The sequence below is a fragment of the Telluribacter sp. genome (assembly GCF_035998675.1).
In the GTDB taxonomy this organism is placed as follows: Bacteria; Bacteroidota; Bacteroidia; order Cytophagales; family Spirosomataceae; genus Telluribacter.
Genome location: NZ_DASYHI010000015.1, coordinates 114,312 through 171,982, shown reverse-complemented (window position 1 = coordinate 171,982; position 57,671 = coordinate 114,312). Strand labels below are relative to the sequence as shown.

The window sequence follows — 57,671 nt, the reverse complement described above, 5'->3', positions numbered from 1 at the left end:
AAGACAAAAAAATAGACCTGCTGCTCTCGCTGAATATACCCCTGCGTGACGAAGACTACGAAGACCCGCAAACTAAGGATATTCTGGGGTCCATCAGGTCTATCTGTACCATCCAGAAACGCAATGGAGAAGATGGCGCCCACCGGTACGTGATCAGTAACTCGCAGAGCGCCCTGAACATCATGGAAGTACTGGCCATTGCCAAAAATCTGATTGCCGACGAAGAAGGCCTGCTGCCCCTGGATATAGTACCTCTTTTTGAAACAGTGGACGACCTGGCCAACGCGGGGGGGGTGATGAAGAAGCTCTACGAAAATACTTACTACCGTAACCACCTGAACTACCGCGGCAACCACCAGACCATCATGGTCGGTTTTTCGGACGGTACCAAGGACGGAGGGTACCTCCGGGCCAACTGGTCTATCTACCGGGCCAAGGAAGAACTGACCAGAATTTCCCGCGAATATGGAATAAAAGTAACCTTCTTCGACGGCCGGGGAGGACCTCCGGGCCGTGGGGGTGGCAACAATCACAACTTCTACGCTTCGCTGGGTAAAGACATTGAGGATAAAGAAATTCAGCTGACCGTACAGGGACAAACCATCAGCTCGAACTATGGTACCGTTTCTACGGCCATGTTCAACCTCGAGCGCCTCTTTACGGCGGGTCTGGAAAACCATTTGTTCAGCCCCAGCCGCCAGGAAGAGCAACTCACCGAGGAAGACAAAGCCCTGCTAGAAGAACTGGCGGAAGCGGCCTACCACTCGTACCTTGACCTGAAAAACCACCCGGTTTTTGTAAAGTACCTTGAAAAGAAAACCCCGCTTCGCTTCTACGGCCAGACCAACATCGGAAGTCGCCCGACCAAGCGGGGCAATGACGGCGAAGGACTCAAATTTGAAGACCTGCGGGCCATTCCGTTTGTGGGTTCATGGGCCCAGATGAAGCAGAATGTACCCGGCTTCTACGGGTTTGGTTCAGCCATTGACCAGCTCACGAAGGAGGGGAAAGGAGAGGCAATTAAAAAGCTTTACCAGAAATCACTGTTTTTCCGGACCCTGGTCGAAAATTCCATGCAGTCGCTATCCAAGGCATTTTTTCCGGCTACCGAGTACCTGCGTCAGGAGGAAGACTACCTGGCGTTCTGGGATAAGATGTACGATGAGTTTGTATGTACAAATCAACAGCTGCTCAAGATTTCGGGACAGAAAGAACTCCTCGACAGCAATCAGGTAACCAAGGAGTCCATTAAAATCCGTGAACGCATTGTGTTGCCGCTCATTACAATACAGCAGTACGCCCTGCAAATGCTGGCCGATGACCCCGCAACCTTGCCCGTTGATCCCGAGAAGTACAGCAAACTGGTAGTACGGGCTATGTTTGGAATCATTAACGCGGCCCGAAACTCGGCCTGACCCAGGTACCTGTTACTGCTTCAATTTCTTCCTTTACCCCCTGGATACCGCCTCACGGTTGTCCGGGGGGTAATTTTTTGGAATTTCAACTCGTATTCCAAGTACCCGTGACTGGTTGGGCCCGGCTTTTTCTATTTACAGCCAAAACACTAGCCCGGCCCGTGTGGTTTGTATAAGGGAAGAAGCAATATGTATTTTATTAAACTAAAAAATAAAATAGTACAAAATACTTGCGTCTTTTGTTTATTGTTAGTATAATTGTTGCCAAGGCAATAAAATAGTCAAATTACACTTCGTCATACTGGGGGTGGGCGGAGGTCCACCCCTGACTTTTTAAAAAGAAGCTAAACCAAACCACACCATGCCGATTTATCACCGACTTGGACAAATACCGCACAAGCGCCACACGCAGTTTGAGAAACCTGGCGGTGGCCTGTACTACGAGCAGGTGTTCGGGACCATCGGCTTCGACGGTATGTCGTCGCTACTGTACCAGGTGCATCGGCCTACGCAGGTAAAAGCCATCGCGCCGGCGCTGGACGTGTCACCGCGGCTGGCCGTCGCCAACAACCTTACCATGCGGAAGTTGATTGGTTTTTCGATTGAGCCCCAGGACGACTTTCTGGAAAGTCGTGTACCCCTCATGGTGAATAAAGACGTAACCATTGGCCTGGCTGCTCCGCGTACCTCCCTGACCGATTATTTCTATAAAAATGCTGATGCTGACGAGCTGCTTTTTGTGCATAGGGGGAGCGGGCGGCTACGGACCCTGCTGGGTACCATTCCGTTTGAGTACGGCGACTACCTCATTATTCCCAGGGGCATGATTTATCAAATCGACTTTGATACCGACGATAACCGGCTTTTTTACCTTGAATCCCGCACACCGATTTATACGCCCAAACGGTACCGCAACCACTTTGGTCAGCTACTGGAACACTCGCCCATGCACGAGCGCGACTATAAACTACCCCGCGACCTGGAAACCCACGACGAGAAGGGAGAGTTTCTGATGAAAATCAAGAAGGGTAATGCCCTGCACCAGCTGGTTTACAGCTCTCACCCGTTCGATGTCGTGGGCTGGGACGGCTATAACTTTCCCTGGGGTTTTTCTATTCATGATTTTGAACCCATTACGGGGCGAATTCACCAGCCGCCGCCGGTCCACCAGACCTTCCAGACCGATGCCTTTGTGGTATGCTCATTTTGTCCCCGATTGTACGACTACCACCCCAAGGCCATACCCGCGCCCTACAACCACAGCAATATTGATTCGGACGAGGTACTGTACTACGTGGACGGCGACTTCATGAGCCGCAACGACATAGCCCGGGGGCACATTACGCTACATCCGGGCGGTATTCCGCACGGTCCGCATCCGGGGGCCTATGAGCGGAGTATTGGCAAAAAGGAAACACAGGAGCTGGCCGTGATGGTGGATACTTTCCGGCCGCTGATGCTCACCGAAGCTGCCATCGCTATTGACGACGGCAAGTACTACCAGAGTTGGCTGGAACCGTAACAGGAGGAGGAAAGGAGAAAAGAATAAAAGGAGGAAGGGAAGAAAGGAGGAATGGTACAAGAGAAAGTTACTTTCCTGCTTTCCTCCCGCGCGGCGTCCGCTTTCGTACCTTTTCTCCAAATATTTAAACTTCATCAACAAGAACTATGGAAACGCTGGAATTGAAAAATATGCAACAAGCCGGTACCGAACAGGAAGTAGATTTCCTACCCCTGAATGGTACCGATTATATAGAACTCTACGTAGGTAATGCCCGGCAGTCGGCCCTTTATTTTCAGACGGCCTTTGGTTTTCAGCCCCTGGCCCACGCCGGACTGGAAACGGGCCTGCGCGACCGGGAGTCGTACGTACTGGTGCAGGACAAGATTCGCCTGGTACTGACTTCACCGCTGGTGGGCGGTACGGCCATCGGGGCACACATCGACCAGCACGGCGATGGGGTGAAGGTAGTAGCCCTCTGGGTAGACGACGCCACCTACTCCTACGAAGAAACCATCCGCCGGGGAGCTACCTCTTATATGGAACCCACTACCGAGGAGGACGAACACGGATGGGTAGTACGTTCGGGTATAGGTACCTACGGGGATACGGTTCACCTGTTCGTGGAGCGAAAAGCGTACAACGGGGTATTTCTGCCGGGTTATGTGAAATGGGAGCCAACCTACCAGCCCGAAGCCGTAGGACTGCGCTACGTTGACCACATGGTAGGTAACGTAGGCTGGAACGAAATGAATAAGTGGGTACAGTTTTATGCCGACGTAATGGGTTTCCGGCAGTTGGTGTCCTTTGACGATAAAGACATTTCTACTGACTACACCGCCCTGATGAGTAAAGTCATGAGCAACGGCAACGGACGTATCAAGTTCCCGATTAACGAGCCCGCCGAGGGCCGCAAAAAGTCCCAGGTAGAAGAGTACCTTGATTTCTACGGAGGTTCGGGTATACAGCACATTGCCGTGGCCACCGATAATATTATTGAGACCGTAACCGAACTGGGACAGCGGGGTGTGGAGTTTCTGCAGGTACCGGCTATTTACTACGATGATCTGCTGGATCGGGTAGGGAATATTGACGAAGAAATAACGGAGCTGCGTAAGCTGGGTATACTCGTTGACCGTGACGAGGAAGGCTACCTGCTGCAGATTTTTACTAAGCCCATTATGCCCCGTCCGACCTTATTTTTTGAGATTATCCAGCGAAAAGGAGCTAAATCGTTTGGGAAAGGAAACTTCAAGGCCTTGTTTGAAGCTATTGAGCGGGAGCAACTCCTTCGGGGTACCTTATAAATGGGGAATGGAAGTAGTACCTGTGGTAGAGAAAGGTCAGGCATAGTCATTTTGTTCAATTGGTAGTGGCTGGAAATGACTACTTATTCACTAACCACACGAGTAATTATAAACAAAGAAGCCATGGATCAAGCATATAATACTTACACCGCCGCCGACCAGTCTGTGTGGAAGCGGCTATTTGAGCGGCAGATGGAACAGCTACCCGCTATTGCCAGTCGGGCTTACCTTGATGGTATTGACAAGGTAGGTTTCGTTGCCGACCATATTCCCAACTTTGCCGCAGAAACCAATCCGCGGCTGCGGGCGCTTACGGGTTGGGAAGTATACGTAGTACCGGGGCTTATTCCGCACAAGGAATTTTTCGGGCTGATGGCGGATAAAAAATTTCCGTCCTCTACCTGGCTGCGTAAGCCCGAACAGCTGGACTACCTCGAAGAGCCGGATATGTTTCATGATACGTTCGGGCATGTACCCTTACTGACCAATCAGGCCTTTTGTCATTTTCTGACGGACCTGAGTGAGGTAGCGCTGCGGTTTATCGATAGTGAGGAAGCCATTCAGCGCATTTCGCGCCTGTACTGGTATACCGTGGAGTTTGGGATGATACGGGAAGAAGGAGAACTCAAAATTTACGGGGGAGGTATTCTGTCGTCGCCCGGGGAAAGTGTGTACTGCCTGAGCAATGAGGTACCCAAAATTAGTTTTGATGTAGCTACGCTGTTGGATACTCCCTACCATATTGACCGGTACCAGGACCACTACTTCGTGATTGATTCCTACGAGCAACTTTATGGATCAGTAGTCGAAATCGAAGAAATATTAGATAAAACGATAAACAAATTAACCGTTTACTAAAAAATTGGCAAAATAATAAGCGATTACTTAGTAGGCTAATAGTTGGCGTATAGTATATTTGTAGGATGTAGTAGTTTAGCCGAACCCTTAAAGAAGTATCCTATGACCCATCATTCCGACCAGCGTGCCTACTTTTTTAAAATTGACACCACAATTAAAAAGATCCGCAATGCGCTGCAGAAGCGTTTGAACGAGGGAGGTATTGATCTGACGGTGGATCAATGGGTACTCCTGGACCATATTTCCCGGGAGGGGGGCATCAGTCAGAACGCCCTGGCCGAAGTTACCTACAAAGATCCCCCGACCGTAACCCGTATTGTGGACCTGCTGGAGAAGAAGAGTCTGGTGGAGCGGAGGATGGCTACGGGCGACCGCCGGAAATTCAACCTGTTCCTGACCAGCAAAGGAGTGGAATGTCATGCGGAGGCTTTTCCAATTGTAGCCGAGATTCGCCGCAAAGGCTGGGGTGAGCTCGACGAAGCGGACTACCAGCAGTTTGTCCGGATTATGGATTCAATCTATAATAATTTTAGCGAAACCGAATGATACAACCCCCTTCCTGGCTACCCGTATCGCCCGACTCCGACTTCTCCGTTTACAATTTGCCCTACGGCATTTTTAGTAAAGGAAAAGAAAAAGCCCGGGTGGGTGTTGCCCTGGGAGAGTGGATACTAGACCTGGCCGCCGCCGCCCAACTCGGACTTTTAAGCGAGTGGGAGGGGGCGGTTTCTGTTTTTGAACAGGAAGTACTTAATGAATTCATAGCGCAGGGGCGTCCGGCCTGGCAGTCCCTGCGGAAGAGCCTGCAGCGGTTGGTAACGGAAGAAGAGTCGCCCCTGCGGGCGGTGGCCGACCAGGTACTGGTGCGGCAGGCCGAGGCCCGGATGCATCTGCCCGTGCGCATTGGCGACTACACCGATTTTTATTCCAGTCTTGAACACGCCACCAACGTCGGCAAGCTTTTCCGCCCCGACAACCCCCTGATGCCCAACTGGAAGTACCTGCCCGTAGCCTACCACGGACGCGCCTCCTCCATAGTGGTATCGGGCACGCCGGTGCATCGGCCGCAGGGGCAAATTTTACCAGCCGGAGCTGAGGTGCCAGTATTAAGCCCCACCCAGGCGCTGGACTTCGAGCTGGAATTGGGTTATATTATTGGTAAAAATTCACCATTGGGAAGTAACGTAGCCACTTCGGAGGCGGGCGATTATGTTTTTGGTTGTGTACTGGTCAATGACTGGTCGGCGCGCGACATACAGCGCTGGGAGTACCAGCCCCTGGGGCCCTTTCTGAGTAAGAATTTCGCTACGTCCATTTCGCCCTGGGTAGTGCCCATGGATGCCCTGGTACCTTTCCAAACCGAGGGGCCCCGGCAGGAGCCGCCGCCGCTGCCTTACCTCCGTACCAGCGGGGCGTTCAATCTGGACCTGGAACTGGAGGTGGCCTTAAAGCCGGGCGAACTACCCGAAAGTACCCTATGCCAGACCAACGCCAGGTACCTGTACTGGAACATCCGGCAGCAAATAGCCCACCATACCGTTACGGGCTGTAATCTTTCCATTGGTGATTTGTTAGCTACCGGTACCATCAGCGGGACCGGGCCGGGACCATCCAGTCCGGGACTATCCAGTCGGGGAAGTAATGGTTGCCTGCTGGAACTGACCAAAGGAGGTACCAGTCCGGTGGTAATAGCGGGAGGGGGGCAGCGTACCTACCTGCTGGACGGCGACGAGGTGATTATGCGGGGATTTGCCCACAAAAATGGCCTTCGGGTAGGTTTTGGTGAGGTACGGGGAAAGGTACTTCCCGCCCTTGAACAACCCGGAGCCGAAGGCTGAGCCCGGCCTTTTCAAAGAAGTACTTCCTAAACTTTTGCGGCTGCTTCCCGGTTCTACGACCGTATACCCTTATTGGTTTAACCGCTTCATTTACTTCTGATACATGAAAACCATTGACCCCGCCGCACTGGGTGCCCGCACTTTTTATAAACACATGACCGCCTCGGTGGCACCCCGTCCGATTGCCTTTGCCAGTACCATCGACGCGCAGGGAAATGTAAATCTGAGTCCGTTCAGCTTCTTCAACTACATGGGCATTGACCCGCCCCTGCTGGTGTTTGCGCCCAACCGCCGCGGCCGTGACAATACCCACAAGCATACCGCACTTAACGTTAGGGAAGTACCGGAGGTAGTCATTAACATGGTCACCTATTCAATGGTGGAGCAGATGTCGCTGGCAAGCGCTGAGTTTGAGCGGGGGGTAGATGAGTTCGTTAAAGCGGGCTTTACTCCGCTGGCCTCCGAGCGGGTCAGGCCGCCGCGGGTGCAGGAGTCGCCGGCGCAGTTTGAGTGCAAGGTACTGGAAGTAAAAGAAATAGGCTCCATGGTACTTATCATTGCCGAGGTAGTACTGGCGCATTTTTCCGAAACCCTCTTCGGTGAAGACGGGCAGATAGACCAGCGCCGCACCGACTGGGTAGCCCGCCTGGGCACTGACTTTTACGCCCGGGCGGCGGGGGAGGCCTTGTTTGAAGTACCCCGCCCCCAAATGGGTATTGGCGTTGATGCCCTGCCCGAATCCGTACGGACCTCCCGTGTCCTGACCGGCAATGACCTGGGGCGGTTGGGCAGTGTACTGCAGCTACCGGAGCCCGCCGAGGTGCAGGTATTCGGACAAACCGAAACACTGCGCGAACTGCGTGAGGAAGCCCGGCACGGGTGCCAGTACCTGCCCGATCTGCTGCACCGCCACGCTCAGCTGCTCCTGGCCGAAGGAAAGGTACAGGAAGCCTGGCTAACGCTGCTTCAGTTAGAGTAAAGGAATTGTCGAATTTCGATTGCAAAGAGTCGATTTGGATATATTTGATAGTTCGCAATCGACAATCAAAACTTCCCCCGGTTATCAGGACTGATTAAGTTTTTACCCTTAAATTTAAGTACCGGCTAAACTATTTACTCCCTTTTTGAATCTAACACCAGACAACTTACTACTTAATTACCTACTACAGCCATGAAAAAACACCTGGTACTTTTCTCCTTCCTGCTGGCAGGTATTACCCTGGCACCTGCTTTGGCCCAGACGGTTCAGCTAACCCAGAACCAAACCAATAAAATAGAAGTAACAGGCTTTGCCGAAATGGAGATTACCCCCGATGAATTGTACTTTACCATATCGCTGCGGGAGTACTTTAAAGACGAAAAAAATCAGAAAGACAAGGTGGTCATCAACACCCTGGAAAAACAACTGATGAAGGCGGTAGCCGATGCCGGACTACCCAAAGAGAGTCTTACCGTGAGCGGCCTGGGCGGGTACCAGAACTACTGGGAAAAGAAAAAGCGGCCAAGTACTTTCCTGGAAAGCAAGCAGTACCAGCTGAAAGTAAGTCAGCCCGATAAGCTGGATGCCATTCTGTCGGGGGTGGACAGCCGAGGCATTCAGTACGCCAGCATAAGCCGGGTAGACCACTCCCAGAAGGAGGAGCTGAAAAAGGAGGTAAAGATCAACGCACTGAAAGCGGCCAAAGAAAAGGCTACCTACCTGCTGCAGGCCATTGACCAAAAGGTGGGGCCGGTGATGGAAATCCGGGAACTGGAGGATAACATGTACTACCCGCAGCCCGTGTACGCCAAAGCCAATGTGCGTATGATGGCCGCCGAATCGGCCGCCGATGCCGCCCCGGACAGCGATCTGGACTTTCAGAAGATCAAGCTGAGCTACCGCATGCAGGCGGTTTTCGAGATCCGTTAATAACAGAGTGGCCCCGGTTTTTGTTGTATTAGCAGTGTCTGCGGATTTATCCCGGAATGAGGGGTAATCTGTGCCACTAAAAAATTTTCTATCCACCTTACCTTTTAACAATATGAACCTTGGTGCCAAGTTTTTAACCACCGTATTGGTCGGTACGGCCGTCGGTCTGGTAATTTATCAGTACCTGCAGACTCCCGAGGGAGAAAGAGCACTGGAAAACCTGAAGGACCGAGCCGACGACCTGCGCGACGAAGCCGAAGAAGCCGTTGACAGAGCACCGGAGTACCTGGAGCAAATCAGGACCAGAGCGGAGCAAGTCTTGAATAACAATCTGCCCGAAGCCGAGCAGTTTCTGCGCGATCTGGTAGCCAGCCTTTCCGGCAAAAAAACGGGCGGGTTAGCCGCCTGACCTATACAAAACAAAAGCGGGGCGCTGGCCCCGCTTTTGTTTTGTATACCTGGTGCCGCCTCCTTAGCTTACTTTCATGTTATCGGTATATTAGGCTACGAAAAATACAGCTTCTCCGATGCCGCCCCGGACAGCAATCCGGACTTTCAGAAGATCAAACTTAGCTACCGGATGCAGGCTGTTTTTGAGATCAAACAATACCGGTTAGTAAGAAAAGCACGTTTAAGAGAAAGGTACCTGTGCCGGTGTTTTGAAACCAAAGCCGGTATACCTACCTTGGTCCCTTATTCTGTTCACTCTAACCTTTGCAGTATGTTTATAAGTGCCAAATTCGTAGCTACTTTTATTCTCGGTACGGCTGCCGGAGTGGCCCTTCAGCGCTACATGCGGACCGAAGAAGGCGAAAAATTAATGGAAGATCTGAAAGCAACCGCTAACGACCTGAGGAGCGAAGCCGAAGAAGCAGTAGACAGAGCCCCCCAGTACATAGAAGAAATAAAAGCCAAAGGGGCGGAGGTACTTAACAAAGCATTGCCCGAAGCCGAAAAATTTATGCGCGATCTGGCGGGTACTTTTTCCAGTAAAAAACCCGGTGGATCGGCCGCTTAGTATAGTAGCTGTCAGCGAGTTAGCTTATAGTCATTAGCTTTTTAAAAGTACCTGATATACACAGTATTAGAATCCATTCTAAGTAGCCCGGTATTATACATTTATTTTACGCAAGTACTTAGAAAAACAAATAAAGAAGCACGGCCCGCGCCGTGCTTCTTTATTTGGGACCAATGAGATCTTTTCAGCCCAGAAGCTTGTTTAGCTGGGCGTACTGGAGCAGGAGTACTGTTTTCGCATCTTTAATTTCTCCCCGGGCTACCATCTGTAGGGCTTCCTCAAAAGAGACCTCCAGTACTTCAATATGTTCCTGTTCTTCGGCTTCGCCGCCCCCTTCCGCTGTCTTCATGGCATCGGTATATTCGGCCACAAAGAAGTGCAGTTTCTCCGAAACGGCTCCCGGAGACATGTACAGTTCGAATACTTTTCGGGCCGACTTGAGCTTTATTCCCGTTTCTTCTTCCGTTTCCCGTATTACAGCGGCCTCGGGGTCTTTTTCGTCCATAATTCCCGCGCAGGTTTCGATCAGCATACCCGTCGGGTTTTCGTTGACGAAGCTGGCGATGCGGAACTGCCGGGTCAGGATCACCGTCCTTTTTTGCGTATTATACAGCAGTACCGTAGCACCGTTGGCGTTGTGGTATACCTCCCGCTTCTGTTGTTCCTGGGTACCGTCGCGGCTTTGGTAGTAAAAAGTATAGGTCTTCAGGGTATACCAGTTGTCCGCCAGGGTTTCTTCTTTTTGTATGGTTATGGTGGGATTCATGTCTGTATGCGTAGGTTTTAGCTTTGGGTAAATTCTTAACGAAAACCATACCAGCCCGGTCCCTTCGGGCTGTAGCTGGGTAATTAGACTATTTTTTGATAATTTTTGAAAAAAAACGGAGGTGGATGGTTAAATCCTACTATTTCTTACATCAAGTATAAAAAAGCAGAACTGGTCCGGACCAGAAGACTCCTAATGAAGCAACGCTTAACCATCCAGGAAATACAACAGCTCTGGCTCGACTACCAGTCGGGTGATATGGAGGCGCTGGCCACGCTGATGCAGGCTTTCTACGCTGACCTGTACAACTGGGGGCTGCGCTTTGTACCCGAAGGAGAAACGGTCCGGGACTGCCTGCAGGATGTGTTCCTGGCGCTCTGGCAGAAGCATGGGCACATGGCGGTTGTCCAGGATGTACCCGCTTATTTGTTCAAAACCGTCAAGCACCGGCTCCTGCAGGAGTACCGCCGGAAAAGCTTTACGCAGGTCATGAGCCTTACGGACGAGCAGTATACGGTACACGTGGAGTTTTCGGCCGACCTGCGGCAAATTGAGGAAGAGCACCAGGTGTACCGGCTGCGTCGCCTGGAACAGCTGATGAATCAACTGCCCGAACGGCAGCGGGAAATTATCTACCTGCGCTTTTATCAGAACCTGGAATTTGACCAGATCGCCGAAATCATGCAAATAGGCAAACAACCCGTTTATAACCTCCTGCACCGGGCCCTGAAGAACATGCGCGACTATACGCTGGGTACCTTTAGCTGGCTGCTGGTAGCCATGGGGCCATGTACTACACTGTTTCAGGAATTAGGAAAAAAAGCATGAAAAAATACGATAACTACGAAGCCGAAGAACTGGCGCTGGACAGCGACTTCCGCGATTGGGTGCAGGGTAAGAGCCCCAATGCGGACTTCTGGCTGGCCTACGGGCAACAGCACCCCGAGCGGCAGGAGGTACTACGTACAGCCGAAGAACTGGTGCGGGCCATGCGGGTCCGGACGGTGCCGGTGGCCGAAAAGCTGGTACGGGCCGAGGTAAGCCAGTTTATGGAAAGAGCTACACAAACGTCCACTCGCCAGAAGCCAGGCAACCTGTCGGCAAGCCGCTCTCTTTCATGGCGCAACGCCTACCGCTATGCGGCAGCCATAGGGCTATTGGGACTTCTGGTAGCGGCAGGCTGGTGGTTAGGTAAGCCAAGAAACCAGGCGAGTCGTACAGCGGGAGCTATCAGCCCGCAGGAGGTAGACATGGCCTATACCGAAACGCGAAATTCCACTGGAAAGCCTCTACGTCTGGTACTTAGCGACAACTCGAAAGTCGTGCTTGGCCCGAAAAGTGTGCTGCGCTACGCGCCGCAGTTTTCGGGAGGCGAACGGGTCGTGTACCTGACGGGAGAGGCCCAATTTGAAGTGGTAAAGCGGAAAGAACCCTTTAAAGTTTACGCCGGCGACCTGGTCACCAAAGTATTGGGCACGCGCTTTGTGGTACGGGCCTACGAAAACGACCAGAATGTGTCGGTTCAGGTCCAGTCGGGGAAGGTATCGGTGTACCGAAAAGAAGCTGATGACAAGGAGGATACAGCCGATAAGGCCGGTATTATCCTGCTGCCCAACCAGGCAGCCATTTACCAGCAGGCAGAAGGCCAGCTATCTAAGACCATCGTGGCCAGACCCATCGTGCAGGTACCCCAGGTGGTAAGTACCAACTTTGAATTCAGGGAAACCCCGCTCCCGCAGGTCCTGAACCAGATACAACAGGCTTATGCCATTCCAATTCAGTTTGATGAAGAAGCACTGCAGAACTGTCGGATTACGGCCTCGCTGGCCAACGAAACCATGCTGGAAAAAGTGGCCATTCTTTGCAAGCTGGTAGGGGGGCGGTACGAGCTCGTGGACGGGCAGATTATAGTCCGGGCCGATGGCTGCCGTTAGCAAGCCTCTTTTGACTAATCTTAACAATTCTTATAACCCATAATCTTTACATTTATCCTTTGCGTATGACGAAGTCTTTACCGTAACCAACGCTTTCTCCGTACCCATAAAAAAAACGGCGGTGTTGCAGCACCGCCGGTGGGTTCAGCTTCCCTTCGTTGTCGGACGTGCCTATCTGTATCAGATAGTGTGAGGATGCTTTTTGACTTACTATTTCAATAAACCCAATTAAAATTATGAAAAAACGAGCTACAAGCCAAATCTGGATCAAGCTTATGAGGTTTTCCTTTGCCCAATTGTTACTGATGGTAGTCGTGCTGGGGGCAACTTATGCCAGTCCCGTACGTGCGCAGGATTACCTGAACAAACGGGTTAGCCTACGGGTGGAAGATACTGAGGTGGAAAAGGTACTTCGCCAATTGGAAAAAGCGGTAGATGTACAGTTTATGTACAGCTCCAACGTACTGCGCGGCCAGCAGCGCATCACGGTGCAGGCCAGCAACGAACCCCTGGGCGATGTCCTGGACCGTGTGCTAAGGCCTATGAACATCAGGTACGAGCTGGTGGGAAAAAAGATACTCCTTACGCCCGCTTCATCGGGATTAATGCCGCTCGAGCAGAAAATCAAGATACCGGCGACCACCGGGCAGCTGGACCGGAATGTATCCGGTACCGTCACCGATGAAAGTGGCTCTGGACTACCCGGCGTGAGCGTGGTGCTAAAAGGTACCCAGCGGGGTACTACTACTAACGCGGAAGGTCGGTTTCAGATAGAGGTACCAACCAATAACACCGTGCTGGTATTCAGCTTTGTGGGCTATAAGACCCAGGAGGTGACAGTGGGAAACCAGTCAGTACTGAATGTTTCACTAAAACCTGAGAACCAGTCTCTCAACGAGGTAGTCGTGGTGGGATACGGTACGCAGGAAAGAAAGAACCTTACCGGGTCTATAAGCTCCATCAAGTCAGAAACCATCAGTGAGGTTCCGGTTGCCACAATAGAACAGGCTTTACAGGGCAATGCCGCCGGGGTTATGGTTTCCCAAAGCGGTGGAGCCCCGGGGGCAGCCGTATCCGTTCGGGTGCGAGGCATTGGCTCCATAAACGGAGCCGTAGAGCCTCTATATGTTGTTGACGGAGTACCCATCGAAAACGTTCCTTTTGGAGGAGGCGGTGATTATGCCAGTCCTGATGTTTCCAATTCTCCCTTAGCTACCATTAATCCCGGCGATATCGAAAGTATTCAAATCCTGAAAGATGCATCGGCGACCGCCATTTATGGCGCCAGAGGAGCCAACGGAGTGGTGTTGATTACTACCAAGAGAGGAAAGGCCGGAAGAACCAAGGTTACTTATTCCGCGTACGCTGGATTCCAGGAGCCAACCAAAACATTCGAAGTGCTGAATGCCCGCGAGTACATGGAACTGCAGAATGAATTTGCAACCAATGCCGGTACCGACCTTCGTTATCCAAACATAGATTCTGTACTGAACGTAGTAGGAAACGGTACCAACTGGCAGAATGAACTTTACCGGAAAGGCATCATGCACAATCACCAGCTTTCCTTAAATGGTGGATCTGACAAAACCAAGTTTGCCATTTCGGGGAATTACTTCAGGCAGGATGGAATTATTCCTAACAATGGATTTGAGAGAGTAAGTTTTCGGGCCAATATCGACCATATAATTTCTGAAAAGTTTGCTACTGGTTTTAGCCTGACTCTTTCCAACATAAACAACAATAATTTACCCGGAGGAGCCTCCGGACAAAATCCCTTTCGGTCAGTACTTTCTTTTAGCCCATTGGCACCAGTAACAAATCCGGAGGGGGTATTTGAAGATTTCCTGGATGGCTCTACGGGTGTATTTGTAACCAACCCGGTAGGGTTAGTCAATGACGTTACCAACAAAACCACCACCTTCAGACCCATAGGAAATCTCTATGTAGATTATAACATACTAAGTAATCTGAAATTCAAGACGAGCTTTGGGTTTGATTACAGAACCCAAAGAAACAAGGTATATATTCCAAGAACTGTCCAGCGGGGAAGAGATTTAGGAGGCAGAGCCATCAATGGCTACGATGACCGGACCAACCTGGTACTAGAAAATACGCTGACGTATAACAAATTATTTGGCAAGGACCATCGATTGGAGGCGCTGGTAGGCCAAATGACGCAAACCGCCAGCCGGGTAGGCAGGACTTTTGCCGCCCAAAACTTCCCTAATGATGTGTTAGGTTCGAATGTCCTGGAAAACGGCTCCGTGCAGGAACTACCAAGTAGTGTCATGGTGGACTGGGCTCTAATCTCCTATTTAGGACGGGTAAATTACGGATTCAGGGACAAGTACCTGTTGACCCTCACGATGCGCGCAGATGGTTCTTCACGATTTGGGGTTAACAAGCGGTTTGGGTACTTCCCCTCCGCAGCGGTGGCTTGGCGTCTTAGCGAAGAAGGATTCATGAAGGAGATCAGGGCCATCAGCGATGCCAAACTAAGGGTTTCTTACGGGATCAATGGAAACCAGGATGGCATCGGGGCGTATGACCGGTTTGCCCGACTGGCTTCCAGGGATTATGCCTATCCTATTGGCGCGGGCAACTCTATTGTACAGGGGTTTGCTCCTGTATCTATCTCTAATACTAACCTGGGTTGGGAAGAAACAGAGCAACTCAACGTTGGTTTTAACTTTGGATTGTTCTCCAACAGAATTACCCTGGAAGCTGACTACTTTGTCAAGAATACCTCCAAGCTCCTTTTTGCCGTTCCGCTGCCCGAGTCTGCCTATGTGGGTTCAGATGTAATCAGGAATATTGGCCAGCTCCAGAACAAAGGGTTTGAACTACTAATAAATACGGTGAATGTGAATAAGGGAGACTTTTCCTGGGAGTCCAATTTTAACATCTCCTTTCTGGACAACAAGATTGTCAGCCTCCCCAGAGAAAATGACATTCCCTATTTCAGTCTGTTAGGCACAAGTAACATCGGATTACTGCGACAAGGAGCCAGTTTTCCTTCTTTCTACGGATGGGTGGCCGACGGTATTTTTGCCAGTCAGGAAGAAGTGTCCAACCATACCTTTACCGATGCCAATGGAGCGGTTCGACTGATCCAGCCCAATGCCCAGCCGGGTGATGTCAGGTACAGAGACCTGTCAGGCCCCACTGGGGAGCCTGACGGCAGAATTACCGGAGAAGACAGAACCATTATTGGTTCGGCTCTGCCTGACTTCTTTGGTGGCCTGCGCAACCAATTCAATTACAAGGGCTTGAATCTAAGTTTCTTCCTTAATTTCTCCTACGGAAACGAAATCGTAAACTATAACCGTTGGACAATGGCCAATGTGACCCCCGGAGGCAATCAATTGAAAGAGGTTCTGAATCGGTGGACTCCCACCAACACCAATACTACGGTACCTGCCGCCAGAAGACAGCGCTCGGCCGAATACCCCTTTGATACCCGATTTGTGGAGGATGGCTCCTTCATACGGATGAGGGACATAACCCTGTCGTACAGCCTTCCGAAAACAATAACAGACAAGTTGGGAGGAAGTACCGCCAAAGTGTACGTAAGAGCAAACAATGTATTTACTCTGACCAACTACAAGGGCGTGGATCCCGAGGTTAACTCCTTCGACCCCAGTTCCAGCAACCTGGCGGGTATCGAGATCTCGGTATACCCCATGGTCAAGACGTACACAGCAGGTTTTACTATTCAATTTTAAAAGAAACTTAGGATGAAAAAGCTACTATATGTCCTCGTACTGATGTCCACCTTAGGGTGCCACGACTTGTTGGAGCAGGAGCCTCTGATCAATTTCGCACCTGAAAACTATTTCTCAACTGAGAAGGAAATCCTAACCGGTGTGAACGCAACGTATGACCCGCTTTCGTCGGGTGGGGGGCGCAATAACCTCTATTGGGCCGGTGTACCGCTACTGCTTGACTTCATTAGTGATGATGTTGTTTTTGGTGGTTCAGGTGGCTTTGGTGAAGCTGAGCAGATAGACCTGACCGTTAACAACGGATTTACACGCAGGGCCTACCTCGGCTACTATGAAATTATTAACCGGGCCAACCTTATGCTGGAAAACATTCCTAAGGTCTCCATGCCGGAAGTACGGAAAAATCGGTATGCCGCGGAGGTACGATTCCTAAGGGCCTTTGCTTACTATCACCTGACTTTTTTCTGGGGAGAAGTTTCTTTACGGAAAAGTCCCATAAAGACCTTCGAAGACGGCCCTATCGGTCCTTCCCCCACCAATGAGATCTATGTGCTTATTGAGGAAGACCTGGCTTTTGCGGTAGAGCATTTGCCCTGGACCTACGCACCTGAGAACTACGGCAGAGCGACGAAGGGAGCCGCGTTAGCCCTGGCCGCAAAGACCCAAATGGTAAGAAAGAACTGGACTGCTGCCTTACCCTATACCGAGCGTATTATTAATGATCCAAACAGCCCTCATGCATTGATACCTAAGTATGCAGACGTGTTTACCGCAGAGTTCAAAAATCACCCGGAGCACATTTTTAGTGCTCGTTTTGCCGGTGGATTAGAGGCACTGAACGAGGGCGGAATCCTGGAAGAGCGGTATGGCCCACCCCGAGCCCAGACTCCGGCTGGCTTTTTACCGGGAAACTCCAATTCCATTGCCCGACCCACCTGGTATAACGGCACCGCCACCAACATTAGGAATGGCTTGATCAATGAGTATTTGGCCACCAATGATCCCCGGTTAGACCATGCTTACGTGAACTTCAACCCTACTAAGAGTCCTTCTCAGTACTATGTTGACAAATTCAGAGATAAGTCGCCGCACCTTTCGGGCAATGCCAGCACTGTTTTCCCTTTGATTCGATTTGCGGATGTGCTCCTGATGCATGCTGAAATTTTAAATGAAGTAAATAAGGGGCCTACCGCAGCGGCTTATGCGGCGGTGAACCGGGTTAGGCAACGTGCTAACAATGGCGCTCCGGCAGGTAAAATACTGGCTGATATCGGAGGTCTCAACTACGAGGCTTTTAAGGAGGCCGTATATCACGAACGTAGGATGGAGTTAAGTCACGAGGGACACCGGTGGATTGATTTGGTACGGACAGGTAGAATGACAAAAGTGATGGGAGACCATCTTGGTAAAAATATCGAGAGCTTCCGGCAGTTGTTTCCTGTTCCGGGTGCTGAATTGGATGCCAATCCGGCAATGAAGCAAAATTTCGGGTATTAAGTTTTCAGTGACGCTATTAGCCAGAGGTGGTAAGCCTCTGGCTACTTTTCCCAAATAATATGACCTTTTTATTCCTGTCCCTCCTCCTTACCGCAATTTCAGGCTTTATTCAACCAGGCGACGAAACTGTGCCTACGGCTGACGTGATCCAACAAACGCCTGGTCTGGTAGCGTTTTGGGATTTTCAGGAAGCGGCCGGACAGGACCGGGTTTCCAAACATGGCCAGTACCGGCTCCAGGAGAAAGGCGGAACGGTAGAAAGAGTTGAAGATGGGGTATTGGGTACCTACTCGGCCCGGCTGGTGGACGAGAAGTACTTCCTGCTCTCCCGCAAGGAACTTCGGGAGCTGAATATTCACGGGAAAGACGCACAGGTCACGGTAGTAGCCTGGGTGAAGCGGCAGCATCCCAAAGCCTGGCAGGCCATAGCCGGCGTGTGGGACGAAACCCGGGGCAAGCGGCAGTACTGCCTCTTTCTGAACGCCACCAGCCGCACCCATAACCGGGAGATGGTGCGCTACCCTACCCAGGACCGGGTACATGGGCACGTATCGGCCATTGGTGGCTCAACGCCCGGCCACTGCTGCTGTGTGACCTATTCAACGGGTAAGACATCCATTCCGCTGGATAGCTGGCAGCAGATCGCTATGACCTACGACGGCGCTTACAGCCGCGTGTATGTCAATGGAGTACTCGACGCCGAAGAAGACTACAACCCTTTTTACTACCCTGAGGGCTTATTCGATGGAGGAGAGGACGGGGCGCCCTTTACGGTAGGCGCTGTATCGGCTCACGGCAAGATGAATAACTTCTTTGTGGGGCTGATTGGCGGTTTGGCGGTGTATAACCGGGCACTTTCAGCCCAAGAATTACGTGCTATGAAATAAAGGAAAGCAGAGCTTCGCTCCTCCATCAACCACTTTTTTTAGATAGTAAAGTACTCTTTTCCGGAAGGGCTTGCTACTGCTTTAACCCTACAGCAGCCCTTAACAAGCTACATTCACAATTTCACTTATCACTCCCTATGCCTATGTCCCAATCTTTCCATCAACATTCTTTCCGCCGCAGACTCCTGGCCGGGTGGTTTCTACTCGTGTATTTTGCCGCCGTTCAGGCCTTCGGACAAATCTACACAGTCAGTACCCTGACTTCCTTACCCACCGGCGTCAAGCCCTTGGGAGTCGTGGTACATCCGGATGGACGCCTGTTTGTGTCCGCCACCAACCACGCCCTTTACGTTATTAGTCCCGCCCAAAGCCAACCGGTAGCCAGTGTTTTTGCCGGTGTGCCCGGAACGGCCGGGTACGTTAATAGCTCCACGGCAACAAGTGCCCGGTTCAGGAATCCGATGGGTCTGAGTATAGATCCCACTGGGCAATACCTGTACCTAGCCGATGGCGGCAACCACTGTATCCGAAAGCTTGACCTGACCAGTGGGGCTGTAAGTACCCTCGCTGGCAGCGCTTCGGCTGCCGTAAGCGGCTACGTAAATGGCTCCCTTTCTGAAGCCCGCTTCAACAACCCCAGCAACGTACTGGCCGTGTCGTCGTCGGTACTATATGTGGCTGACAATAACAACCATAAGATACGGACCATTGATCTAAACACAGGTGAAGTGTACTGGCTGGCGGGTGCTGGTCCTGGCCTGCGGAATGGCGCAGGTGACTTTGCCCTGTTTACCCTGAGCGGGCTGGCGGGTATGGGAACGACTACCATGAACGGCAAGGACTATCTTTTCTTTTCGGAGGGAGGCAACCACCGGATCCGTCGGGTCCTGCTGCCAGCCGAAACGTCGAGCCTAACCTCGGAAGTCGTCACACTGTTGGGCCGCACGGTCAATGGAAGCCTATCTGGAAACAGCAACGGTCCGGACCCGCAAGCGCAGATAAACCGGCCCGCAGGTATCGCCATTGCTGGAAAAACGCTGTACTTGTCGCCCCGCGATAACCACCGCATCCGTAGCCTGCCTACCAATACGGCAACGGCAGAATCGGCTGTTACAACCGATGTGGCCGGGGATCCGGCCGGGACATCCGGTGGATTGATCGATGGGATAGGGGCGGACGCCCGATTCAACTCCCCTCAGGGTATTGCTTACGACGAAAACGCGAATGTACTCTATTTAGCGGATGTCGAAAATCAGGCTATTCGCAAAATAGAGATCAAAATACTTCCGCCGCAGTCCGAATACTACGTGGCAACCAACGGAGATGATGCTAACCCCGGTACGGTAGCGGCCCCCTGGAAAACCCTGGAACGGGTACAGGCCATTCTGCCTGCACTGGAGCCGGGTAACAAGATACTTTTCCGAAGGGGCGACACCTTCCGTGGCAGTGTCACGGCCATTGGCAACATCAACGGATCCAGTGAACCATTCCTGAATAACCCCATCATTATCGGGGCCTACGCCAATCCTGATGGTTCGGATAATTCCGCCCTGCCAAAGCCCGTCATCAGCGGGATGGAAGTAATAGGCGAATGGAGACCTAATACAGCTGGATTTGGCGCGGATGTTTTTGAGGCGACGGTACCAGAAAATCAACCCGTGACAGCCCTGCTCTTTAATCATTCGCTGATGCCGGTCTCGAGGTACCCTGCCCTGAACAACGGGCAGGGAGGCTACGCCTTGCTCAGCGGAGGAAACCAGGGGCAGCCCCTGAGCGGTGGCCTTGGCATTGCAGATGATGAACTGGCTGGCAAACCAGACAACTTCTGGACGGGAAGTATTGCCAATGTGAGGCAACTACGATTCAACAGCGGCTTCCGGAATGTAGTATCCTCATCTGGCAATGAAATAAATTTTGCCGTTGCTCCTAATTCAGGCGATTGGATAAAAGGTACCGGGTGGGGGTACTACCTTATCAACGTCCGGGAGCTGGACGAAGCCGGCGAGTGGTTCTACGACGCCAGCGTCAACAAGGTATACTTAAAATCGCCCACGGGACAAGCCCCGGCTGCCGGTGCGGTGGAGGTATCCCGCTACGCCAGTGGCTTTTCTTTTAGCGGGCCGGTTGCCAATATTCGGTTTCAGGACCTTGATTTCCGTCACCAGCGCGTTAACTATAACGATGTCGGCCTGGGTCCAGACAGCAACCAGGGCAACGGACTCCTGTTTACTAATGTCAATGCCGGTGCCCGGGACATAACCATAGCGCGCTGCGACTTCAGACACAGCCGCCGGGCCCTTAATGCCGAAAAGGGGCGACGCATAAAAATCGTGGACAACACCATCTTTGACTGCATGCAGGCCATCCGTATCCCCCGCGCCGCGAGTTGTGTTGTCGAGAATTCTCATATCAATACCATTACGTTCAATCAGGATGCAATAACTATTGGTGGAAGCGCTTTGCTTCCCACCAGCATTTATTCGCTCGCTACCAACACCCCGGCATCCGTCAGTGAGATTACCGATTGGGTGACCTTCGGCTGCCGTATTGTGAATAACACGGTCGAAAATTGCATCGGGGGTGGGATTGGCTTGTTGGGAGGTGGTAGCATTCCGTATGATGAGACCATTAATGAAACAGTTGCTGAACCTACCGTTGAGCAGCAGACAGGACACCTGCTGGAAAACAATATTCTGCGGAATCTGGCCCTTCTGTACGATGATGTGGCAGGTATCAACGTCCCTAATAATAATCACGCGGGGAACAACAGTATCATTCGCAATAATATCGTTCGTGATGTCCGGTCCAGCCTCTATGGTATTCCCTCTCCTTTTTATGCCAATGGCTTGTACTTTGACACGAACAGCCGCAATGTACATACCGAAAACAATACGTTTATAAATTGTGACGTGGGTATCTATGTCCATGCGTCCATTGAGCATCAGATCCTCCACAATAACATCTATAACTGCCCCCAGGCAGCTATAAAAATAACCGAGGATAACCTGCAGGCGGCCCGAAACATGCCTCCCTGGAAAATTGAGAAGCTGGTCCTGAAAGGAAATAAGCTTTACTCGGCAGACCAGGGCTTCCGGCCGGTGCTGTATGTACAAAGCCGGCTTAGTACCATCAAGGACTTCTTTCAGGAACTGGACAACAACTACTACTGCAATCCCTACGATTCATTACAGGTATTGGTACGTACTGTTCCCACGCTTGCTTTCCGTGACCCTACGCAGCCGTGGCAACCTACGGCATCAGGTGCCGTCCTTGACCGAATATTTGACCTTGAAGGGTGGCAGCGTTTTTCGGGTAAAGACCAAAATTCGCAGGCTTCCCAGGTGGCCTGGAAGCAGTATCGCAATGTTGTTCCCGGCGAGGAACTGATAAGCAATGGAGACTTTTCGGTCGGAATCGACGGATGGAGTTCCAGTGATCCCAGATGCCAATTGGTATTTGACGCCAGCCAGCCGGCGCTAGATGGGGGAGCTATGGCAATGCAATTTAATGATCCCGACCTGGTAGCAGCCTCGTCTGTTCGGTCGCCTTCTTTTTCAGTCTCCCAGGGGCAGCTTTATCAGTTTTCGGGTTCGCTGCTTACCAATGAACTGACGCCAGCCCTTCCCGACAATGTTCCTCCGGGTGGTTTCAGTAAAGCCCTTGACATGCGGCTGGCCCCACTTGGCCGCATCATTCGCTACGTACCGGCCGATCTGACCCGCAAAGACTTCTCGTTTATCTTTTCCAGCGACATCAGCCATTCGGACCTGCGGTTGGAATTGGTGCCGTCAGCCTACGACAACACTATCTGGGTAGATAATATCAGCCTAAAGCCCGTTTCGGCCCAGAGCGAGGATGTACTGGCGAAGTCTCCTCTGTTTGTCAACGAAACTGCCGCTCCCCAGAACTTTCCGCTGGTTGGTAGCTTCAAAACGCTGGATGGCATTACTGTAACGGGTTCGGTAACGGTACCAGCCTTTAGTTCCGTCATTCTGGTGCGGGATTGTCCTTCACCGCCTGCCGTTACCGTTATGGCTTCTCCCGCTTCGGTAGACTATGGTCAAACAACGACCCTCACAACCCAGGTTTCGGGAGGAGTAGCTCCTTACAGCTACGACTGGAATACCGGTTCCGCTGACCGGGAGCTGACTACCCCCGCTCTGACCAGGAACAGCTCGTACACCGTCACTGTCTACGATGCGCTGGGGTGTTCAGCAACCACTACGGTAGGTGTACTGGTTACCCCGCCTTACATCACCTTCGCTCCTCTCGAAGACAAGACCTACGGGGACGGCCCCATTACGCTGGTAGCGACGGCTTCTTCGGGTCTGCCGGTAAGCTTTACGGTAGAATCCGGACCCGCGGAGCTATCCGGGAATGAGCTTACGCTGACGGGGGCAGGTGAGGTAACTATCAAGGCCAGCCAGGCCGGTGACGACTACTATCCGGCTGCACCTGACGTCACACGGAAGTTTACAGTACACAAGGCGAGTCAAACCATCACTTTCCAGCCGATGGCCGATGTTGTGTACCGGAGTAATCCTCTTTTTAGCTTTGGTCTTACCGGAGCTTCTGCCAGTTCGGATTTGCCAGTAAGTTACAGCGTTGTATCCGGTCCCGCTACTTTACAGGGGAGTCTGCTTACCATTACCGGTATTGGTACGGTGACGCTAAAAGCCTCCCAGCCAGGCAACCAGAACTACCTGGCAGGCACTGCCCAGTTTCAGAGCTTCTCGGTTATCACAACGGACAAAGATAAAGGGGTAAAGCCGATTCTGGAATGTGTAGTTGATAATGGCAATGGCCAGTGGACCGCCCGCTTCGGCTACAAAAACGACATGGATATGCTGGTATATATTCCCGCCGGGGCTACAAACTACCTCACTCCAACCTCCGGGGCTGTACAGATTGTGGATTTTCAGCCCGGGCGAACTCAAAATGCCTTTACCGTCAGCTTCCCGGCCAATGGTCAGGTAAGCTGGTCAGTAGCCGGACCGGATAGCAAGCTTCGTACGGCTACGGCTACAACGCAGTCGCCAGGTTGTGCGACCACAGCGCGTCAAGGCGTAGAAGAGGTACTTACCCGACAGAAACTCGTAGTTTATCCTAATCCCACTGCGGATGAAGTAGAAGTAGTCGTACCCGGTCATAGCCAGCAGGAGGGCCAGCTTAGACTCTACTCCGTGCAAGGGCACCTGATAAGCCAGCAATGGGTCGAAGGAGGGGAAAAGTACCGGCTGTCGCTCAAAGAGGTACCTGCCGGCTCTTACCTGATCCGGATTGTGGTACAAGACCAGGTGTGGACGAATGTTCTGATAAAGCAGTAAAATAGATTGAAGGTTAGGATGCAGTAAACTCTTTTGGCCTTGCCGGAAGAGTTTCTCCATTTCTCTGTATACGTCTCATAATAACAGTTAAAAAATTTGTTTATTTACCATGGTACCTGTCTGTTGCACTTATTTTCGTTCTGCCTTTCTGCTGCTGCTTGGCCTGGCATTCGTCTTTCTGTCGGTTCCTAGCCAGGCACAAAACAAACGAAAGCCCAATGTACTGCTGATAGCCGCCGATGACCTTAACAACCACATCAGCAGCTACGGGCATCCGCTCGTCCAGACGCCAAACCTCGACCGGCTGGCCCGGCGGGCGGTCCAGTTCAATAAGGCTTACTGCCAGTTTCCGTGGTGCAGTCCGAGCCGTAGCTCCCTGCTGACGGGCCTCCGGCCGGATTCGGTAAAAATTTATGATCTTAAAACCCACTTCCGCCAGACCGTACCCGACGTAGTAACGCTACCGCAGCATTTTAAACAGAACGGCTATTTCACCGCCCGGGTCGGTAAAATTTACCACTACTCCGTCCCGGCTGGTATCGGTACCGATGGGCTGGATGACCCCGCCTCCTGGCACACGGTACGAAATCCAATGGGACAAGACAAAGCAGAAGAACACCTGCTAACCAACGTAACACCAACCATCGGCCTGGGAGCGGCGCTGGCCTGGCTGGCCGCTGACGGGACTGACGAGGAGCAAACAGACGGTATGGTGGCTACCGAAGCTATAAAGCTAATGGAGCAGGCGCGCCAGCAACCGAACCGGCCTTTTTTTCTGGCCGTAGGGTTCTTCCGGCCCCACTGCCCCTTTGTAGCGCCTAAGAAGTACTTTGACAGGTACCCACTGGATAAAATACAGCTCCCGCCCGCCGACCCGGATATGAGTGACGTACCCAGGGACGCTTTTTTCTTTAACTGGTCCTTTCCGGACTCTACCAAAAAGCAGGTGCTACAAGCCTACTATGCCTCCATCACGTTCATGGACGCGCAGCTGGGACGGGTGCTGGATGCCCTGGAAAAGTCAGGCGAGGCCGACAATACCATTATTGCTTTCTGGAGCGACCACGGCTACCTGCTCAGTGAGCACGGGCAGTGGGAAAAGAACAGCCTCTTTGAGGAGTCGGCCCGCATGCCCCTGCTTATTGCCGCCCCGGGCGCGACGGGCAGCGGTCAGGCTAGTCCACGCATTGTTGAGCTACTGGACCTGTACCCTACGCTGGTAGACTGGAGCGGCCTGCCCAACCCCGGCCACCTGATGGGCCGCAGCCTGCGGCCTCTGCTGCAAAACCCACAAACCCCCTGGGGCCACCCGGCCATTACGCAGATCAACCGCAGCGGCGGCACGATGGGCTACAGCATCCGTACCGAGCGCTGGCGCTACACCGTCTGGCAGAACGGGCAGGGCGGCGAAGAGCTCTACGATCACCAGAACGACCCGCGCGAGTACCAGAACCTGGCGGCGAGTCCTGCGCATAAGGCAATTCGGGATGAGCTGCGGCAACAACTGTACAAAGAAGTAACGCCTTCACTTCTCCATTAATACCCACGCCAGGGAAAGCCAGCCGATTTTTAACGGTTCTCCCTGGGCCTGCTTTACAAACAAAAAGTGAACTGTCCCAACTACCCCGGCAGGCGAAGGAACCCATGATCACACCCCGGCGGGTGAAGCAGCTTCCGGAGAAGTAGGACAGAAGGAAATAAAATGGTTCATAAAAAAGGTTAGGAGCAGCAATGGGTTCGACTGTCTGGTCGAACCCATTGTTTTTTGAAGCGGGCTGGCGGAAGTAGGGCTATTAGGCACATAGGGGCCGGTTTGTAGCCGCCCCGTGGCGATCCGGCCCTTCGGGTGTGGGGAAGCCCAGCAGCTTGTGAATCTGGGCGTACTGAAGGAGCATAATTGTTTTGGCATCCTTGATTTCTCCGTTAGCTACCATTTGCAGCGCTTCCGCCAAAGAAACCTCCAGTACCTCTATATTTTCCTGTTCGGTAGCTTCGCCGCCACCTTCGCTCACTTTCATATCGTGGGTATACTCCGCCACAAAAAAATAGAGGATTTCGGTTACCGATCCCGGCGACATGTACGCCTCAAATACTTTTTTCACGGATTGTACTTTATAACCGGTTTCCTCCTCGGTTTCGCGCCGGATGCACTCTTCGGGGTTGTCATGGTCCAGCAGGCCGGCGCAGGCCTCAATGAGCAGGCCGCTGCTGTTGCCGTTGACGTAGGTAGGTAGCCGGAACTGCCGGGTAAGTACCACCGTCTGGTGCTGGCTGTTGTACAGCAGGATAGTGGCCCCGTTGCCCCGATCGTACGCTTCCCGCTCCTGTCGTTCCCAGGCACCATCGGGCCGACGGTAGTCAAACGAGTACTTTTTAAGTCTGTACCAGTTGTCCGACAAGGTTTCTTCCCGGATGATCTTTACATTTGGATTCATAATTTGATTATATTTGATTGATTATGATTAATTTTGAACAAATGTACAAGCAATTATGAGTTTTCAAAATAGAAAGAATAAGATTTTAACCTTAGTTGAGGCAAAGGGTGAAGTTGATGTCAGGGAGCTGGCTCAGGCTCTGGAGACTTCTGAAATTACCGTCCGGCGCGATCTGACGTCACTGGCGGCTGATGGTCTGGTACTTCGCACGCACGGCGGAGCCATGAAAGTTGAGCCCATCCGGGGACCCGTTGATTTTGCCCACAAGGCCGCTGTCAATGCTGAGCAGAAAGACGGCATTTGCCGGGTAGCGGCGCAGGAGATTCAGGAGGGGGAGGTTATATTTATGGACTGCGGCAGTACGGTTTTCCGGCTGGGCCCGTTTATCAGGAACAAAAAAATCAAGGTAATCACCAATTCGTTACCCGTTGTGTATGAGCTGATGGGAAGCCAGGTTTCGGTTAATCTGGTGGGAGGTGAGGTTGACCCTGAGCGGCTGGCTGTACACGGCAAAATAGCCGAGGAGCATATTGCCCGCTACCGCGCCGACCGCGCTTTTCTGGGAGTGGATGGGATTTCACCCGGGAACGGGCTGAGCGCCCATAGTGAAAAAGAAGCCTCTATGACGCTGGCTGTAGCCGCGCAGGCCACTTATACCTACCTGCTTTGTGATGCCAGCAAATTGGGCAAAGACAAGTACCTGCGGTATGCCCCACTGACGCTGGCTCAGGTCCTGATCACCAACGCCGACGAGGAGCTTTTACAGCCCTACCGCGAAAAGGGGATACGCATTATCCGGAGTCAGTAGGGGAGTGGTACCATTTTTTGGGTTGAACGGGCAGAAAAAGGTACCTTCACCCGAAAATATTCCACTCCTATGCACCTACTGGCTATCGGCGACATCCACGGCCGCGATTCCTGGAAAGAAATATCCGGCACCAAAGCGGACCATATTGTTTTTGTCGGAGACTTTGTTGACGCACGCCGGGACATAGAGGGCCCGGCCATCATCCGAAATTTTCAGGACATTCTCTACTTCAAAAAAACGGAGCCGGACCGGGTTACGCTCCTGCTGGGCAACCACGACATCCAGTACTTTTACTACCCCGACTACCGGTGCAGCGGCTTCCAGGCCGACCTTCAACCGACCTACACGGAGCTTTTTACCCGGAATGCCAACTTATTTCAAATCGCTTTCCAGTACCAGCAATACCTGTTCACGCACGCAGGGGTATCTACTAAATGGTACGGGTACCATCAGCACCTGATTGAGAAGTACCTGGCCGAAAATAGGCTTGGCGACGCCCTCAACGCTATCCACCGGAGCGAGGAGCGGAAAATACTGTTTGAGGCAGGTGGGGGCCGGGGCGGCATGCACCCCTACGGCGGCCCCGTATGGGCCGATAAGTCCGAAACCGAGGCCGACTACCTGATAGGGTACCACCAGGTAGTTGGGCACAGCCGGGTACCGCAGTTTATCCGAAATGGCGATGAACGCTCCTCCATTACCTATATAGATGTCCTGACCAGGCGAACGGAGTTCTACGAAATAGAACTGCCTTAGTACCCCATACTGACATCGTCGCCACGCGGGTCGGAGCCTCCTTCGAGGGTACCGTCGGGCCGCACCAGAATACAATCCATCCGGCCGATGGTATTGCGCTGCATCTCGAGCGTATAACCACGGTTTTGTAATTTGTTGATGGTGTTGTCGGTAAAGGCACCTTTCTCAAAAGTAGTTTTATCGGGTAGCCACTGGTGGTGAAACTTAAGTGCGTTGACAGCCTGCTGCATGGTCATGCCGTGTTCAAGTACATTCAGGATGGTTTGGTATACTGAGGTAATGATAGTGGAGCCGCCGGGGGTACCTACCACCATGTACAATTTACCGTCTTTTTCCAAAATAGTGGGCGTCATGGAGGATAGCATACGCTTGCCGGGAGCGATGGCATTGGCTTTGTTGCCAATCAGACCGAACATGTTGGGTACCCCGGGCTTGATGCTGAAATCGTCCATTTCATTATTCATAAAAAAGCCCCCGCCTTTCACCACGACCCGGCTGCCGTAGCCACCGTTGAGCGTAGTCGTGATAGAAACCGCGTTCCTATCCTTATCTACCACCGAAAAGTGGGTAGTTTCCAGGCTCTCATACCCGGCTATGGCCCCACCACTCACCTCGCGGCTGTCGGTAGCGCGGTCGAAGCTGAAATCACGCCAGCGGCTTTTCAGGTAATCATAACTAATGAGCTTGTCCACGGGTACGTCTACAAAGTCGGGGTCGCCCAGGAACTTGGCCCGGTCGGCGTATACGCGCCGCTCGGCTTCGATCATCACCTGTGCCGTAGAGTCGGTGTTCCAGCCCCAGCGCTTGAGGGGGTAAGGCTCCACCAGGCGCAGGAGCTGCATCAGGGCTACTCCGCCGCTGGAAGTCGGCGGCATGGTAATAATCTTGTAGTTTTTGTAGTTGCCAACAAGAGGCTCCCGCCACTGAGCGTGGTAGGCTCTCAGGTCTTTGGTACTGATGAGCCCATTGCCCGATTTCATTTCAGATACCAGCTGGCGGGCCACTTTGCCTTTGTAGAAACCATCGCGTCCTTTTTTCTGAATCCGGCGCAGGACCCCGGCCAGATCTTTCTGTACCAGCGTGTCGCCCGCCTGCCACTCGCGCCCGTCAGACCGCATAAAGTAGGTAGTACCCGGATTGACCTGATGCAAAGTTTCCCGGATGGCATTCAGGCCGCGGGCTTCGCGCTCGGTCTGGATGGTGCCCTTTTCGGCCAGGTCAATGGCGGGCTGCAGGAGGTCTTTCCAGGGGAGCTTGCCGAAGCGCTGGTGGGCTACTACCATGCCGTCTACCGCGCCTGGTACCCCGCTGGCCAGGTGGCCCAGGGTACTTAGCCGGGGAATGGGGTTGCCCTGCTCGTCGAGGTACATATCCTTATGGCTTTTGAGCGGAGCTTTTTCCCGGAAGTCCAGCGTATAACTTTCGCCGCTTTTATCCCGGAATACCATAAAACCACCCCCGCCGATATTACCCGCCGACGGATGCACGACGGCCAGCGCAAACTGCACCGCTACGGCGGCGTCTACGGCGTTGCCGCCTTTCTGCAGGATTTCGACCCCTACTCTTGAAGCGTCCGGATGCGCCGAAGCTACCATTCCCTGGCGGGCTATAACGCCCTGCCGGTCGCTGTAGAAAGGCTTCTGGTTGGGGTCGTCGGTCAGGAACTGGTAAAAGCCCTGCGACTCTTTGACGGGTTGCTGCGCCCGGAGCGCTGTCAGCGGTCCAAGTAAAGTGCAGAGGAGTAAGGCAGTGGTTTTCATGGAAAAATATTTCGCGTTAGGGTAGTACCTGGTGAAATATAAAGAAGGAGAGAGAGTTTTGAAAGAAATATTCCAAAAGAGATCGGGCTTTCGGAAACTTACTTTGTTTAGTGCTATTCAAACTATTTTAGAGCCACTTATCCTTTTTTGGGTTGCCATTCCATGGGTTGTTTTTACCTTTTGGACAATACGCAGGGCTCAGCGACTGAAACCTGATTAGCAGAGAGGACTACCCATGAGATTTTTACGACAAACAATCGAAAGCTTTCGGTTTGCGTGGCAGGCTTTACGTTCCAACCTTACCCGCACTACCTTGTCCCTGCTGGGGGTGACGGTCGGTATATTTGCCATTGTTGCGGTGTTTACCATTGTGGACTCGCTGGAGCGGAATATCAAGGAGAGCCTGAGCTCCATCGGGGATAAGGTACTGTACGTCCAGAAGTGGCCGTGGGGATTTGGGGGGGAGTACCAGTGGTGGAAGTACTTTCAGTGGCCGGACCCTTCCTACAACGAATACCGGTACCTCTACGACAATCTGGAAAATGCCAGTGCGGTGGCGGTGATGGATTTTAGAGGAAATACTACCGTAAAAAACGGCTCCAACAGCATGCAGGCGCTCATACAGGGAGTGTCGTTTGAATACAATGAAATTTCGGACGTACCCATTGCCATGGGTCGTTACTTCTCGCCCGTCGAGACAACGGCCGCCCGAAATGTAGCTATCATCGGAGCGGATGTCGCCGAAACGCTGTTCCCCAACCAGGACCCCATTGGAAAAGAATTTAAACTGGCTGGTAACCGCTTTGTGGTTATTGGACAGCAGGTAAAAAAGGGGGAAAGCCTGCTGGACTTTGGCGGGAATCCTGATATCAAGTGCCTGATTCCCTACGGGGCCTTTGCAAAATTTTTCCAGTCGGGGCGGCCCAGTCCCGATATTGTGGTGAAAGGCTTTGAAACCGACGAGGGAATGATGGAAGTAGAGGCCGAAATAGTAGGTCTTATGCGGACCCGGCGGGGCCTGAAACCACGGCAGGAGAGCAATTTTTCTATTAACCGGCCCGAAGCGGCCGCACAGGCTATTTCGGGGGTATTTGGGGTACTGACGGTGGCGGGTTGGGTTATCGGCAGCTTTTCTATTCTGGTAGGCGGCTTCGGGATCGCCAATATTATGTTTGTGTCGGTCAAAGAGCGGACCAACCTCATCGGGATTCAGAAATCGCTAGGTGCCAAGAATTACTTCATCCTGTTCCAGTTTCTTTTTGAAGCCGTTATGCTTAGTTTGGTGGGCGGAGGCGTTGGTATACTGCTGGTGTATCTGCTTTCTTTTATCCCGCTCGGTACCCTCGACGTACAGCTAACAATCGGTAATATCCTATTAGGACTGGGTGTTTCCAGCGTGATAGGAGTGCTCTCCGGCATAGTACCGGCGCTACTGGCCGCCCGTCTTGATCCGGTTATTGCCATCCGGGCCAAATAACGTATTGGAAAAATGAATCCAAATCCCGAAGTTAGTGCCCGCTATCACTCCTAGTCTGTTTCAGTCATGCGTAAATGGATCGCCCTTTTTATATTTCTCGCTCTTATCTTCGGTATCTTCTACTACATTACCTTCGGCTACTATAGTGAAGGCAAGCGGGGTGGCTTTGTGGTTAAACTGAGCAGGCGGGGGTACCTGCTCAAAACCTACGAAGGTGTACTGAACGTGGGGGGAATTTACGAAGGAGGTGGTACCTTAAATGCCGAGCAGTGGGACTTTTCGGTGGGAGGAAAAAATACACAGGCCATTGCCAAACTGGAGGAGGCCATCAAGAGCGGTCGCCGCGTGTCGCTTACTTATCAGGAAAAATTCTTTACGCTGCCCTGGAACGGGGATACCCAGTACTTTGTGACCGACGTGGAGCTGCTGGATATGTATACGCCTTCTCCCGCCAATCCTATGTACCAGCAACCGGCTCCTCCGCCACCGTCCCAGCCACTACCTCCTCCACCGGACACGTCCGGGGCGGTGGTTCTGTAGAGTTTGTGAGTCTATGAGTTTAAAGTTTATGAGTGGGAGTATGACTTTATAAACAAAGTACTTAGGACTACAGTACCTGTAGACTCATGAACTCATCTACTCATAAACTTCCCATCAGCCTCCCGCTTTTTTGGCTTTGTACCCTTTGTTCTGCAGCCAGGTAAGTACCTTGTCGCGGTGGTCGCCCTGAATCAGGATTTCGCCGTCTTTGGCGGCGCCTCCGGTGCCGCAAACCCCTTTCAACTGCTTGGTGAGTGCTTCCAGGTCGGTGGTAGTACCTACAAAGCCTTTGAGTACGGTGGCTACCTTACCGCCTCCCTTGCGTTCGAGCCAGAGGCGCAGGTCCTGTTGAGCCGGAGCCAGCGTGTCGGGTTCGTCGGCGGAGTCGCTTTGGTAATCAAATTCGGGGTCAGTAGAGTATACAATGCCGGAGCGATTTTTCTTGGACATGGGTGGTAGGTGGTTAGCCGACTGCTTTAGGCTGTATGCTATAAGCAATAAGCTTCTTTATAAATAAGTTTTTTCTTTTTTGACAGCCAGTGCCAGAACTATTGGGTCAAAGTAATAAAGCTAACAGCTTACAGCCTACGGCATAAAGCCTAAAGCCAAATTAACAGATCACGCGAAGGCTCCGGGGTACTATTTTTACTTCTACGCGGTTGGTATCCAGCTGGAAGGGTTCCCCGTCGTAGTGGACCAGGGCGGGGCCTTTGGTTTCTACCACCGCTTCGGTTACGGGTTCGTAGTTGACGAAGGCGGAGCCATTCATTCCCTTGGAAAACAGGCGGTACACCAGCGCAGTTCCGTACCATTTGGGAAAAGGCGTTACGGTACATTGGTCCAGTACCCCATCCGACAGGTCGGCCTGGGGAGCTACCCAGGCGTTATTGCCAAACTGGCCGGCGTTGGCAAAGCTCAGCGAAAAGGCTTTGAGGGGCTTGCCGTTGAGCAGGTACTCTTCGGGCTGGTAGGTCCAGTAGGCACCCCACGATACCCGCAGGTAGGCTTCCAGCCCCCTTTTGGTATACTGGCTGAAGGAGTGGCTGACGTGGGCGTCAAAACCAACACCAGCCACACAAAAAAACGGATTGCCGTTCAGTTGCGCGCTATCAATGGTGAGAGGTTTGCCGCTCAGCAGGCGCTTCAGCGCCGAAGTTAACTCCAGCGGCAGCGCCAGGTGGCGGGCCAGTCCGTTGCCGGAGCCCAGCGGTAGTATACCCAGCGGGGTACCGGTGTGCAGCAGCGCCCTTCCCACCTCATTGACGGTACCATCGCCGCCCACGGCTACTATGGCGGTCCATTCCTCTTTCTGAATTGCTTCCTGCACCAGCTCAGTGGCGTGGCCCCGGCTCTGGGTGGTGACAAGCCGGGCCTGGTGTCCGGCTCCTTTTACAAAGCTTTCAATGTGGGCTGAAATCTCGGCCGCACTCTTTCCCAACCGGGTACCTGAGCGGGGATTCAGTACAAACAGGTAGGAGCGTTTATCCACGGGTCAGGCGAAAAAGAGGAACAGCAACAAAATAAACACGATAATAAACAGGTAGTACAAGCCATCAATAAAAGGGTACTGCTGCCGGTCCAGTTTCTTGAAAATATCTTTAAACATAACTGGTCGCTGGGTTATAGATGCCTGGTAACGCCCTGTCATCTATATTTAGGTCTTATTTACAAAAATCCATAAAATATATGAAAAACCAGCTTATACTACTTTTGCTTTTGATAACAGCTACTGCGGCCAGCGCCCAGTCGGAGGCGGACCGGAAGGCTATCCTGGGTATACTGGACCGCCAGACCCGCGACTGGAACGCTGGCAATATTGCGGCTTTTATGAATGGCTACTGGGAGTCCGATTCGCTGATGTTCGTCGGAAAAAACGGCGTGACCTACGGCTACCGCTCCACCTACGAGGGCTACCTCAAGCGCTATCCCGACCGCGCCACCATGGGTACTTTACAATTCACCATTCTACACCTAAACTTTCCCGGACCGGATGTGGCTTTCGTAGTGGGTAAATGGAACCTGACCCGCCCGGAAAAAGGCGACGTAGGCGGCCACTATACCTTACTGTGGCGGAGAATAGGCGGTCGCTGGGTGATTGTCTGCGACCACACCAGCTGAGGCCGGGGAGCGGATAACCAGACTATCAGAAATATCAAACTTTCATTTCCAGCGGGAGTTGTAATGGATAGAGCCTGATAACGGGCCCTGTTGCGTTGCTCTGTTGATCCGGGGAGGTAGAGTAGTAGAGAAAGAGCATAGGTACCATAATCGTTTCTTTACTGACTACGAATGAAGAAGCAATCAGGGAAAAAAAGAGCTTTAATTCAGAAAGCCGTCCGGCCGGTCACCGAGCCACTGAAGCCTATTGTTACCCCCATTATTAATCCCATCCGGGACCTGGCCGAGAGCGGACGCCTGGCCGGTATCCTGCTGCTGTTGGCTACGGCTATTTCCATGATCTGGGCCAATACGGCCAACGGGGACGAGTACCTGCTTTTCTGGGAACGGTACGTAGGCGTGGAGCCTTTGCGAAAAACCATCATGCACTGGATCAACGATGGACTGATGGTGATTTTCTTTTTCTTTGTGGGGCTGGAAATAAAGCGGGAGCTTATGGAGGGGGAACTGTCAACCTTCCGGCAGGCGCTGCTTCCGGCCTCAGCTGCCATTGGTGGGGCGGTAGTACCCGCTTCCCTGTTTCTGCTCTTTAATTCCTCCGGGCCCGAAATGAACGGCTGGGCTATTCCTACCGCTACCGACATTGCTTTTTCGCTGGGTATGTTATCCCTCCTGGGCGACCGGGTCCCATTCTCGCTTAAAGTATTTCTGACGGCCCTGGCTATCATTGATGACCTGATCGCGGTCATGATTATTGCCCTTTTTTACACCGAAGACATTGATACCACCATGCTCCTGTACTCCGCGGGGGTAGTGGTAGTACTGGCGACGCTGGGCTACTTTAAGGTTAAGAAAATCCTGCCCTATGTACTGATAGGTATAGTACTCTGGTTTTTTGTCCTTAAGTCGGGGGTACATGCTACCATTGCGGGTGTCCTGCTGGCCCTGACCATTCCGCTGGAAAAAGTTGACGACATTGAGCATTCACTTTACAAGCCCGTTAACTACCTTATTATGCCCATTTTTGCGCTGGCTAATACGGCCATAATCTTGCCTGATGACATGGGCGGACTGCTATTGGCACCGCTTAGCCTGGGTATCATTGCCGGTTTGTTTCTTGGTAAGCCGCTGGGAATCCTGTTTATGTCGTGGCTGGCGGTCCGGAGCCGGTTGGTAAAGCTACCCCTGGGTATGCACTGGCCCCATGTAATCGGTCTGGGTTTTACGGCGGGTATCGGGTTTACGATGTCAATTTTTATTACCAGTCTTTCCTTCGAAGATCCGGACCGGCAGAATATGGCTAAACTGGCGGTTATTGCCGGAACGTTACTGTCCGCTATCATGGGCTTGCTGTTCCTTTTCCGGGCCGATAACCCCGCTACTTCACCCTATACCGGGGAAGACATTTCCGAACACCCGACCGATAACCCCTTCCTTGACCCGGAGGCCAAACACTAAAAAAAGGAGCCCGACGGCTCCTTTTTTTAGTGTTATAAATGATAATTTTGTAATTACTTACGCTTAAATTCAATAGTCCAGCGATAGTTCTGGCCATCCTCCACTTCGTTGTACGACCATCCCATGGTCGTATTATTTACTTCCAGGTCATACTCACTAACATCGGTACCGCTCGTCAGGATAATCTTGTTACCTTCTACTTTCCACTTCGAATCTTCGCTTACCCCGAAGTCTTCGGCGGCATCTTCGGCATCCTGGCATTCCTTAGGTGCACTGCCGGTCAGCGTGCCGTTACTTTTAAAAGTAAAAGTAATTCTGGTAAGGCAATCGTTTCCTAAAAAGCTATTAACGAATTGAAGGTAGTCAGAGATGCCATCCTGAGCAGGATTTACTTTAAGAGCTGACATATTCCAGCTTCCTTCTACACCATTTCCTCCGTTGGGAGTAGGGTCAGAATCATTTTTACAGCTGAACGCTCCAACGGCCAGCAACAGGAGTAGCACATAAGTGCTACGAAAACGGTACATTACATTTTTCATGGTCTTAGATTTTAATTATGTTTAAATAACAATGCAAAAGTAAAAAGTCTGCTTAAATATGAGAACAAGCGGTAACATAAAAGAGGACCAATGGCGCAGATTCTTCGTGAACGGTAAATAATCAGGAGCAGCTACCGGTGCAGGAAGAGGGCCAGCAGCCGCCGGGCGGCCACGGTAGGTAGTTCACGCCCCTCCCGAACGGCCTGCTCGGCCGCAGGTAATTGCGACCGCACACCGGAGTGGCTCAGGAAGTGGTCTTCCAGCGCGTGGCGCAGGTAGCTGTACATCCAGTCGAGGTGCTGGGTCTGGCGGTTGTGGGTAAAATAGCCGTTTTGAAGTACCTGCGCCTGGTACGTCTCAATTAATTGCCACAATTCAGCGATCCCCCGGTTTTCCAGCGCTGAGCAGGTAACAACCTGCGGCGACCAGCCCGACTCCGCTACCCGAAACAGATGGAGGGCGTTCTGGTATTCGCGTACCGCCTGCGCGGCTGCCTCCTGGTTGGGGCCGTCGGCTTTGGTAATGGCAATGGTATCAGCCATTTCTATGATGCCTTTCTTGATACCCTGCAGCTCGTCACCGGCTCCGGCCAGCATCAGCAGCAGGAAGAAGTCCACCATACCCCGCACCAGCGTTTCGGACTGGCCCACTCCAACGGTTTCAATCAGGAGTACTTCAAAGCCGGCTGCCTCGCAAAGCAGCATGGCCTCGCGGGTACGGCGGGCAACGCCCCCCAGTGAAGTACCCGCCGCTGACGGACGTATATAGGCCAGCGGATTATGGGACAGCTCCTCCATACGGGTTTTGTCGCCCAGTATACTCCCTCCCGACCGTTGGCTGGTGGGGTCCACGGCCAGTACGGCCAGCTTTTTGTTCAGGCCGGTAATGTACTTGCCAAAAGCTTCAATAAAGGTACTTTTGCCCACTCCGGGTACTCCGGTTATCCCGATTCGCAACGAGCCGCCCGCATGGGGTAGTACCTCCTCCAGTACCTGTTGGGCTAGCTGCTGGTCGGCCGGGAGGTGGCTTTCCACCAGCGTAATAGCCCGGCTCAGGACTATCCGGTCTCCGGCAAGTACTCCTTCTACGTAAGCTTGGGTGGTGAGGCGTTGGCGCATGGCTGAATTTAGGTACAAATACAGGTACTAACTAAAGAGGCGGCCCCCAAAAGTACTAAAACGCTTAATCAGAATCCCTATGTACTCACTAACGCTCCACAGCGGGAGCGAACAACTAGCTGGCCAGAAAGGCTTCTGCCCACAGCAGGTCTTCGGGAGTTGTGATCTTGATATTTTCGTAAGAACCTTCCAGAAGATGGATCGGGTAGCCCGCGTACTCGAGTACACTGGCGCAGTCGGTGAAGGTAGGGAGGTAGCTGGTCTGGAAGGCCGGACGCATCCAGTCGAGCCGGAAGGTCTGCGGGGTCTGGATCAGGCGGTACTCGGCCCGGTCTACGGCCTGGTTGGAACCGTCTGCCTGTACCCGGCGGGCCGAGTCTTTAAGCGGAACGCAGGTGACCGAGGTACCTGCCTCCCGCGCCTGACGAAAACCCCGGGCAATGGTATCGGGGCTCACAAACGGACGTACCCCATCGTGTACCGCTACCAGCCCCTCTTCGGCGCTGATACTCCGCAGGCCGTTTTGTACCGAATGAAAACGGGTTTCTCCCCCGGCTATCAGCTGGTAACTGGCCTGCACGGGGTACTGATCGCACAACTGGTACCAGGCCGCAAACTGGCTTTCGGGCAGCACCAGCCGGACAGAAATATCGGTTGAGTAGTAGTAGAAAGCATCCAGCGTATGCATCAGTACCGGGCGGCCTCCAATGGCGATAAACTGTTTGGGAATCTCACTTTTCATGCGGCTTCCACTGCCGCCCGCTACTACTATGGCAAATTCGTGCATGGAGTGAAAAGGGTAGGAAGCAAAAAGTCAGAAGCTCTCCGGAGGACTTCTGACTTTTTGTTGACGGAAAATGGATAACTATATGATCAACATGGCGTCGCCGTAGGTGAAGAATTTATACTTCTCCTTAATAGCGAGCTGATACGCTTTCATGACCAGGTCATAACCACCAAAGGCGCAGGCCGACATGAGCAGAATAGACTCCGGCAACTGAAAGTTGGTAATCATGGAATTGGCGATTTTGAATTCGTAGGGCGGGAATATGAACCGGTCGGTCCAGCCTTCTACGGCTTTGAGGTGCCCGTTGGCAGTCACCGACGACTCAATCGCCTTCATGGACGTAGTACCCACGGCGCATACGCGCTTTTTCGCGTCCAATGCTTTGTTGACAATATCGGCGCTGGGTTGCGTAATAAAGTAGTTTTCGGAGTCGGTCTTGTGCTTGGTCAGGTCTTCTACGTCTACGTTGCGGAAGGTACCTAAGCCTACGTGCAGGGTAACCGGTGCAAAGTGTACGCCCTTAATTTCGAGGCGCTTCATAATGGCCTTGGTAAAGTGCATACCCGCGGTAGGGGCCGCCACCGCTCCCAGGTGATTCGCATAAATAGTCTGAAAACGATCGCGATCCGAGTTTTCAACTTTGCGTCGTGAAATAATTTCGGGCGGCAGGGGCGTCTCTCCCAGTTGGTCCACCAGCTTCATGAATTCTTCGTTGGAACCATCGTACAGAAAACGGATGGTACGGCCGCGCGACGTAGTATTGTCAATGACTTCGGCCACCAGGTCGCTATCTCCGAAGTACAGCTTGTTACCCACCCGGATTTTCCGGGCCGGGTCCACCAGTACGTCCCAAAGGCGCATTTCGCGGTTGAGTTCGCGGAGCAGGAACACCTCAATCTTGGCACCCGTTTTTTCTTTTTGTCCGAAAAGCCGGGCCGGAAATACGCGGGTGTCATTGATGACCATGACGTCACCGTCGTCGAAATAATTGATAAGGTCGCCGAAGGTTTTATGCTCAATTTCGCCGGTTTTGCGGTGGACGACCATCAAACGGGATTCGCCGCGGTCGGAAGGATGAAGAGCAATTAAACTTTGGGGAAGGTCAAACTTAAATTCAGATAGCTTCATAGCTTGTATTCAGTGGATAGTCAATGGTTTGGCCATAGGGTGTGCTTACTAACTCTAATAAGCACGCATTGACTGGTTTCTCTTTATTTTTATATTATTTTAAATGCTACATCAAAAAATAAGACCGCAAAAATAGGCAATTTATTAATACATATTTAAAGATCCGGTCACTTTCGGCGCTTTTACTTTGGCAGCTGGAAACCGCAGTCGCTTAATTGATTGTAGCAGAAGATTTCTATTAGATGATTTAACAGGCAGGGCGTTGAATAGTTTTCGGTCCCGGGTACTTAGGGTACCTAACAGACCGGGAGGGCCCGGAAGACCATTGTCGTTAGGGAAATACGCCCGGAAAAAAGAACATTTGGTTGCTGTTTTTGGGGAATCCATGTAGGAAGTATAGGGGGATACGTGTGTTTTTATCTGGTACCTATGGCCCTGTTTTCATGCCCGGCTTTGGCTTGACATTAAACGGTTTGGAAGCTTTTCGACCGTTTAATAATTTTTTTGATACATATCAGGATAATCAAAAGTAACTATTATTTAATTTTGTTACTTTTGAAGTACTTAGCTCAAAGCGCCCCTTCTCTTATCTATTCTCAAAAATGCTTTTCGCAGATCTGGTATAAGTCTACTGTGGCTTTATCTGTTCTTTTAGCACCCCGAACATTCGATTGTATATATTTTTTGATTCTGTGCTATCGGTACTAATGGTCCGTTTGGCCTGGATGTTTTCATGCGAATTCGCAATACCTATTCACACATAAATTACTATTCTATGAAAAAATTTGCCTTTTTGCTGGTAGCGTCACTGGTGGGCGCCTTTCTGTCGGCTTGCCAGGATCATGTATTAGAGCCAGGCCCCAACGATCATCCGCTGGCCGCTACCGCCTGGCTGGGAGGTGGGCCAGTAAGCAGGATAGGTGGCTTTGCCGTTGATAAAAATGAGAATACTTACACAGCCGGAAATTATAAAGGTACGGCTACTTTCGGATCTATTTCGCTCACCGGATCACAAGAGGTCGCCAATGCTTTTATTTCTAAATACAATGACTCGGGTGAAGTTCAATGGGTGCAAACTATAGAGGTAGTTTCAACCAACAGTCCTGAACCTGTTCTAATCAATAGCCTTGCCGTTGATAAAAACGGAAACGTATATGTGACCGGCAGTATGAGTGGTACGGTTAAATTCAGTGGGATTCCCCTAACGGGCAATGGTCTATTTATCGCCAAGTACAGAGCGGACGGACGGGTTCTGTGGGGTGTAAAAGTAGACACAGTACCTTCAGAATCGGTTTTAACCAGGGGATTTGGTATTGCGGTAGATGAGCTCCAGAATGTATATGTAACAGGCGTTTTTCGCGGCACAGCTCAGTTTGGGACAACAATACTGACATCCTCTCCCCCTACTACAGGTACTAGTACCGAGGAGGCTTTTTTAGTTAAACTCGATACAGATGGGAATTATCTCTGGGCCCAAAAAACCGGTGACGATGTAGGGCACAGTATAGCCATTGATAATGCCGGGAATATATATTCCGTCGGCATCCATCAATTTGTTTCCCGTATTCTTCAGGTAACCCCAAGTGTAACTAAGTATGCTCCTAATGGTACCATACAATGGAGACGGGCTTTCACTGCACCTCCATCGTTTACGGATATTAGCAAGATTGCTGTTGATGGCGCAGGCAACAGTTATGTCGAAATGGAAGATATTCTGGTCAAGTTCAATAGTAGTGGTGAGCAGCAATGGGGATATTATTTTTCATCAGCTGACATAAATGATATAGCCGTAAGTACAGAGGGACACCTATACCTTACCGGCAGATTGATTGGTACTGCTACTCATAGCGGTCATACGGTGAGTTCCGCCGGGGGGACGGATGTATTTCTGGCTAAGATGAATAGCAGTGGCAGCATTGTTTGGGTTAAACGGGACGGCGGTAATCAGAATGAATTCGGTCAGGAAATAGAACTGGGGCCGGCAGGAAATATATATGTGAGTGGTCTCTTTACAAATGCTACCACCCTGGCCGGTACCGAGCTTACTACCAATGGTACCGGACTCTTCATTGCCCGGTATAGGGAGTGATGTGAATACTGCATCCGGCCCAGGGAACAAGATTAACAGTCTGGTTTTCATTTGCTTCTCAGGGGAGAGGGATTTTTATTAGCGTACGTGAGCGGTGCCACCCACAGGTGGCACCGCTTTAGGTTTCCTCACCGCCGGGGCCGGGCTCTTGTCGGTCAGCAGGCGGGCGGTTCGCATACCTCTACCAAAAAGCCTTATGGACAGTAAGTCCATAAGGCTTTTTGGTGGTACAGTGGTACCGGGTCGCAGCTTAGTTACTACTGCTTAACGACCTTGATGGTCCGCTGCTCGGTAGCCGTCTGCACGCTCATAAGGTAAAGGCCCTGGGGGTAGGTGCCCAACGATACCTCCTGGCGAAGCTGCGTACCGGCCGCAGGTACCTTTTGTGTCTGCATCAGCTGGCCACGCAGGTCTCTTAGCTGTAGTACCACCTCGGTAGGCTGGGGTAGCCTGATGCTGACCTCAAACCGCTCGCTGGTGGGGTTGGGTCCTACGGTCACCGTTAGCTCTGTTACGGGCTGCTCGGTCAGGTCTATGGCTACTTCCTCGGGGGCAGCGGTGCGGGCGTTGGCCGAGCCACAGCTGCCGAGCTTTTGGCCCTTCTTAAGGAAAGCCTCCACGGCGCTGGGGGCCACGCACTGCTCCTTGCCGTTGTGGCACAGCTGCACCTTATCGCCTTTGTTGCCGCAGCGTACGTCTATGACCGTTAGGGTCTGGGAAGCCGAAGCGGTGCAACCGTATTGGTTAGTAGCAGTGACGGTGTACTTATATGCTCCGGCTACGGTGGGGGCAAATACCGTGCTGGGGCCAGTCGCGCTGCTCAAAGCTGTTACTGGCGACCAGGCGTAGGTAGTGCCGGTGGCCGGGCTGGCGTCGGAGGCCGACAGGGTCACCGACTGGGAGCCATAGCCCAGGAATATAGTACTGGCTGGTGCGCCGGTGTAGGTGGTGCTTTGCGGGCTGAGGCTGATAGAGACCGCCGGTTTTTCTCCTACTACGGTAACGGTGGCAATGGCCTGGTTACTAAGGCCAGCTGCATCGGTGACAGTAAGGGTTACCTGCTGCTGGCCCAGGGTGTTGCAGTCGAAGGAGGTCTTGCTGACCGACAGCCGGAGCTGGTCCTGGGGGGTGCAGTTGTCGCTGGAGCCATCGTTGAGGTCAGCGGCGGTGAGGGTAGCCTGCCCGTTTTTCAGGGTAAGGATAACTCCCTTCGCTTTGGCCACCGGAGGGGTGATGTCTTCGACCTCCAGCTTGCCATCTGCATAGGTGATAATATAATTCTCTAGTCCTGAACCAACTGCTTTACTGGCCACGATAGGGTAGTTGCCTGTTGAGCTGGTAGAAGGCGCTCCTTCACTGCTCAAGGTAATACTTGTAACCCGGTCGTCACCCACGAGTCCTTCTACGGTAAAGCCAGAGGAACCTAAATTTAATTCCTGGCCGCATTCCTTTGTCTGGTTATTGGCAGTGATCGTGAGGGGGGCTTTTTCCACGGTGACTTCGGTCGTTGTGGTGGAGGTGCAACCTTCCACGGTACGAGTTACGGTGTAGGTACCAGCGTTATCCAGCTGGACAGGACTTAATACAGGATTTTGCCCGGCCGAAATAAAGCTCTTAGGCCCCGACCAGCGGTAGGTACCGTCGGTACCCGAGGCGGTGAGGTTGAGAGACTGGCCGTATACGACGGGAGAGTTACTACCTGCTGCTACCGTCGGGACTACAAAAGCAGCGACAGTACCGATAACTGTACCTACTGTCCAGTTGGAGGTGGTGCCAGTTTTTGCAAAGTTGAATAGGGTACCATTGCGCCCATTACCGCTGGCGTCGTTTACTGTACTAATGTCGGCATTATTGGAATGAACATACCCCTGATTGAGCTTGTAGTACCCTACCAGTCCCGCCTGCGGTAGGGGCAGCTCGCCGGAGCGGTTGTTCCTGATTTCACCCAGACAGACGGCCCGGTTCCAGATACGTACCTCGTCTATGTCGCCTTTAAAAGGTTGAACAAACCCCTGCCGACCCCCAATCCTGAGGTCATTCCATTGGGTGTGAACATCGCCTATGTCACCCGTTTCTGTTATTGTTTTAGTATCGTTGTCTTTGGTGACAGTAACCGTATTGGTACTCCGGTCATAGCTCAGGGAAACGTGGGCCCAGGTGTTGAGAGGTACCACGAGGCCTGTGTTCCGCCAGGCCCAACCGCCGGAGGCATTATTGGCAATAGCGTACTGCAACGTGCCATTGGGAAGCCGCCCGAATTCATACTCACCTTCTTTGTTGACAATAATACCGTCGACTGCGGCAGTAGGATATATCCAGGCCTCTACGGTAAAAGATCCTGTAAACTTAAATGCAGAATTCGAGCCCAGATTGATGTAGTCATCTTGTCCATCAAAGTTAAGGGCCGTAGCGGATTGAAGTACCTCTATACCTTTGATAACGGTCAGATTACCGTTATCAAAGTCAAAATTTACCTTGTAGGTACCGGGAGTAGAGAACGTTTTTGAAATCTGAAAGGGTGACGTTAGGCTGTTAAACTGGTCGCTACTGCTGGTCTGGTTGAGGTGAGTATAGGTAACGGTCAGGTTTGAGGGCGTGAAGGAATTACCGTACTGGTCCTTCATGTCGCTGATGCTAATCTGCAGGTTGTCGGCCAGAGACACGGAAGAAGGCATAGAAACAATAGCGGAGGTAATACCCGGTGGTGCTTTTACTTCCAGCGTATAGGTAGCGCTGGTGCCAGTGCAGAGGTTTGCGTCGGTGGCCTGCACGGTTATCGGAAATGAACCTGTCTGCGTGGGAGTACCGCTCAAGAGGCCGGAGGGGTGCAGGGTAAGGCCAGTTGGAAGGCTTCCGCTGGCGAGACTAAAGGTAACGGTACCCTCACCGCCCTTCTGGGTAAAGGATTGACTGAAGTCAGTGCCTGTTTGTACGCTAGTCGTGCCTGGTGCTGTTACATAAATCGTAGGACAGGGAATAGTATAGGTTATTATTACTTGTCCAGGTGCTCCCAAGCCTGGTGTTCCTGCCAGGGAGCCCCCCCCACCACCACTCGGAAGGCCACCATTCTGTCCATCACCTTTTTGATCAGTTGGCAGATTAATTCCATTACCTCCTGCTCCGCCACCTGTGGGAGCCAGGCCTCCTTTGTCGTAGTTGCCACTGTTACCTTCTTGCTTAAAACCTGCCGATGACCCCCCTCCGCCGGAGAAAGACCTGGTTTCTTTTGGGTAGACTTCTTTTGAATATTCACCGTTGGAAGCCCCGTCGCCTCCCCGAAAGGTGATGGCTTTGAGTCCATTAGTAAAAATGCTGCCTCCCTCTCCGCCTTGATCTACTGCGCCGGCCTTACCGCCGCCTGCTTGCAGTATCTTTGTAAAAGTGGATGGTGAACCATCCGGGTTGCTGGGAGTACCGCCTGCTCCTACTGAGAAGCTATAAGTGTTGCCCGGTACCACATCCACAAGGGCTTTTATGTAAGCACCCCCCCCTCCACCACCACCATTAGTGGCATTAGATACCCCTTTTATAGCTGGTGAGCCCCCTCCGATTCCTCCTCCTCCCCAAAGTTCAACGGTAATTTTTGTTACATTGGGCGGTGCTGTAAAAGTGTAAGAGTTCGGCTTTGTGAATACTTCGGTCTGGGGCTGGGCGTAGCCGGTAAGACTAAAAACAGCCAAAAACAGCCCTGAAAGCCCAACGGCCAGGTAGCGCAGACGGCGGGCAGCGAGAAAGGCAGGTGCGGAAAATAGTAGGTAAAGGTTGTGCATACTTGGTCAAAAGTTTTGGGTTAAAGCAGTGAAAAATAGGGATTAGCCCGAGCCGCAAAGCGGCCTGGTGGATACAAAAAGACTGGAAGCAGGCATTAAAAAAGACCACCAGAAAAAAGTGGTTTGGCGGTAGCAGGCCCGGATGGGGGCGGGAGTAGAGAGTGTTGCATAGTAAAAGTGTGTGTATGATAGATAGGAAACCAGTTGTGACAATGGTTTAGGGCTTCTAAATTAACTGGTTATAAACATATAGAAAAGAGATTGCCAGGCTTTTTTTACTATTATTTTTCATCGGCTACACATTGTTCTGATGGCATTATTTTTGCTTAAGGATAGACTATGCCGTAGTTTGATCAAGGAGCAATACACATACTGATTGGCTACGCTGTTCCTATACGGTGCCTGAATGTGGTAGCCAGAATGCATAAAAAATCCGCAACCGGAGGTTCCACAAGTGCTAAACTTTAAGGGTACATGGGCAATCAAAGGGATGCTTACTTGCCTCGCCTTACCGCCAGTTCTGGCGGTTTACCTTCCAGTTGCTCTTAACAGCTGGGGTAGCTACCGGTTCGGACGAAGAAGCCGGGGCGGGGCCCTTGTCGGTCAGCAGCCGGGCGGTGAGCAGGGCGGCCAGTTCGGCTGCTGCCGGATCAGTCGCTGGCTCAAGTACCTCCGGCGTAAAGTACTTACTGACAAAGTGCGTATCGAACTCTCCCGTGCGGAAGGCCTCGTGGTTGAGCACAAAGCGGCAGAAGGGCAGGGTAGTTTGGACGCCGGTAATCTGGTACTCATCAATGGCCCGGACCATTTTTTCAATGGCCTCGGTGCGGTCGTGACCGTAGGTAATCAATTTGGCGATCATGGGGTCGTAGTAGATAGGTATCTCCATGCCCTGCTCAAAGCCGTCGTCTACGCGCACGCCGTTGCCCTGAGGGCGCACGTAAGTCTGTAGGGTACCTACGTCGGGCAGAAACCCATTGGCCGGGTCTTCGGCGTACACGCGTACCTCCACGGCGTGGCCCTTGATGGCCAGGTCGTCCTGCCGGATGGCCAGTTCCTGCCCTTCGGCGATGTAGATCATCTGCTTCACCAGATCCACGCCCGTAATCTGCTCCGTAACGGGGTGCTCCACCTGCAGGCGGGTGTTCATTTCCAGGAAATAAAAATCCAGCTTTTCGTCCACGATAAACTCCACGGTACCGGCCCCGTAGTACCCGCAGGAACGGGCCACGTCTACGGCGCAGCGGCCCATTGCTTCCCTTTTTTCGGGACTAAGTACCGGCGAGGGCGCTTCTTCAATGACCTTCTGGTGGCGGCGCTGTATCGAGCATTCCCGCTCAAAAAGGTGAATAATGTTACCGTGCTGGTCGCCTAGTACCTGAATCTCGATGTGCTTGGGCGAGGTGACGTACTTCTCAATAAATACCGAACCGTCGCCAAAAGACGACACGGCTTCGCTCACGGCGCGGTCCATCTGCTCGTCAAACTCCGCTTCGCTCTCCACCACCCGCATACCTTTACCGCCACCGCCCGCACTGGCCTTGATCAGGATAGGGTACCCAATCTGGCTGGCGATCTGCTTGGCTTCGGCCCGGTCAGTAATGGCGTCGGGGGTGCCGGGTACCATGGGTATATTGTACTGGGCGGCGGCCTGCTTGGCGGCCAGTTTGCTGCCCATTACTTCAATGGACTCGGGCGAGGGGCCGATAAATATTAGTCCGGCTTCCTGTACCATGCGGGCAAAGGGGGCGTTTTCGGATAAAAAGCCGTAGCCCGGATGAATGGCATCCACGCCCAGCCGCTGGCATACCTCTATGATCTTATCCCCGCGCAGGTACGACTCCGACGAAGCCGCCGGACCTATGCACACGGCCTCGTCGGCGTAGCGGACGTGCAGGGCGTGGCGGTCGGCTTCACTGAATACGGCTACAGTAACGATACCCATCTCGCGGGCAGTGCGCATGACGCGCAGGGCTATTTCGCCACGGTTGGCTATCAGTATTTTCTTTATCGGGCGCATTTGTTTCAGATATATCGGGAAGATGAAGTAGTTTTTTTTACTTTTAGATTTGAACAAAAATAGCGTTTGAATTTCTATTTGCCACTTTACGTTTTTTGTCGAACAGGAATAAATTGTACTGAAATCAGAAGAGGTACTTCCCAAAGCCCTGCCGAACGCGTTTTTTTGAACGGCTGATTATAGGTGTTTAAATGGGAGGGAACCTTTTAAGTTGCTGTATTTTAACAGGAATAAGTATTTTCGATATTTTTGTTAGATTTGCATTTATTTGATTAAAATATAAAGAGTAAAACCCCGTAAACTATTTGAAAGTGGATATTTTTGAGAAACTACGCGACAACTGGGGTCCGATTGGTACGCCCGCCAAAATGCTTAACAGCCATCATTACTTTTCGTTTCCGATGCTGGAAGGTGAATTGGGGCCACGTATGCGATTTATGGGCCGCGAGGTACTGAACTGGAGTCTGAACAACTACCTGGGGCTGGCCAACCACCCCGAGGTGCGCAAAGCTGATGCAGAGGCGGCGGCCAAGTGGGGGCTGGCGTATCCGATGGGGGCCCGTATGATGTCGGGGAACTCAGTACTTCACGAGCAGTTTGAGAAAGAGCTGGCGGAGTTTGTGGGGAAGAAAGACGCGTTTCTGCTGAACTACGGGTACCAGGGCGTTATGTCGGTGATAGAGTCGGTTTGTGACCACCGCGATGTGATCGTGTACGATGCCGAGTCGCACGCCTGCCTCATCGACGGGATTCGCCTGCACAAAGCCAAAATGGGCCAGTACTATAAGTTCAACCATAACGATATGGACAGCCTTGAGAAGAACCTCAAGCGGGCCACCCGCATGGCCGACGAAAAGGGCGGCGGTGTGCTGGTGATTACAGAGGGCGTATTTGGGATGTCGGGCAAGATAGGTAATCTCAAAGCTATTGTTGACTTAAAAGAAAAATACAGTTTCCGTCTGCTTGTAGACGACGCCCACGGTTTTGGTACCATGGGAGCTACGGGGGCCGGGGCCGGTGAAATGATGGGCGCTCAGGAAGGCATAGACCTCTACTTCTCGACCTTTGCCAAATCCATGGCCGCCATTGGTGGTTTTGTGGCCTCTGATGATCCTCAGATCATCATGTACCTGAAGTACAACATGCGCTCACAGACCTACGCCAAAGCACTCCCCATGCCTTACGTAGAAGGTTGCCGCAAGCGCCTCGAGATGATTAAGGCCATGCCGGAGCTGCGCGAAAAACTGTGGGAAAACGTAAATGCCCTGCAGAACGGACTGCGCGCGCGCGGCTTTAACATTGGCGATACGGAGTCGCCGGTAACGCCGGTGTTCCTGCACAGCGAAGGGGGCATTCCGGAAGTAACCCGCATGGTGCGTGACCTGCGCGAGAACCTGGGTGTGTTCTGCTCCATAGTTGTGTACCCGGTAGTACCCAAGGGCCAGATCATGCTGCGCCTGATCCCGACCGCCGCGCATTCCCTCGAGGATGTGGAGTACACGCTGAACGCTTTTACCGAACTAGCCGAAAAGCTGAAGAACCGGGTGTACCAGCTGGAGGATGTTCAGCCGGTCGCATAAAATATAAAATCCTTAAAATTTGCCAGTGAAGGGCGTTTTTGAAAAAAAACGCCCTTTTTTTTATTTTTTGTTGTAATAAAAAATTATTATATAACCTCTTGTTTATCAACAAGTTATTGCTTCTTGCTTAGAATAGTAGGACTATTTAAAGTGTTTTTTTTGCTTAATCGGGTTGCGAAAATACTTTTAATTACTAAATTTCGGTCAAAACATGCGTTTTGAGCGCGTTTTGAGCATTTTTTCAACTTAAAAAAACCAATTTTATGGCAAGATTCGATGAAGTTAAGAACTTAGTAATGTCGCTTGAAGGTGACTTCGACAAATTCTACAACAAAAGCAATCAGGCAGCCGGTACCCGCGTGCGGAAAGGCATGCAGGACCTGAAGACTTTAGCTCAGGACATCCGTTCAGAGGTACAAAACATGAAGAACGACGAAGCAAAGTAATCCAGAATCCGGAAGGATTATAAAGCCCGACTCTGCGGAGTCGGGCTTTTTTTATTAGAATTTTTCCCGGTGCATCAGGGTAGCTACCCCCCGGGTCGTCAGCTTGCGGGTCAGTACATCAAAAATTTCGGTGGATATTTCGGCCGTGTGCTTATCAGGATTGATGCTGATAATGGTAAATACGGCTTCGTAGTCCAGGTCTACAAACATAGGCCGCATAAACTCGATCGTCTGTTTTAAGTACACCGACCCAAAGCCCGGAAACTCAGTACCCAGTACCTTGGTAAATACACTGGCGCCCAGCATACCGTGGATAATGGGGCGTTTGAAGGGAGTAGCGGCGGCAAAGTCCGAATCAAGGTGCAGGGGATTGTTGTCGCCCGTGACCTGGGCAAAAGCTTCCACGTCGGCCTGCGTAAAGCGGAAGGCGTGGGAAAAACTGGTGTTGACGGTAGGTTCTGTTTCCATGGGTTAATACGGGATAATTTAAAAAGTTAGTGGCTGGCTTTGCCCCAAAAATCGGCTAAACAATCGGGGCGGGCAAGTTTCCGGGCTTAATTTATGGCCGGATACCGGTAGCTGGCCGGACCGGAGCCAAGAACTATTTCAGAACCCCGCCGGATTGCCTAACTTTGTAGCTTCCCTGTTACTACTTTTACTGGAGAGGTCTCTACTGTGATTTTTTAACTACTACGGCTTGACCATGTTATTCTGGCTCAACTTATCAAAATTTATTCTCCGCAACCGCGCCTGGCTGGCCGCTCTGGTTATTGTGACTACCGCTTTTATGGGGTACAAAGCCAGCGGCATCCGTCTTTCCTACGAACTGGCCAAAATCCTGCCCGCCAGCGATCCTAACTATAAGCAATACGAAGAGTTTAAAGCCCGCTACGGAGAGGATGGCAGTGTGATGGTGGTGGGTATCCAGACCGACAGCCTGTATAACCTGCCCCTTTACAACGCCTGGTACGAGCTGAGCCAGGAGATTAAGGCCATTGACGGTATTAAAAATGTTCTTTCCAACGCCGACCTGTTCGAGATTGTCCGTAATGACAGCCTCAACCGCTTCGACTTTAAACCCCTGGTAAGCCAGCAGCCAACCACCCAGGCCGAGGTAGATAGTATTAAAGCCAAAATAGCGGCCATGCCTTTTTATCAGGGCTTTGTGGTGAGTGAAGACGGCCGGGCGCACCTGATGGCCATCACCTTCGACCAGAAGAAACTAAACAGCAAGAGCCGGATTGATATAGCAACCGAAATCAAAGAAAGGGCCCTGGCTTTTGGTGAGAAAAACGGTCAGGAAGTACACCTGTCGGGTATGCCCTACATCCGGACCGAGTTTATGGCCAAGGTGAGCCGGGAAATGAGCCTGTTTATGCTGCTGGCCTTTGGCGTAACCATTGTGATTCTGCTGGTGTTCTTCCGTTCATTTGTGGTGGCGCTGGCAGCCGCTTTTGTGGTGGGGCTGGGCGTAGTGTGGTCGCTGGGCCTGATTGGCCTTTTTGATTATCGCATCACTATTTTATCGGGACTCATTCCACCCCTGCTGATCGTAATTGGTATTCCTAACTGTATATTCCTGGTCAACAAGTACCACGAGGAGTACGCCCGGACGGGTGACAAGTTTCAGGCGCTGGCGCTTTCCATTGAAAAAAGCAGCGAAACTACCTTCTGGGCCAACGTAACCACGGCCATTGGTTTTGGGGTATTTTGTTTTACCGGCAGCGCTTTCCTGTCCGAATTTGGCCTGGTCGCTTCCCTGTCGGTCCTGATTACCTTTGCCATTTCGGTAATCATGATCCCGATTATATTCAGTCTGCTTCCTACCCCCTCCACCCGGCAGATGGGCCACCTGGAAGCCCGCCGAATTAACGCTTTCCTGACGTTTATCGGTAGCATGGTCCGGGATAGGCGTCCGGCTATTTATTCGGTCGTAGGAGGGCTGGTCCTGTTGTCTGTGTATGGCATGACCAGGATTACCGCGGTGGGGTATGTCGTGGATGACCTGCCGCAAAACGACCCGCTTTACACCGACCTCAAATTCTTTGAGAAGCATTTCAAGGGAGTTATGCCCTTTGAAGTAGCCATTGATACCCAACGCCCGGGGGGGGTACTGGAGCCGCAGACGCTGACCAAGATCCGGGTTATGCAGCGCGAATTTGAAAAGTACTCCGAAATTACCCGGCCCCTCTCACTGGTGGAGGCTATCAAGTTTTTCTACCAGTCGTACCGGGGGGGCGACCCCAAGTACTACCGCGTTCCGGGTGCACTCGAACTGAACAAGCTGGCTTCGTATGCTTCTACGTTCAAAGGAAAAGAAAGCCAGTTTAAGGGTTTTATGGATAGTACCCGGCGCTACACGCGGGTAAGCTTCCAGATCGCGGATGTAGGTACCCGCCGCATTACCGAGGTGTACGAGCAGCTACAGCCCCGTATTGATACCATCTTCAACTACGACCAGACGGCCGGTAGCTGGGTTCCTAAGGAGGAGCGGATTGAGGCGCGGCTGACCGGCAACAGCGTGGTATTTACCAAAGGAAACGACTACCTGCAGGAAAACCTGCTGGAAAGTACCTTACTGGCCATTGGGCTCATATCCCTGATCATGGCATTTATCTTCGGAAACCTGCGCATGATTCTGATTGCGGTCATACCCAGTACCATCCCGCTGGTTATTACGGCCGGACTAATGGGCTACTTTGACATCCACATCAAGCCTTCCACCATTCTGATATTCAGTATCGCCTTTGGACTTTCCTCGGACGGTACCATTTATTTCCTGACCAAGTACAAAGACGAACTCCGTAACGGGCGTGCCTCCATTGCCGACGCGGTCTCCCGCACCATTCAGTCCACGGGAATCAGTATGTTTTATACGGCTATCATCCTGTTTGCGGGTTTTTCAATCTTCGGTGCCTCTACCTTTCAGGGTACGGTAGTACTGGGAATTCTGGTGTCTATTACGCTGCTGATGGGAATGACCTCTAACCTGATCTTGCTGCCCGCTTTTCTGATGTCGCTGGACAAGCGGATGCAACGAAAGGAAGCCCGGAAAAAGCTGGCCAAAATATAGATTTAAATCGGCTCCAATACGCAGCGAAGGCGACCCACCGGGGTCGCCTTCGCTGCGTATTGGATGTTTGTACGATAGACAAGGATGTCTGTTAAAGCTTAATGATTGTAAATTGTATAAATTATTCATTTCAAGGTAATTTCTGCCAGTTAATTTCGGAATTATCAAGCAAAGACTGTAAGTATTCTTTATTTGGACTTATTAATATCCCATAATCTTTTGCTGATGGTATATCTACTTCAAACAAGTAATTGCATTCCTTTTTTAATAACTCAAATCTTTTCCTCCCTATTACTCTGTTTAGATTAAAATAATAAGGTGGAAGTTTATTGATTTGCAGCAATTTAATTCCTCCTTTCCACTTGACTAGCAAAGCCTTGAATTCTTCGGTTGGCATTATGAAGTCAAAGGTCAAGTCTTTGGCAATGACATTCAAATTTTCCTCACTTTCTATTATTGGAAGATTGTATTTTTGCCATTCAACTCCGGTCCCATGAGCATGGACCCATACATATTTGTAACTATCTCGAAGTAAGTATTGGAGAATATTTACAGTAGCAAAGTCTAGGATAATTTGATATACTCCTTGATTAATTTCTTTTATAGAATTAATATTCTCTTCAAAACTATCTTCTTTTTTAGCCATAAATACTAATAAAACAACAATAATATAATACTCATAATTACTGAATACCGCCCATCCACTTTCGGATGGGTTTGTAAAACAAGAGCAACAGCAGACCAAAGCCCGTCGCAAACAGGAACACCTGGTTGAAAAGGGAGGGCATTTGCTGGACGTTTTCTTCGTCAAAGTTGCCGGCAAAAAGTCCGGCAATGAGGTTACCCAGCGAAGTAGCCACAAACCAGATCCCCATGAGCTGACTCACGTACCTTTTGGGGGCCAGTTTGGTATAGGTACTTAACCCGACCGGGCTGAGGCAAAGCTCGCCCAGGGTGTGCAGCAAATAGGTAGAAGCCAGGAAGAGCGGCGATACCAGTTCGCCGGTAACGGCACTTTGAGCTGCCAGTACCATAATGCCAAAGCCAAGTCCCAGCAAGATGAGCCCGATGGAGAACTTTACGGGGGTAGAAGGGTTCTGGTTGCGGTTAGCGAGGTAGACCCACAAACTCGCCAGCACGGGCGCAAAGATAAGGATGAAGAATGGGTTGAAGTTCTGGAACCAGCTCGATGGCATGAGCCAGGTACCGATAGTACGCTCGGTATGGCGGTCCGCAAAAATCTGTAGGGAAGAACCCGCCTGTTCAAATCCCGACCAGAACAGGGCCGCCGCCAGGAAGAATATGATAAGTACCCCCACCCGTTTTTTCTCTTCGAGCGTAAGACCACCCGCTATCAGAATGTACATAAAGTAGAAGAACGATACCGACACAATGATAACCCCTGCGCCCTGCGCCAGCCCCTGGGCCGTAGTGAGGTCAATGGCTCCGGTCATTTGGAGAATAGCCAGGAAGGCTACCATAAGACCGATGATACCGTAGCCGATGGTGCGCTCTTTGGTAGAACCATCCACAGCGGCGGTAGTATCCTGCGGTGCTTTCTCTGGTACCTCGCCTAACCCTTTAAGGTACCTTGAGCTACCATATCTGAACACCAGCAGCCCCAGGAACATACCTACGGCGGCCGCACCGAAGCCCAGGTGCCAGTCAATTTTTTGGCCCAGGTACCCAACTACCGTGATACCCAGGAACGAACCCAGGTTAATACCCATGTAAAAAATGGAAAAAGCCGCGTCGCGACGGGCACCGCCTTCGGGGTAAAGTTCACCTACAATAGAGCTGATGTTGGGCTTGAGCAGACCGGTACCTATCGCTACCAGACCCAGGCCCAGATAAAATATGGCCTCCCCGGCGGGAATGGCCAGCACAATGTGCCCGAGCATAATGACAATACCCCCGTACCAGATCGCTTTCTTTTGCCCCAGAATATTATCGGCCAACCAGCCACCCGGTAGCGAAAGCAGGTACACCGAGGCCGTGTAGAGTCCATAGATGGCGGCCCCTTCGGCGGCGTCGAGACCCATGCCGCCTTTAATATTATCGAGGAGGAAAAGAAGCAGGATAGCCCGCATGCCGTAGTAGCTGAAGCGCTCCCACATTTCGGCGAAAAAAAGCACATAAAGCCCCCGAGGGTGCTTCTGCGTTACAGTTGATGCCATACGTTATACGTAAAGTTTCAGTTGATGAGTACGATTAGTTTATCCGATATAGGTGTGCAAGATAGGAATATTGGTCAAATATGTAAGAGGGTGGCGTAGCGTATAGCCGGAGCCGGTTTTAAATGGTTTTAGCGTAGTTTAAGAGTACGGGGCGTTGTCATTTTGTGTAACTTGTCGGCCCAATGTCAACGCTCCTTTTAGATGAATCTTAGTCAATTGCTGCCGAGCTATGCGTTCTTTGCGCCGATAGTTCCCCTTATGCCGTACCGCTGGCTCGACTTCACGGCCACTAACCCCGATTTGCCAGCGCTGGACTTAACCGATACGGCGGTTTTTAACGACTATGTGTTCGGAAAGCTGCTTGACAACGGGCGATACGCCGGCGTAGGTGGCTACGACGAGCACCGGGTTATCTACAGCCGGAGCGCTCACTTCGGTAGTCCCGGGCAGGAGCCACGTTCCATCCACCTGGGCATTGATATCTGGGCGGGGGCCGGTACGCCCGTCAGTGCTCCGCTGGCCGGCCGGGTCCACAGCTTTGCTTTCAACGATAACTTTGGCGATTATGGCCCTACCATTATCCTGGAACACGAGCTGGAAACCATCCGCTTTTATACGCTCTACGGCCACCTGACCCTGGCTTCTCTGGATGGATTATACGAAGGCAAAGCCGTGGCGGCGGGAGAGGCGTTTACGGCAATTGGCCCTTATCCCGAAAACGGCCACTGGCCACCGCACCTGCACTTTCAGGTCATGGCGGATATAGGTACTTACCGGGGCGACTATCCGGGGGTGTGTTCGGTACGGGAGCGGGACAAGTACCTGGCCCTTTGTCCTGATCCTAATCTGATACTACGGGTACCTGCCCGCGGATAGCGGGGACTGTTCTTTATGTTGGTTAAATTTTATTTCGAATATTGATATGACAGTACTTTACAGGCGGGCGTTTGCGGTTTTTTTTCTTTGGGTAGGGTCAATCAGCGGGCTGGTGGCGCAGGGGTACATCATTATTGGCGGGAAGGTTATTGACAAAACTACCCAGGCGCCCATCCCCTTCGCGCACATTGGGGTGATGGACCGGGGCATGGGTACTATCGCCAACGAAAACGGAGAATTTTACTACCGCTTTCCCAAAATAGCCGCGGAAGAAGCGATAGCGGTAGCCGTAGTGGGCTATAAAAACTTTACCCGAAAAGGAGCGGACTTTACTCCGGGCGACCGCCACGTAGTTATTGAGCTCGAAACGGCACAACCCGTTATAGTAGACGGGGGGTATACCAATAGCTTCGACGCGCGGGGATTGGTGAGTGGGGCGCTGACCAAAGTGGCCAGGAATTACGCCGATTCACCCATCATGATGAACGGCTTTTACCAGGAAACCCTGCAGCAGAACGGCGAATACGTGGACATACGCGAGGCGGTACTTAAAGTAGAGAAAGACCCGCGGCCCAAGATAGAATTCCCGGAAAAGGTACGCCTGATGCGCGGCCGCCGGTACCAGAGTACTACCCGTTCCAAACTACTGGACGAGTACGAATTTCCGAATGGAACGGCTATTGTTACCAAAAGCATTGAAACCGGCCTGCCCGAGTACCTCGCCGGTAGCAACCTGTCCGACTATGCCTACCAGCTCGACGATACCATTGCTTTCTACAACGGCCGGGACGTGTACCGCATCCGGTTTTCGCCGGTCAACGCGGGAGTAAAAGCGGCCCGGAACGGCATTATCTTTATCAACAAAGCCGATTCGGCGCTGGTACGTATTGAGTACGAGTTTACCCCCAGCGGCGTGAATGATGTATTCAAAACCTCCATGAAAAGTACCCTGGGAAAAGTACTTGGCAAGAGCCGCGAGGGGAAACGACTGAGCAGCTTTACCAACTACCTGCCTTATGCCGGCAAGTGGTACCTGCAGGACTCTCAGTTGCTCATCGAAACCGATTTTATTGATAAAGCGAGTACACTTACGGGTACCATTCGTCTGCACTTTGTGGCCAATGATATTCTCAAGAGCAACGGCAACGCGGTACCTCCGTCGGACCAGCTCTTGGATACGGCTCAGTTTGCCCCGCAGCGCATTCCTAAATACGACGAAGTGTACTGGTCCAATTTCAACCATATTATTCCTTCGGGCCCCATGCGGAAGATAACCGAAAGCCTGAAAAAGTAAGCCCGTCAGGGGAGCCAGTTCTGGGGAGGTACTTCGCTGCCTTTGTAAAAAACATAGCGACAGTCGCCGGGAATAACGTACCGCAGCGTCTGGACTTTCAGCAAGGCATCATTCAGCGTGTCGCCGGGTACCACCAGCCGCTTCTGACTGACGCCCGCTACTTCAAACAGCCCCAGGGCCCGCTCGGTGGGGTCTGCCTGGTTGTAGACATTGCCATACACGGGCGAGGGAATAGGGTCAAAGATAGTACCTACCCGCTGGCGCTGCTCGTTGAAACGTCGCCAGTACTGGTAGGCCTCGCGGGTAAGCGAGTACTGCTGTACCTCCACAAAATGTTTCCCCACAATGTACACCGGCGAACGGTACAGGTACTGCTCCCGGATGGGTTGCCCGTCCGAATAGGAATCGGCGTAAATAATGATTTCATTATCGTCCACGGGGGTCCAGCAGAATTTCTTGTGGAAAACTCCCCCAAAGTCCCGTACCCCAATGGCCTCCCGGCGAATGATGCTGTTGGCGGTCCAGCGGTAGTAGTTGCGCTGGCCCGGCTGGTCCTGGGTATTCAGAAAAATATCGTAACCAAAAGGGGTATCAAGTACATTGCCGGTATTGCCGGTAAAGCGGGCCGTCAGGCTTTCGACGGGTACCGCTTCGGGCATGGTTTCGGGTTCAGAAACGAATACTTTCTCCTCCGGTAGTTCAATCCGGACCTGATACGACTGGCCCACCCGTGCCACAAAGGTACTATCCCCGCTCTGATACAGGCCCGGCTGCTCGTCTACGGGCAACAGGTGCAGCCGCTGGTTGGTAGAGGTTTCCAGAATATAGACCTGAGCTTCGGTAATAGCGGAGCTTTCGGAAGAACCGGGTTCATTAAAGCTACCGCTGCGCGTAAGCCGGACGGTATAAGGTGGGCCGTCGTTACTGATATGCCCTTCCACCACCAGTTGCGGCTCGATAGTCCGGATGGGTACCCGTACCTCTTCCACGCAGCCGGTCAGGTAAGCGGTGAAAAGAAAAAGCAGTTGATTGATTATTACTAAATATCGTTTTCCGGACATGGTCTAATAGTGGAAATTCCAGGTAACGGAAGGAATAATGCTCCCAAACACCGACAACTGGTACGAACGGAATTGCTGGAAATAGATAGAATAAGGATTCTTACGGGCGTAAAAATTATACAATGAAATAACCCACACGCTATACCGGGTCTGGTCGCGGGTGCGTCGGCTGTCGTGGCTGATGGACATATCGAGCCGGTGGTAGTCGGGCAGGCGGTCGGCGTTGCGCAGCGAATAGTTAATCATCGGAATGCCGTTCACCAGATACTGTCCGTCGGGGTAGGTGTTGGGTCGGCCGGTGGTATAGGTAAAGTTCGCCGACCCCGTCCAGCCTTTGCCCAGGGTATAGCTGCCGGTGAGGTTGGTAATATGCGGGCGG

45 protein-coding genes (2 of these 45 cut by a window edge) are annotated in these 57,671 nt (G+C 51.9%); 29 read left to right on the top strand and 16 right to left on the bottom strand.

Annotated elements, in window-relative coordinates; all coding sequences use genetic code 11:
* The 10 genes from VGN67_RS08390 to VGN67_RS08345 form a co-directional block, all read left to right on the top strand.
* On the top strand, positions 1–1,415 hold the 3' portion of the coding sequence (locus VGN67_RS08390) for a phosphoenolpyruvate carboxylase (protein WP_327486355.1). It extends 1,171 nt beyond the left edge of the window; 1,415 of the gene's 2,586 nt are visible here — the last part of the coding sequence; its start codon lies off the left edge, out of view; it ends in the stop codon at positions 1,413–1,415.
* A 361-nt stretch (positions 1,416–1,776) separates the two neighbouring features.
* Positions 1,777–2,937 carry a homogentisate 1,2-dioxygenase gene (locus tag VGN67_RS08385; RefSeq protein WP_327486354.1) on the top strand — a complete coding sequence of 387 codons (1,161 nt, stop codon included), beginning with the start codon at positions 1,777–1,779 and terminating at the stop codon, positions 2,935–2,937.
* Positions 2,938–3,083: 146 nt separating this feature from the next.
* On the top strand, positions 3,084–4,223 hold the full coding sequence (gene hppD / locus VGN67_RS08380) for a 4-hydroxyphenylpyruvate dioxygenase (RefSeq protein ID WP_327486353.1): 1,140 nt from the start codon (positions 3,084–3,086) through the stop codon (positions 4,221–4,223).
* A gap of 75 nt (positions 4,224–4,298) precedes the next feature.
* On the top strand, positions 4,299–5,081 hold the full coding sequence (locus VGN67_RS08375) for a phenylalanine 4-monooxygenase (RefSeq protein ID WP_327486352.1): 783 nt from the start codon (positions 4,299–4,301) through the stop codon (positions 5,079–5,081).
* A gap of 102 nt (positions 5,082–5,183) precedes the next feature.
* Positions 5,184–5,627, top strand: a complete 444-nt coding sequence (locus VGN67_RS08370; protein WP_327486351.1) for a MarR family winged helix-turn-helix transcriptional regulator — start codon at positions 5,184–5,186, stop codon at positions 5,625–5,627.
* Positions 5,624–6,919 (top strand): fumarylacetoacetase, encoded by a 1,296-nt coding sequence (gene fahA, locus VGN67_RS08365; RefSeq protein ID WP_327486350.1) that lies wholly within the window; start codon positions 5,624–5,626, stop codon positions 6,917–6,919. The genes VGN67_RS08370 and fahA overlap by 4 nt, the downstream gene beginning before the upstream one ends.
* 103 nt (positions 6,920–7,022) lie before the next feature.
* Positions 7,023–7,898, top strand: coding sequence for a flavin reductase family protein (locus tag VGN67_RS08360; protein WP_327486349.1), 876 nt, complete (start codon positions 7,023–7,025; stop codon positions 7,896–7,898).
* 192 nt (positions 7,899–8,090) lie between these two features.
* The gene (locus VGN67_RS08355) at positions 8,091–8,828 is read left to right on the top strand and encodes an SIMPL domain-containing protein (RefSeq protein ID WP_327486348.1); all 738 of its coding nucleotides are present in this window, start codon (positions 8,091–8,093) and stop codon (positions 8,826–8,828) included.
* A gap of 112 nt (positions 8,829–8,940) precedes the next feature.
* The gene (locus VGN67_RS08350; protein ID WP_327486347.1) at positions 8,941–9,237 is read left to right on the top strand and encodes a YtxH domain-containing protein; all 297 of its coding nucleotides are present in this window, start codon (positions 8,941–8,943) and stop codon (positions 9,235–9,237) included.
* 312 nt (positions 9,238–9,549) lie between these two features.
* Positions 9,550–9,846: a YtxH domain-containing protein gene (locus VGN67_RS08345; RefSeq protein WP_327486346.1), complete on the top strand. Its 297-nt coding sequence runs from the start codon at positions 9,550–9,552 to the stop codon at positions 9,844–9,846.
* Between the two features lie 184 nt (positions 9,847–10,030).
* Here VGN67_RS08345 and VGN67_RS08340 read toward each other — a convergent pair whose 3' ends face one another.
* Positions 10,031–10,612, bottom strand: coding sequence for an NUDIX domain-containing protein (locus tag VGN67_RS08340; protein WP_327486345.1), 582 nt, complete (start codon positions 10,610–10,612; stop codon positions 10,031–10,033).
* 195 nt (positions 10,613–10,807) lie between these two features.
* Between VGN67_RS08340 and VGN67_RS08335 the strand changes: the two genes are divergently transcribed.
* The 7 genes from VGN67_RS08335 (at position 10,808) to VGN67_RS08305 (ending at position 25,522) form a co-directional block, all read left to right on the top strand.
* On the top strand, positions 10,808–11,440 hold the full coding sequence (locus tag VGN67_RS08335; protein ID WP_327486344.1) for a sigma-70 family RNA polymerase sigma factor: 633 nt from the start codon (positions 10,808–10,810) through the stop codon (positions 11,438–11,440).
* Positions 11,437–12,546: a FecR family protein gene (locus VGN67_RS08330; protein ID WP_327486343.1), complete on the top strand. Its 1,110-nt coding sequence runs from the start codon at positions 11,437–11,439 to the stop codon at positions 12,544–12,546. The genes VGN67_RS08335 and VGN67_RS08330 overlap by 4 nt, the downstream gene beginning before the upstream one ends.
* A 236-nt stretch (positions 12,547–12,782) precedes the next feature.
* Positions 12,783–16,271 (top strand): TonB-dependent receptor, encoded by a 3,489-nt coding sequence (locus VGN67_RS08325; protein WP_327486342.1) that lies wholly within the window; start codon positions 12,783–12,785, stop codon positions 16,269–16,271.
* Positions 16,272–16,283: 12 nt separating this feature from the next.
* Entirely contained in the window at positions 16,284–17,768 is a 1,485-nt protein-coding gene (locus VGN67_RS08320) for a RagB/SusD family nutrient uptake outer membrane protein (protein ID WP_327486341.1), read from the top strand.
* A gap of 59 nt (positions 17,769–17,827) precedes the next feature.
* Positions 17,828–18,655 (top strand): LamG domain-containing protein, encoded by an 828-nt coding sequence (locus VGN67_RS08315; protein WP_327486340.1) that lies wholly within the window; start codon positions 17,828–17,830, stop codon positions 18,653–18,655.
* Positions 18,656–18,798: 143 nt separating this feature from the next.
* Entirely contained in the window at positions 18,799–23,982 is a 5,184-nt protein-coding gene (locus tag VGN67_RS08310; protein WP_327486339.1) for a T9SS type A sorting domain-containing protein, read from the top strand.
* Positions 23,983–24,091: 109 nt separating this feature from the next.
* Entirely contained in the window at positions 24,092–25,522 is a 1,431-nt protein-coding gene (locus VGN67_RS08305; protein ID WP_327486338.1) for a sulfatase, read from the top strand.
* 253 nt (positions 25,523–25,775) lie between these two features.
* Here the strand turns inward: VGN67_RS08305 and nudK are convergent, their stop codons facing one another.
* Positions 25,776–26,417, bottom strand: a complete 642-nt coding sequence (nudK, locus tag VGN67_RS08300) for a GDP-mannose pyrophosphatase NudK (protein WP_327486337.1) — start codon at positions 26,415–26,417, stop codon at positions 25,776–25,778.
* 55 nt (positions 26,418–26,472) lie between these two features.
* Here nudK and VGN67_RS08295 point away from each other — a divergent pair, with 55 nt between their 5' ends.
* Both VGN67_RS08295 and VGN67_RS08290 read left to right on the top strand, forming a co-directional pair.
* Positions 26,473–27,225, top strand: coding sequence for a DeoR/GlpR family DNA-binding transcription regulator (locus VGN67_RS08295; RefSeq protein WP_327486336.1), 753 nt, complete (start codon positions 26,473–26,475; stop codon positions 27,223–27,225).
* Between the two features lie 69 nt (positions 27,226–27,294).
* Positions 27,295–27,981, top strand: coding sequence for a metallophosphoesterase (locus VGN67_RS08290; RefSeq protein ID WP_327486335.1), 687 nt, complete (start codon positions 27,295–27,297; stop codon positions 27,979–27,981).
* Here the strand turns inward: VGN67_RS08290 and ggt are convergent.
* Positions 27,978–29,741, bottom strand: a complete 1,764-nt coding sequence (ggt, locus tag VGN67_RS08285; protein ID WP_327486334.1) for a gamma-glutamyltransferase — start codon at positions 29,739–29,741, stop codon at positions 27,978–27,980. The two genes, VGN67_RS08290 and ggt, sit on opposite strands and share 4 nt — an antisense overlap.
* Positions 29,742–29,976: 235 nt before the next feature.
* On the opposite strand from ggt, the gene VGN67_RS08280 reads away from it, so the two are divergent.
* Positions 29,977–31,218, top strand: coding sequence for an ABC transporter permease (locus VGN67_RS08280; RefSeq protein ID WP_327486333.1), 1,242 nt, complete (start codon positions 29,977–29,979; stop codon positions 31,216–31,218).
* A 66-nt stretch (positions 31,219–31,284) separates the two neighbouring features.
* The gene (locus VGN67_RS08275; RefSeq protein ID WP_327486332.1) at positions 31,285–31,758 is read left to right on the top strand and encodes a hypothetical protein; all 474 of its coding nucleotides are present in this window, start codon (positions 31,285–31,287) and stop codon (positions 31,756–31,758) included.
* A gap of 114 nt (positions 31,759–31,872) precedes the next feature.
* On the opposite strand, the gene VGN67_RS08270 is transcribed toward VGN67_RS08275, so the two are convergent.
* Positions 31,873–32,208 (bottom strand): translation initiation factor, encoded by a 336-nt coding sequence (locus VGN67_RS08270; protein WP_327486331.1) that lies wholly within the window; start codon positions 32,206–32,208, stop codon positions 31,873–31,875.
* Positions 32,209–32,368: 160 nt separating this feature from the next.
* A complete protein-coding gene (locus VGN67_RS08265; RefSeq protein ID WP_327486330.1) occupies positions 32,369–33,247 on the bottom strand; it encodes a diacylglycerol/lipid kinase family protein in 879 nt (292 codons plus the stop codon).
* Between the two features lie 197 nt (positions 33,248–33,444).
* Here VGN67_RS08265 and VGN67_RS08260 point away from each other — a divergent pair, with 197 nt between their 5' ends.
* Together VGN67_RS08260 and nhaA are read left to right on the top strand one after the other, a co-directional pair.
* Entirely contained in the window at positions 33,445–33,876 is a 432-nt protein-coding gene (locus VGN67_RS08260) for a nuclear transport factor 2 family protein (RefSeq protein WP_327486329.1), read from the top strand.
* Positions 33,877–34,047: 171 nt separating this feature from the next.
* The gene (gene nhaA / locus VGN67_RS08255) at positions 34,048–35,334 is read left to right on the top strand and encodes a Na+/H+ antiporter NhaA (protein ID WP_327486328.1); all 1,287 of its coding nucleotides are present in this window, start codon (positions 34,048–34,050) and stop codon (positions 35,332–35,334) included.
* A 53-nt stretch (positions 35,335–35,387) separates the two neighbouring features.
* Here the strand turns inward: nhaA and VGN67_RS08250 are convergent, their stop codons facing one another.
* The 4 genes from VGN67_RS08250 to queA form a co-directional block, all read right to left on the bottom strand.
* On the bottom strand, positions 35,388–35,873 hold the full coding sequence (locus VGN67_RS08250) for a lipocalin family protein (protein ID WP_327486327.1): 486 nt from the start codon (positions 35,871–35,873) through the stop codon (positions 35,388–35,390).
* A 131-nt stretch (positions 35,874–36,004) separates the two neighbouring features.
* Entirely contained in the window at positions 36,005–36,991 is a 987-nt protein-coding gene (gene meaB / locus VGN67_RS08245; protein ID WP_327486326.1) for a methylmalonyl Co-A mutase-associated GTPase MeaB, read from the bottom strand.
* A 115-nt stretch (positions 36,992–37,106) separates the two neighbouring features.
* Positions 37,107–37,778 (bottom strand): 2-C-methyl-D-erythritol 4-phosphate cytidylyltransferase, encoded by a 672-nt coding sequence (locus tag VGN67_RS08240; RefSeq protein ID WP_327486325.1) that lies wholly within the window; start codon positions 37,776–37,778, stop codon positions 37,107–37,109.
* 78 nt (positions 37,779–37,856) lie between these two features.
* Complete coding sequence (queA, locus tag VGN67_RS08235) at positions 37,857–38,906, bottom strand: tRNA preQ1(34) S-adenosylmethionine ribosyltransferase-isomerase QueA (RefSeq protein WP_327486324.1); 1,050 nt, start codon at positions 38,904–38,906, stop codon at positions 37,857–37,859.
* Positions 38,907–39,681: 775 nt separating this feature from the next.
* On the opposite strand from queA, the gene VGN67_RS08230 reads away from it, so the two are divergent.
* The gene (locus tag VGN67_RS08230) at positions 39,682–40,995 is read left to right on the top strand and encodes an SBBP repeat-containing protein (RefSeq protein ID WP_327486323.1); all 1,314 of its coding nucleotides are present in this window, start codon (positions 39,682–39,684) and stop codon (positions 40,993–40,995) included.
* A 257-nt stretch (positions 40,996–41,252) separates the two neighbouring features.
* On the opposite strand, the gene VGN67_RS08225 is transcribed toward VGN67_RS08230, so the two are convergent.
* Together VGN67_RS08225 and accC are read right to left on the bottom strand one after the other, a co-directional pair.
* Positions 41,253–44,765 carry a LamG-like jellyroll fold domain-containing protein gene (locus VGN67_RS08225; RefSeq protein WP_327486322.1) on the bottom strand — a complete coding sequence of 1,171 codons (3,513 nt, stop codon included), beginning with the start codon at positions 44,763–44,765 and terminating at the stop codon, positions 41,253–41,255.
* A gap of 508 nt (positions 44,766–45,273) precedes the next feature.
* Positions 45,274–46,785: an acetyl-CoA carboxylase biotin carboxylase subunit gene (gene accC / locus VGN67_RS08220; RefSeq protein ID WP_327486321.1), complete on the bottom strand. Its 1,512-nt coding sequence runs from the start codon at positions 46,783–46,785 to the stop codon at positions 45,274–45,276.
* A gap of 311 nt (positions 46,786–47,096) precedes the next feature.
* Here accC and VGN67_RS08215 point away from each other — a divergent pair, with 311 nt between their 5' ends.
* Both VGN67_RS08215 and VGN67_RS08210 read left to right on the top strand, forming a co-directional pair.
* Complete coding sequence (locus tag VGN67_RS08215) at positions 47,097–48,365, top strand: aminotransferase class I/II-fold pyridoxal phosphate-dependent enzyme (protein ID WP_327486613.1); 1,269 nt, start codon at positions 47,097–47,099, stop codon at positions 48,363–48,365.
* A gap of 263 nt (positions 48,366–48,628) precedes the next feature.
* Positions 48,629–48,811, top strand: coding sequence for a histone H1 (locus VGN67_RS08210; RefSeq protein WP_327486320.1), 183 nt, complete (start codon positions 48,629–48,631; stop codon positions 48,809–48,811).
* 54 nt (positions 48,812–48,865) lie between these two features.
* Here the strand turns inward: VGN67_RS08210 and VGN67_RS08205 are convergent, their stop codons facing one another.
* Positions 48,866–49,279, bottom strand: coding sequence for a MaoC family dehydratase (locus tag VGN67_RS08205; RefSeq protein ID WP_327486319.1), 414 nt, complete (start codon positions 49,277–49,279; stop codon positions 48,866–48,868).
* Positions 49,280–49,514: 235 nt separating this feature from the next.
* Here VGN67_RS08205 and VGN67_RS08200 point away from each other — a divergent pair, with 235 nt between their 5' ends.
* The gene (locus VGN67_RS08200; RefSeq protein ID WP_327486318.1) at positions 49,515–51,884 is read left to right on the top strand and encodes an efflux RND transporter permease subunit; all 2,370 of its coding nucleotides are present in this window, start codon (positions 49,515–49,517) and stop codon (positions 51,882–51,884) included.
* A gap of 130 nt (positions 51,885–52,014) precedes the next feature.
* On the opposite strand, the gene VGN67_RS08195 is transcribed toward VGN67_RS08200, so the two are convergent.
* Positions 52,015–52,530, bottom strand: a complete 516-nt coding sequence (locus VGN67_RS08195) for a hypothetical protein (RefSeq protein WP_327486317.1) — start codon at positions 52,528–52,530, stop codon at positions 52,015–52,017.
* Positions 52,531–52,567: 37 nt separating this feature from the next.
* Positions 52,568–54,061, bottom strand: coding sequence for a peptide MFS transporter (locus VGN67_RS08190; RefSeq protein WP_327486316.1), 1,494 nt, complete (start codon positions 54,059–54,061; stop codon positions 52,568–52,570).
* Positions 54,062–54,262: 201 nt separating this feature from the next.
* On the opposite strand from VGN67_RS08190, the gene VGN67_RS08185 reads away from it, so the two are divergent.
* Both VGN67_RS08185 and VGN67_RS08180 read left to right on the top strand, forming a co-directional pair.
* On the top strand, positions 54,263–54,937 hold the full coding sequence (locus VGN67_RS08185) for a peptidoglycan DD-metalloendopeptidase family protein (protein ID WP_327486315.1): 675 nt from the start codon (positions 54,263–54,265) through the stop codon (positions 54,935–54,937).
* 46 nt (positions 54,938–54,983) lie between these two features.
* Positions 54,984–56,231 carry a carboxypeptidase-like regulatory domain-containing protein gene (locus VGN67_RS08180; RefSeq protein WP_327486314.1) on the top strand — a complete coding sequence of 416 codons (1,248 nt, stop codon included), beginning with the start codon at positions 54,984–54,986 and terminating at the stop codon, positions 56,229–56,231.
* Positions 56,232–56,236: 5 nt separating this feature from the next.
* Here the strand turns inward: VGN67_RS08180 and VGN67_RS08175 are convergent, their stop codons facing one another.
* Entirely contained in the window at positions 56,237–57,292 is a 1,056-nt protein-coding gene (locus VGN67_RS08175; protein WP_327486313.1) for a DUF4249 domain-containing protein, read from the bottom strand.
* A 3-nt stretch (positions 57,293–57,295) separates the two neighbouring features.
* Positions 57,296–57,671, bottom strand: the 3' end of a protein-coding gene (locus VGN67_RS08170) for a TonB-dependent receptor (protein WP_327486312.1). The gene runs 1,964 nt beyond the window's last position; the window shows 376 of its 2,340 coding nt (coding positions 1,965–2,340); its start codon lies beyond the right edge, outside the window; the stop codon is at positions 57,296–57,298.

What these genes read in the sequence shown, in the direction of transcription:
- VGN67_RS08385 (WP_327486354.1), top strand. Translation starts at nt 1,777, where the DNA reads ATGCCGATTTATCACCGACTTGGACAAATACCGCACAAGCGCCACACG.
- hppD (WP_327486353.1), top strand. Translation starts at nt 3,084, where the DNA reads ATGGAAACGCTGGAATTGAAAAATATGCAACAAGCCGGTACCGAACAG.
- VGN67_RS08375 (WP_327486352.1), top strand. Translation starts at nt 4,299, where the DNA reads ATGACTACTTATTCACTAACCACACGAGTAATTATAAACAAAGAAGCC.
- VGN67_RS08370 (WP_327486351.1), top strand. Translation starts at nt 5,184, where the DNA reads ATGACCCATCATTCCGACCAGCGTGCCTACTTTTTTAAAATTGACACC.
- fahA (WP_327486350.1), top strand. Translation starts at nt 5,624, where the DNA reads ATGATACAACCCCCTTCCTGGCTACCCGTATCGCCCGACTCCGACTTC.
- VGN67_RS08360 (WP_327486349.1), top strand. Translation starts at nt 7,023, where the DNA reads ATGAAAACCATTGACCCCGCCGCACTGGGTGCCCGCACTTTTTATAAA.
- VGN67_RS08355 (WP_327486348.1), top strand. Translation starts at nt 8,091, where the DNA reads ATGAAAAAACACCTGGTACTTTTCTCCTTCCTGCTGGCAGGTATTACC.
- VGN67_RS08350 (WP_327486347.1), top strand. Translation starts at nt 8,941, where the DNA reads ATGAACCTTGGTGCCAAGTTTTTAACCACCGTATTGGTCGGTACGGCC.
- VGN67_RS08345 (WP_327486346.1), top strand. Translation starts at nt 9,550, where the DNA reads ATGTTTATAAGTGCCAAATTCGTAGCTACTTTTATTCTCGGTACGGCT.
- VGN67_RS08340 (WP_327486345.1), bottom strand. Translation starts at nt 10,612, where the DNA reads ATGAATCCCACCATAACCATACAAAAAGAAGAAACCCTGGCGGACAAC.
- VGN67_RS08335 (WP_327486344.1), top strand. Translation starts at nt 10,808, where the DNA reads ATGAAGCAACGCTTAACCATCCAGGAAATACAACAGCTCTGGCTCGAC.
- VGN67_RS08330 (WP_327486343.1), top strand. Translation starts at nt 11,437, where the DNA reads ATGAAAAAATACGATAACTACGAAGCCGAAGAACTGGCGCTGGACAGC.
- VGN67_RS08325 (WP_327486342.1), top strand. Translation starts at nt 12,783, where the DNA reads ATGAAAAAACGAGCTACAAGCCAAATCTGGATCAAGCTTATGAGGTTT.
- VGN67_RS08320 (WP_327486341.1), top strand. Translation starts at nt 16,284, where the DNA reads ATGAAAAAGCTACTATATGTCCTCGTACTGATGTCCACCTTAGGGTGC.
- VGN67_RS08315 (WP_327486340.1), top strand. Translation starts at nt 17,828, where the DNA reads ATGACCTTTTTATTCCTGTCCCTCCTCCTTACCGCAATTTCAGGCTTT.
- VGN67_RS08310 (WP_327486339.1), top strand. Translation starts at nt 18,799, where the DNA reads ATGTCCCAATCTTTCCATCAACATTCTTTCCGCCGCAGACTCCTGGCC.
- VGN67_RS08305 (WP_327486338.1), top strand. Translation starts at nt 24,092, where the DNA reads ATGGTACCTGTCTGTTGCACTTATTTTCGTTCTGCCTTTCTGCTGCTG.
- nudK (WP_327486337.1), bottom strand. Translation starts at nt 26,417, where the DNA reads ATGAATCCAAATGTAAAGATCATCCGGGAAGAAACCTTGTCGGACAAC.
- VGN67_RS08295 (WP_327486336.1), top strand. Translation starts at nt 26,473, where the DNA reads ATGAGTTTTCAAAATAGAAAGAATAAGATTTTAACCTTAGTTGAGGCA.
- VGN67_RS08290 (WP_327486335.1), top strand. Translation starts at nt 27,295, where the DNA reads ATGCACCTACTGGCTATCGGCGACATCCACGGCCGCGATTCCTGGAAA.
- ggt (WP_327486334.1), bottom strand. Translation starts at nt 29,741, where the DNA reads ATGAAAACCACTGCCTTACTCCTCTGCACTTTACTTGGACCGCTGACA.
- VGN67_RS08280 (WP_327486333.1), top strand. Translation starts at nt 29,977, where the DNA reads ATGAGATTTTTACGACAAACAATCGAAAGCTTTCGGTTTGCGTGGCAG.
- VGN67_RS08275 (WP_327486332.1), top strand. Translation starts at nt 31,285, where the DNA reads ATGCGTAAATGGATCGCCCTTTTTATATTTCTCGCTCTTATCTTCGGT.
- VGN67_RS08270 (WP_327486331.1), bottom strand. Translation starts at nt 32,208, where the DNA reads ATGTCCAAGAAAAATCGCTCCGGCATTGTATACTCTACTGACCCCGAA.
- VGN67_RS08260 (WP_327486329.1), top strand. Translation starts at nt 33,445, where the DNA reads ATGAAAAACCAGCTTATACTACTTTTGCTTTTGATAACAGCTACTGCG.
- nhaA (WP_327486328.1), top strand. Translation starts at nt 34,048, where the DNA reads ATGAAGAAGCAATCAGGGAAAAAAAGAGCTTTAATTCAGAAAGCCGTC.
- VGN67_RS08250 (WP_327486327.1), bottom strand. Translation starts at nt 35,873, where the DNA reads ATGAAAAATGTAATGTACCGTTTTCGTAGCACTTATGTGCTACTCCTG.
- meaB (WP_327486326.1), bottom strand. Translation starts at nt 36,991, where the DNA reads ATGCGCCAACGCCTCACCACCCAAGCTTACGTAGAAGGAGTACTTGCC.
- VGN67_RS08240 (WP_327486325.1), bottom strand. Translation starts at nt 37,778, where the DNA reads ATGCACGAATTTGCCATAGTAGTAGCGGGCGGCAGTGGAAGCCGCATG.
- queA (WP_327486324.1), bottom strand. Translation starts at nt 38,906, where the DNA reads ATGAAGCTATCTGAATTTAAGTTTGACCTTCCCCAAAGTTTAATTGCT.
- VGN67_RS08230 (WP_327486323.1), top strand. Translation starts at nt 39,682, where the DNA reads ATGAAAAAATTTGCCTTTTTGCTGGTAGCGTCACTGGTGGGCGCCTTT.
- VGN67_RS08225 (WP_327486322.1), bottom strand. Translation starts at nt 44,765, where the DNA reads ATGCACAACCTTTACCTACTATTTTCCGCACCTGCCTTTCTCGCTGCC.
- accC (WP_327486321.1), bottom strand. Translation starts at nt 46,785, where the DNA reads ATGCGCCCGATAAAGAAAATACTGATAGCCAACCGTGGCGAAATAGCC.
- VGN67_RS08210 (WP_327486320.1), top strand. Translation starts at nt 48,629, where the DNA reads ATGGCAAGATTCGATGAAGTTAAGAACTTAGTAATGTCGCTTGAAGGT.
- VGN67_RS08205 (WP_327486319.1), bottom strand. Translation starts at nt 49,279, where the DNA reads ATGGAAACAGAACCTACCGTCAACACCAGTTTTTCCCACGCCTTCCGC.
- VGN67_RS08200 (WP_327486318.1), top strand. Translation starts at nt 49,515, where the DNA reads ATGTTATTCTGGCTCAACTTATCAAAATTTATTCTCCGCAACCGCGCC.
- VGN67_RS08195 (WP_327486317.1), bottom strand. Translation starts at nt 52,530, where the DNA reads ATGGCTAAAAAAGAAGATAGTTTTGAAGAGAATATTAATTCTATAAAA.
- VGN67_RS08190 (WP_327486316.1), bottom strand. Translation starts at nt 54,061, where the DNA reads ATGGCATCAACTGTAACGCAGAAGCACCCTCGGGGGCTTTATGTGCTT.
- VGN67_RS08185 (WP_327486315.1), top strand. Translation starts at nt 54,263, where the DNA reads ATGAATCTTAGTCAATTGCTGCCGAGCTATGCGTTCTTTGCGCCGATA.
- VGN67_RS08180 (WP_327486314.1), top strand. Translation starts at nt 54,984, where the DNA reads ATGACAGTACTTTACAGGCGGGCGTTTGCGGTTTTTTTTCTTTGGGTA.
- VGN67_RS08175 (WP_327486313.1), bottom strand. Translation starts at nt 57,292, where the DNA reads ATGTCCGGAAAACGATATTTAGTAATAATCAATCAACTGCTTTTTCTT.